The following is a 57,671-nucleotide window of genomic DNA, read 5'->3' on the forward strand; positions in this document are numbered from 1 at the left end:
TATGTTTTTTCCTCATTAATCCCTCCACTCCAAATTTCTCAAATACCTTTACCCATCTTTTTAATGGTGAACTGCTTTTCATACCGTGCTTCCTTGCTAATATATCATAACCCAATTTTCCATCTTGATATTCTTTTACTAGCATTAATTTAAATTGTTCACTATATTTAGCCATAAAAATACACCCCAAAAGTTAGATTTTCACTCTAACTTTTGGGGTGCAGTACAAAATAGTAGTTCTTGTTATAATCGCTTATTTTAAAGCTGCTTTAGCTTTTTCAGCTAATTGCGCAAATGCTTTTTCGTCATTAATAGCTAAATCAGAAAGCATTTTACGGTTCACTTCAATACCCGCTAATTTCAAACCGTGCATTAAACGGCTATATGAAAGATCATTCAAACGTGCTGCAGCGTTAATACGTGCGATCCATAATTTACGGAAGTCACGTTTTTTCTGTCTGCGGTCACGGTATGCATACTGACCTGATTTCCATACTTGTTGTTTTGCTGTTTTAAACAGCGAATGTTTTGAACCATAATATCCCTTTGCAAGCTTTAATATACGTTTACGACGCTTACGTGTAACTGTTCCACCTTTAACACGTGCCATAGTAATTCCCTCCTATATATCTAAACAAAATCAGTTAGTTTAATAATTATTAGTTGTGTAGCATTTGCTTAATACGTTTGTAGTCACCAGCAGATACTACTGCACTCTTGCGAAGTTTACGCTTTTGTTTTTGTGACTTGTTAGCGAACAAGTGACTTGTATATGCGTGAGAGCGTTTAAGCTTTCCAGTACCTGTCTTTTTGAAACGTTTTTGTGAGCCTTTATGAGTTTTCATTTTTGGCATGAGTAGTTCCTCCTTTTAAAACATAAACAAATATTTATTTTTCTTTGATTGGTCCAAGCATTAGAAACATGCTACGACCTTCCATTTTAGGCTTTTGTTCTACTGTAGAAAGATCTTTACATTCTTCAGCCATACGTTCTAATACTTTTTGGCCTAATTCTTTGTGAGTAATCGCACGTCCGCGGAAACGGATCGAAACTTTTACTTTATCACCTTTGTCAAGAAATTTTCTAGCATTACGCAATTTGGTATTAAAATCATGTTCTTCAATACCAGGGCTTAATCGAACTTCTTTGAGATTAATCACTTTTTGATTCTTACGCGCTTCTTTTTCTTTCTTTTGTTGCTCAAAACGGTATTTACCATAATCCATGATACGGCATACCGGTGGTTTTGCATTTGGTGCAACTAGAACTAAATCAAGATTTCTTGTTTGCGCAATATCCAATGCTTCCTGACGTGATTTAACACCAAGTTGATCGCCATTTGAATCAATGAGACGAACCTCGCGTGCTCTAATTTTCTCATTGACATTCATATCTTTGCTAATAATCAGCCACCTCCGTGAATTTTTAAAAGCGTGATGAGCTATGATCTTATACTATTATCTAAATATATAACAGCAATCAGACCGATTTAATGGTCTCTCTGACACATTTCATTGTTGATTCCATTAAAAAAAGTGTCGGTACATATTGCACCCACACGTCTCCAAGTTAATACTCTTAAAGATAACCTGTCAACTACATATATATGTGTCAATCAGGCGAGAAGCGGGTGCCTCTACTTTTCTTCAGATCATATTCAATTACACTTTTATTATAATAGCATGGCTAAACAATCATGTCAACAACTTCTTAAAAAAGTTAGAGAAGGCACCACAAAAGATGCCTCCTCGCTTATCATTACTTTAGTACTCTTTGTTGTATTTCAGTTGTGATATTTTTTATGAATTCAGCTAGTTCAATTGTTTCTGAATCTTTTTCTCCATAGCGACGGACATTTACTGCTTGATCTTCCATTTCTTTATCACCGACAACGAGCGCATATGGAATCTTTTGTGTTTGTGCTTCTCGTATCTTATAGCCTAGCTTCTCGTCACGTTGATCGAGCTCTACACGAACGCCAGCAAGACGAAGCGCATCCTCTACTTCTTTTGCATATGATGAATGGGCATCTAGTGATACTGGAATGATCCTTGCTTGAATTGGTGCTAACCACGTTGGGAATGCACCTTTATATTCTTCAATTAAGAAAGCAACAAAGCGTTCCATTGTTGATACTACCCCGCGATGAATGACAACTGGACGATGTTCTTTTCCATCTTCACCAATGTAAGTTAAATCAAATTGCTCTGGCAAGTGGAAATCTAATTGAACCGTAGATAAAGTCTCATCTTTACCTAAGGCTGTTTTTACTTGCACGTCCAATTTCGGACCATAGAAAGCCGCTTCTCCTTCAGCTTCTACATAGTCAAGCTTCATATCTTCCATTGTTTCTTTTAACAATGATTGTGCTTTATCCCACATTTCATCATTGTCAATATATTTTTCTGTATCAGCCGGATCACGATAAGAAAGACGGAAATGGTAATCTTCAATTCCAAAATCTTTGTACACGTGTTGAATCAATTCAACCACACGGATAAACTCTTCTTTTAATTGATCTGGACGCGCAAAAATGTGTGCATCATTTAGTGTCATTGCTCTTACACGCTGTAAGCCAGCTAGTGCCCCAGACATTTCGTGACGGTGCATCATGCCTAATTCAGCAATACGTACCGGTAGATGACGGTAGCTATATAGTTGATTTTTATAAACCATCATGTGATGTGGACAGTTCATTGGACGCAACATTAGATCTTCATTATCCATTTCTAAAATTGGGAAGTTATCATCTTTATAATGATCCCAATGTCCACTTGTTTTATATAATTCTACACTACCTAACACAGGAGTATAAACATGATCATAACCTAATCTTTCTTCTAAATCTACAATATATCTTTCGATTGTACGGCGAATTGTTGCACCTTTAGGCAACCACAACGGTAATCCTTGTCCAACCTTCTGTGACACTGTAAATAGTTCTAATTCTTTTCCTAATTTGCGATGATCTCTTTCTTTTGCTTCTTCGCGTAAGCGTAGGTATTCATCTAAGTCTGCCTTTTTCACAAAGACTGTTCCATACACACGCTGCAGCATTTTATTTTTGCTATCTCCACGCCAGTATGCGCCAGAAATACTTAACAATTTAAATACTTTAATTTTACTAGTCGATGGAACATGTATACCTCGACATAAATCAAAGAATTCACCTTGTTTGTAAATAGAAACTTGTTCTCCTTCAGGAATCGCATCAATTAATTCTAGTTTTAAATTATCTCCAATTTCCTCAAAGCGACGAATTGCTTCTTCACGCGAGACATCCTCACGTACAATTTCAAGGTTCTCATCAACAATACGCTGCATCTCTTTTTCAATTCTAGGCAAGTCTTCAGGTGTAATTGTTTGATCCATATCAATATCATAATAAAAGCCATCTTCAATCGTTGGTCCAACACCTAATTTCACATCTTCACCATATAAACGCTTAATCGCTTGAGCCATTACATGTGCTGTTGAATGGCGCATAATTTCAAGACCTTCCGCTTGCTTGTTTGTAATAATAGCGATTTCCCCATCATGTGGTAGAGCAGTGCGTAAGTCAAAATACTCACCATCTAGCGTTATAGCTAATGCTTGTTTCTTTAATCCAGGAGAAATAAATTGCGCGATATCTTCTCCAGTTGTTCCTTTGGCAAATTCTTTTTTTGCCCCATCTGGAAATGTAATCATAATTTGTTCTTCCATCTTTGTTCAGCTCCTCTTATCAAATAAATCGTACATGCACTAGCAGAGAAAAGGATTGCATATAAAAAAACGCCCATCCCTCTGCTCCAATAGCAAAGGGACGAGCGTTGACTCGTGGTTCCACCCTTAATTTCTAAATCATTTTGTGATTTAGCTTCATTCAGCCTTTAACGCAGGTATACGCTGTTTCTTACTAATTTATTCAAAAACAGAGTTCAGAGGTGGTAATGTTATGCAGAGCGGACAGGAAGCTTCCAGCATTTGCTCCCCTCTCTAAGAACGTCATACAATCATCTTGTCCTCATCAAAACTTTTTTCATTACTTATGAATATGTTTTGTATTATAGAATGATTTAGATAAAAAATCAAGTCCCCATCACTCTACGTGTGCAAAAGGAAATGATTGTAGACGTTTATATGTCACTCGTTCTTGAAAAATGTTACGAACTGCTGTCGTTTTTGCTTCACTAGGATCATGACCATAAATATAAATGCGATATGGCGCAAGTGCTAATATTGGTGTTAGATTTAACTCGTTCTCATCTAATCCAACAATATATAAAGGTTCTTCTGATATTTTTTCTTTTAGTGCTTCATTTGAATAGGTATACCCATCTTCTCGATAAAAAGTAAATTGTTTCCCTTGTACAATATGTAGCACATCTGATTTGACTGGCTGATTTGTGATATAATCTCGAACCGACTGAATAAAATGCTGATAGCGTTCCTCTTGTTTCCATTCATCAATCGCATAGCCTATCTCACTTATCATTATTTCATGAAATAAATCATCATAACGACTAATACACGCTTGATAATCTAGTGGAGTGTTATCATCCATTTCTAATAAAATAATATGCAATAATTTCTTTTTTTCTTGAAATTCCAATTCATTTATCGTCCCATCCCACAACAACGCTCGCTCAAAAATCAACTCTAATATTGTATTAATATCGTGTTCTTTTTCAAAATAATAATGTTTTTTTATCATTTCTACGATGGTATTTTTTCTTGAATGAATAATCCACATCTCCATAAGTAATCTTGCAAGCTTCACACGCAAACTACTTTCTTTCTCAGAAGTAATAGTAATAATCCCCCCTTCTCCTTCGCCTACTTCACAAATGAATCGCTCTCTTGCCAGCTTTCGATAAAAGTACATCCTATCTACTTCATTACTCATTAATAGTTGTATCATTCACATCACCCTATCCCAATCAAACTGTTATATTATATGGGACAAGTAACGAAAAGATGAATAATTATCGGCTGTTTTGAAAAATAAAAAAGTTGCCCTTAACGGACAACTTCTGCGTATCATGCATTATTCTATTTATCTTCTTCTGTTCTCTGAAAAAAGTGGTACTTGCTCACTTAATTGTTTCATACGCTCAATAATACGGCCTGCCTTTAATTCTTCCACATCCCCTTTTGATGTAATCGCTAAATGTTTTTCTAATTGGGATAGGCTATAGTTTGAGCTAAAGAAAACAGGCAAGCGCTCCATCATTCGATATTGAAGAATAGAACCAAGAATTTCATCTCTAAACCATGCTGAAATTGACTCTGCACCAATATCATCGATCATCAATACAGGAATCGTTTTAAATTGTTCGATTTTTTCTTGCAAGGAATCATTTCCAAGAGAAGCTTTCATCTCACGAACAAACTCAGGCATGTAAATTAACATACATTGAATATGGTTGTCAGCTAATTCGTTTGCGATTGCTCCTAAGAAATACGTCTTTCCAACACCAAAGGGACCATAAAAATAGAATCCCTTTTCAGGTGCTTTACCATCATCTAATGCATTAACATATTCAATCACTTTACGAATAGCGTCATGTCTTTTCGGGTCTTGATCGTCCAAGTCACGCATGGATGCTTGTAACACATCTTTAGGCATATGCAAACTTTTAATTAATTTTGCACGTTGCTGTTGTTTTTCTTGTAAGATGGTATATTTACATTTCTCATAATAGATATGAATTTCTTGATCGTTTATTTCAATTCGCGGTTTGTAACCTGGCAGAACGTTATTCGCACAGCCACCTTTGGCACAATTATCACAGTTCTTATTCTGAGAGTGGTATTCATATAACTTCATTAATTGGCGATCAATGGACTCTTTTGTTAATGATGGATGGTTCTCTAGGATTTCTATAATATCTGGATCCGTTAAAATTTCTTTCTTCATTTCTCCATAGACGGTTTGAAACGTTTGATTTTCTCTCATCCATTTTTTTAATGATTTCTGAATCGGTTCCATTTAACCACCTCCACTATGAGTGATATTTCTTTTTGTTATAATTACGCAACAACTCACTAACATCTGAACTATCATCTGAGGCTGACTGTTCTTGTTTCGTTTCTTCTTGCTGTTCTTGCTTTTGTTTCTTAAACCAGTCTGGCACAATTTCCTTTTTAACCGATTTTTGATAATACGGCTTTTTATTAGTAGACCATTGTTGATATTTATTATGTTCCGATTTAGCTAATGTCATCGCTTGTCTGACCGTTTTTACGTTTTTTCTAGCCCAATGACTTGCTATCTTTTCTAAATAAGATTTAGTTAATTTCATATCTGTTTTTAACATGACATAATGAATCAGAACATTCATCACACCTGGTGTAAGACCTTGTTGCGACATAACATCAGCAACCATTTTCAGATCTTGTTTCGATGGTTGATTTCCATTCGATAAATCTTCTAACAACTCTCTCGGTGAAATTTCTTCCAGCATACGCGCGAATTGATCTTGTTTACTCATCGGCTTTTCTGATTTGGGTTGTACTTTCTCTCTTTGATTGACTACTTTTAATGGTTTATCATTGACTGGAGTAAATTGTTGATACAACTCTAAACATGCCGCTTTAAATTCTTTCTGATTGAGAAGATGTTCATCTGATAGAGCCCAGATTAACGCTTTTTCTATATCCAAAGTGGTCAATTGATAGAGTGCAGCCATTTGATTGATTAATTTTATGTTATTTGCAGTTAAAATTTTCTCAACCGGTAGCATGCGTTCCACTAAAGCTTGTGATAAGTCATTAGTAGAAATAGATGAACGATCAACATTTGGACCTTGATTGCTCTCTGTATTAATTGGTTGAACTAAACCATTATCTACTATTGGATTTTCATGAAAAACTTGATCAAACGATGCCGTAATATTGTTTCCAGCTTGCCTATCTTGATCTTTATCCAGCTCAAATTGCTGGTATAGCAAATTATATTTTTCTATACCAATTTGATGTGACAGCATTTGCGAAAGCATACCATCTGAGAAAAATTGTGCCGGCGTACATGGCATAATTAATTGGTATATAAAAACCGTTTCGTTTTCATTGTCTAACTGATATGTCTCTAATAATCCAATTGCCTCAAGCCGTGTTCTTGCTTGATATATTTGTGGCAATGTTAAATCAACAAACTGCATCAATGTGTGATGTGTGTATGGTTGTTTTGAATTAGGGGTAGTTAAGTATTGACTTAAAAAAGTCATGAATAACGAAGTAGCTTGGTTTCCTATTAATGGCTGATACAGTTGCATAAGTGATTGTATATGCATATGTGTGAATACATCATTTGAATGAATATTATAACCATGGCTAGGTAATAGTTTACCGATATGCTCCATAACTGTCCCCCCTTAAGACTTTGAGTAGCAAAGAAAAAAGAGCCAACCCGGCTCCATTGGCTTATGACTTATCATCTGCATTATTTATAATATCTTTTAATTCATCTAAAAAGACGCTAATATCCTTGAATTGACGGTATACGGAAGCAAATCGTACATAGGCTACTTCATCTATAGAAGATAATCTTTTCATCACTAATTCGCCAACTTCTTTACTCGCTATCTCAGATACGCCATTATTACGCAACTCTTTTTCTACATCTAATGCCAGCTCTTCTAATTGTTCTAAAGCAACGGGTCTTTTTTCACATGCCTTGATCAGTCCACGTATTAATTTCTCTCTGCTGAAGGCTTCTCTTATTCCCTCTTTTTTAACAACAATAAGCGGAATCTCTTCTGTTCGTTCGAAGGTTGTAAAACGAAATTCACACGCTTCACATTCCCTTCTTCTACGTATGGAATGCCCTTCTTCTATTGGTCTAGAATCCAATACTCTTGTATGCTTATCATTACAATTTGGACAACGCATGATAACCCATCCTATTCTATATTACTTAAAATTATTTAACGCTCTCGATATATGGTAGTTCTTTTTTAAATTCATTATATAACTTAGGGATTAGCTTATGACTGTAGCCCAAATCAAATGGAACAGCTGATTCTGTTGTAACAGAAAAATCGACTGCAGTTTGAAACGGTTTAACCATAATAACAGTCACAATAATGAATGCTTTTCTTTTCCCTTTGAAATTGACACTAATTTCTCCATGTTCTTTAGATGTTGCTATAATATCACAACCAGTTTTGTTGCGAAAGTATGCTTCAATCGTTTGAAAAGCTTTATCTTTTGTAGTTTTGAAATAATGTGTTTGAAGCTGCTTGTCCCAGTGATTTTCATTTGTTTCTGAATGATTATTAAAAAATTTCTCAAATGATTCTCTTAATCCCATGTTCTACACCTCTATCATTATATATAACTAATATAAGTGTAACATGTTTCCTGTAAGAAAACGATATCACAGTGATTTATTTTTCACACTGCATTCTAATAGGGTTTAAAGATATTTTCATTCTATAACAAAAGCTCCTTTTTCTGCAACACTCTTGAAAAGGAGCTTTCTGTCTTATTAATTTATATTAAAGAGCACGATGTTTCGGAACAGAAATTGGCCCCATACCTCGAGGTACTTCTGCTCTTTCACATTTTTTTGATTCCAGCGCTTCAGAAATGTAATCACAAGCAACGTTTGGATCAATAATATCACCACATGTATAAACGTCAATACTTGCATAACCATGCTCTGGAAAACTGTGAATCGTTAAATGAGATTCTGATATAATCACAACACCACTAACACCTTGAGGTGCAAATTTATGAAAGGCTACTTCACGAATCTCCGCTCCTGCTTTTAAAGCTGCATTAACAAAAATTCGCTCAATTTGTCCCATATCATTCAGTGTATCTATGTTACAATCCCACATTTCAGCAATAACATGTCTTCCCATTGTATCCAACTTAAATCTCCCCCTTACACTTTATTTCGTTTCAAATAAATATGAATAGTTGCCACGGGGGGAAGTTAGTCCAAAGAGATCCTAACCCTTTAAGCAACCACTTTAACACTGCTTCACAGAACCTTTACAAGTAGCTAAATGGTTTCACTACATGTGCAAAAAAAGTATATATGGTTTTTAAATTTTTGGCAAGATATTTTGTAAAAATAAAATGGATCTCCTGCTTTAATATTTACCAAATAATTTGTAAATATAGCATTCATCCACTTGTTTTTTAATATGACCACTAAAAATATATTTATGTGTAACTATACCAATGTATTCATAAAAGCTGTAAATTGTTGTTCCAATTCATCAATAGAGCCATTATTATCTAGAATAACATCTGCTTTCTCTGCTTTCTGTGTAATAGATATTTGTGATTGAATACGATCTGTCGCCTCTTCTTTCGTTAATTTATTCCTTTTCATTAATCGAGCGAGCTGAGTCTCTGGACGTGAATAAACAACAACAATCATATCGACTAAATCTTCTAACTGACTTTCAAATAATAAAGGGATGTCCAATACAATCAATGGATGATTTTCTTTTATCAACCGATCTCGTTTGTTTAACATAACATTCTTTACTTGAGGATGAACAATATTGTTTAAAAGTTGTCGCTTCTTTTCATTTGAAAAAACGATATTTCCAAGTTTTCGACGATTTAACTGACCATCTTCTTGTATAACTGAAGATCCAAAAGTATTGATGATTTGATGATAGGCTTCTTCTCCCGGCTCGACTACTTGCTTCGCTATTTGATCCGCATCAATTACTGGTATACGACTCGCCTTAAAAAGATTAGAAACAGTACTTTTACCTGTAGCGATTCCTCCTGTTAGCCCGATAATTGTCGACATTACATTTGTCCATCCTTTCTAAACACTTATACCATCTTTATAATTCCAATTAAAATTAAAAGAATTCCTGGTAGCATACTTAAACGTGCAAAAGCCTTGCTATTCGAGAGTTTCTTTCCTGTTTGTAACCCTAGATAGAGAAAGGTACTTGTTGCCACACCAATACTTATTGCTGAAAGTATAATTGGCAAACCGACCAATGCAGAGCCAATGCCAGCTGCAAAAGAATCTAATGACAGTGCGATACCTAATAGGATAACTTCCATTCCTGAAATATTACCTGATCGGTCCATATCAGCTAACAATGGTTTTTTTAAAATTTGAATGACAAGGCCAAGTGATTTTATCTCAATCTTCCATTCAATTGCTGTCTTGCTCGCTTTCGAGTCATTTGATTTAAATACAGATAGTAACACCCAAATACCAATACAAATTAATAATAGCCCCCCAATTACATTTGAGGCAACCGGAGTTATTAAAATTGTAATCGCATTACCTATAAGCATAGCAATAAAAAACACAATCGCTGAAATTATACCTATTATAATAATCGATCGAATAGAAATCAATACATCACGTAAGCCATAAGTTAATGCAACAGAAAAGCTATCTAAACTTACCGCGAAAGTAAGCAATACTATCGTTAGTATTGGTGTCATAAAAATACCCCTTCCTGACTTTGCAACTATACTATATGAATAGTATATGGAAGGAGTATTTGGGCGTGCATTTGAATATTTATGAATGATTAGCTGCTAGGTAGTGGTTGGCAAACCTCACAAACATGTGTCCCTCGATTAGAGACCTTCATTTTACTAATTGGATGACCACAACGCTTACAAGGCTTATTCTCTTGTCCATAAGCAAATAATTGTTGTTGAAACATTCCTATCTGACCTTGACTATTTATATAGGAACGTATGGTTGTTCCACCTTGCTCAACCGCTTCCTGTAAAGTTTGCTTTGCTTGATCAAGAATTGTTTTTAACTCCAAGACAGTAAGCGTGCTTCCTTTGCGTAATGGATGAACCTGCGCTCTATATAACGTTTCGTCAACATATATATTCCCTAACCCCGCAACTATTTGCTGATCTAACAGGATATTCTTTATGACACGATCACTTTTTTGAATGACAGGAATAATCTGTTCCACCGAATATGCTTCTTCAAATGGATCAGGTCCTAATAAACTCAACGGCTTCTGCTTCTCCGCTTCTTCTTTAGAAAACAAATGCATTGTTCCAAATTTGCGAACATCTTGGTAACGCAATTGTTTTCCACTTTCAAAATCAAATACGACGTGAACATGTTTATCTGATGTTTCATGGCGCTCAAACACACCATACTTCCCTTCCATTCGTAAGTGGGAAACCAATGTGTAATTGGATAATTCAAATAATAAAAATTTACCTTTACGATGTATGTCTTTAATGCTTTCACCTTTGATTAACTCAGTGAATCGTTGTGAATCATCTGGGTGTTTAATAATTTTAGGCCAAGTCACGGTAACCGCTTGAATCGTTTCACCGACTACTAGCTCTTTTAATGTTTTTCTAATTGTTTCTACTTCTGGTAATTCTGGCATATGAAATCCTCTTTCTTATTTCGCATCAAACCATGTTGTTCCATAAGCATAATCAACTTTCAGAGGAACAGATAGCGATACTGTTTCTTCCATTACTTTTGGTACTAATTGTTTTAATGTTTCAATTTCGTCTTCTGGTGCTTCAAGAATTAATTCATCATGTACTTGCAATAGCATACGTGCTTGAAGCCCTTTTTCTTCTAATGCATGCTCCAAATCAATCATTGCTTTTTTAATAATGTCTGCTGCACTTCCCTGAATTGGTGTATTCATTGCTGTCCGTTCTGCAAAGCTACGCATATTAAAATTACGGCTTGTTATATCTGGAAGATAACGTCTACGGTGCATGATTGTCGTAACAAAACCATTTTGCTTCGCTTCTCGAACGGTATCATCCATATATGTTTTTACACCGGGATAGCTTTCAAAGTATCGATCAATAAATGCTTTTGCTTCTTTTCTTGTGATGCCAAGGTTTTGGGAAAGGCCATAATCACTAATACCATAAACAATACCAAAGTTTACTGCTTTGGCTTGTCGTCGCATATTATCATCCACTTGATCAGCAGTAACATGAAAGACATCCATTGCTGTTCGCGTATGAATATCCATATCGTCTCTAAATGCTTGTACTAATTTTTCATCTTGTGCAATGTCTGCTAACACGCGTAGTTCAATTTGAGAATAGTCAGCAGCAAAAATAACCCACTTATCCTTTGATGGAATAAATGCTTTTCTAATTTTCTTTCCTTCTTCTAAACGAATCGGTATATTTTGCATGTTTGGATCGGTTGAGCTTAAACGACCTGTTTGTGTTAAGGCTTGATTAAAACGTGTATGAATTTTACCATCTTCATGAATAACTTTTAATAAGCCCTCAATATAAGTAGATTGCAGTTTACCTAGTTGACGATACAATAACAGCTTCGGAATTATTGGATGCTTATCTTGTAATTGTTCTAAAACATCTGCAGAAGTAGAATAGCCTGTTTTTGTTTTTTTAATTACTGGTAGTTCTAATTTTTCAAATAGAATTGGACCTAATTGTTTTGGCGAATTTAAATTAAATGTTTCTCCTGCTAGTTCATACACTTCTTGTTCAATTTTATCTAAACGTATTTTTAATTCTTCTTTCATTGTTTCTAATTGTGATTGATCAATAGAAACACCTAAAGCTTCCATTCTTCCTAAAATCAGTGCTAACGGGAGCTCTAATTCATACAATAGCTCCAATTGCTGATTTTTCTCTAATTCTTTTTCTATTTCAGCTTTTAAGGTAAACAGCATTGACGTTTTTCTTCCGATATGGTCTGCCAATTGCTCTTGGTTCGGAATCTTTTGCTTTGCACCTTTTCCATATACCTCTTCATCATACAATGCTAAATTATATCCTCTTCGATTACTTATTGCTGGAATATCATGGTGATTTTCAGAAGGATTGATCAAATAGGAAGCTAATAATAAGTCAAACGTAATTCCTTTAATAGCTATTGATTCACGCTGTAGTGCAACTGTTACCTTCTTTGCGTCAAAGACCCATTTTTTTTGTAAAGCATCTTCAGCCCATTTTTTAAAAGTGGCAGAGTTTAACGCAACATCTTTAGGTATGAAATAGGATTTATTTTGATTTGTAATACCGAAACCCTCAATCGGTGCTAAATGATAATTATCCGCTAGTATTTCCACTGTCAATGCTACTGTTCCATCGAACAAATCATCAGAGATTTGATCGATTATTTCAACTTCTATATCATCCAATTGTGTCGGTGATTGATCCTCTTCACTTGTTGCCCCAGAAATTTTAGTTAATAAGGACTGAAAACCTAAGTCTTTAAAAAATTTACTTAATTCTTCCGAGTTATAGCCCGTATATGATGTTTCTTCTAATTTAATTTCAATTGGTGAATTGCATTCTATTGTTACTAATTGTTTACTCATTAGTGCATCTTCTTGATGGTTTTCTAATTTTTCTTTCAACTTCTTTCCACTAACTTTATCAACATTGTCAAATACATTTTCTAATGTAGAAAACTGTTTCAATAACTTCACTGCCGTTTTTTGACCAATTCCTGGAACGCCAGGAATATTATCCGAACTGTCACCCATTAATGCTTTCATATCAATAATCTGATCTGGAGATACTTCCATTTTTTCCATCATAAATGTTGGTGTATAGGCATCTATATCACTAAGACCTTTTTTAGTTAACTGTACTTGAGTCTTATCAGAAACAAGCTGCAGCAAATCTTTATCTCCTGAGATCACACGAACATCAAAATCATTCGCCTCACCTATTTTAGCTAATGTACCGATAATATCATCTGCTTCATAATTCTCAAGGTCATAATGTTTAATTGAACTAGCATCTAACAATTGTTTTACAAGCGGGAATTGTTCGGCTAATTCTGATGGAGTTTTTTGTCTACCACCCTTATAATCCTTATATGTTTCATGTCTGAAAGTGGTTTTACCTGCATCAAACGCGACAAGCATATGTGTTGGTTTTTCATCTTCAAGAATTTTTAATAACATTGTTGTAAAGCCGTATACTGCGTTTGTATAAACACCTTTATCATTATTTAAAAGTGGTAAAGCAAAGAATGCACGATAAAGAATGCTATTTCCATCAATCAAGACTAATTTATTACTCATTATATTAAACCCCTTCCAAATTGGTCATATGTATACAATTGAACAGTCTTTATTATTCTATCATGTTTAGCGAAAAATAGAAAAAACCTCACCCTTGATGAAAAACATCGTATAGGTGAGGTAGCAATTTGTTGTGAATGTAGTCAACAAAAAAACTATTTTGATTTATTTCACTGCTTTTGATTTAGGTAATTCGATAGTAACCGTTGTTCCGCAATCAAGTTTGCTTTTCACTTGTATTTTCCCTTTATGTGCTTCAACGATATGTTTCACAATGGCAAGACCTAATCCAGTACCACCGGTGTTACGGCTTCTGTCTCTGTCTACACGGTAAAACCGCTCAAAAATACGGCTTATTTCATCTTCTGGAATACCTATCCCTGTATCTCGTACAATAATTATAATTTTATCGTTTACTGCACTTACTTCAAGGTCAACTTTACCACCTTGAGGTGTATAATTAACGCCGTTATTTAATAAATTAATAAATACTTGCTTTAATCGATCTAAATCTGCTTCAATTTGCAAATTATCATCAAGATGATAGTTAAATTCAACAATCTTCTTTTTAGCTTGATGTTGAACCATAGGGATAATTTCTTGATTAATATTTTCTGTTAATTGTATTTGACGATAATTTAATTGCATTTCATCTTTTTCTAATTTTGATAGCTCTAATAAATCATGAACTAATGCTTGTAACCTGTCACTTTCTTTGTATATAATCTTTAGGAACTTGTCCTGAATTAGGATATCATTCGTATCATCATCTAATAACGTTTCTGCAAATCCTTTAATTGAAGTAATTGGAGTCTTCAATTCATGTGATACGTTTGCCACAAAGTCTTTCCGCGTTTGCTCTAGTCGTTTAAGATCAGTAATATCATGAAATACTAAAACGGCTCCTTTTAGCGCTTTAAACTCATTGAAAATTGGTGCACCAACAATTTCAATGTATCTCTTCTCGACATCCGTTTGAATGGTAAACGCATTTTTCACTTTTTTTTCATATAAAAAAGCTTCTTGAACAACCCTGTGAATTGGCTTTTGTTCTAAGACATTATAATATAAAAAACCAACGTAATCATTCTTAGATTTGGAAAAAAGCTGAAGAAACTTTCTATTCACCAAATGGACATATCCCCGTTCATCAATAAGCATAACTGCACTTTCCATATTATTGATCACTGTTCGCAATTGATTTCCTTGAATCTTCTCTTGAACTGTCATTTCTTGAAGATTTCGCGCGAGCACATTTAGCGCATTACCTAATTTACCTACATCACCATAGTAAGATTCATAAGCTCGAACATGGTAATTCCCTTCTCCAAGTTGTTCTGCAACTGTTGCTGCGGAATGGATTGGTTTAATATAACGATCAATAATTTGATATAACATAATAAGAAAAATAATAAATCCACCGAACAATGTTAACAGAACAATCCATTTTTCATTATTCATGACCAATGGTGCAATAATAAAACCGATGGCAAACAAAACAAGTCCAACAATAACAGCATAACTTATAAACAGTTTTGGTGTAGACTGTTTCATCAAGATGGCTCCTCCATTTTATATCCTAATCCGCGGATGGTTTTTATGTAAATAGGGTTCTTCGTATCAGGCTCAATCTTATCCCTTAAATGACTGATATGTACATCAACAATTCTTGTATCTCCTACAAAATCATAATTCCATACTGCACTTAACAATTGATCACGTGATAATACCTTACCTTTATTTTTTGCTAAGTATAACAGTAACTCAAATTCCTTACGAGTAAATGTCAGCAAATCATCAAAGATAATTGCCTCATACTGTTCAGGATGAATGGTGAGGTCTGCTATTTTTATTACTTGTGTTTGGTTGTCTTTTTCTTCCTTATTTGTGCGACGTAAGATTGCTTTAATACGAGCGACGACTTCTTTTGGGCTGAATGGTTTTGTTAAATAGTCATCTGCTCCTAGCTCAAGTCCCAACACTTTATCAAATTCATCATCTTTTGCCGTTAACATTAAAATTGGTGTATCAATTTGTTTTTGTCTTAGCTTTTTGCAAACTTCTGTACCATCTAATTCCGGAAGCATTAAATCAAGTAAGATGATATCAAACTCATCTGTCATCGCCTTTTCTAATCCTGTTTTTCCAGTGTATGCAACATCTGTCTGAAATCCTGCCTTTTCAATATTATACTGTAGTAAAGTTACGATCGAATCCTCATCATCTACGATTAATACTTTTTGGTTCATCTACTCGCCACCCTTTTCTTTTCAACTAGCTTTCTCTTCATCATACAATGAAGCAAAGATAAAGTGAATACAGTTAACAAATAAAGTACCTAATATTAATGTAAAAAAATCTTTACAAACTTTACATTGCATTTATATTGTTTAAATTAAAAAACTGTTACATAGGTTAGTTTCTCCCATGTAACAGTTTGATATTAATCCATGTTATCAATTAATGCTTGTCCAAACCCTGAAGTTTTTACTTCTGTTGCATTTTCCATCATACGAGCAAAGTCATAAGTCACTACTTTTGAACCAATCGTCTTGTCCATTGATTTTGTAATTAGTTCAGCAGCTTCTCTCCAACCCAAATGTTCAAGCATTAGTACACCTGAAAGAATGACAGAAGATGGATTTACTTTATCTAATCCAGCATATTTTGGTGCAGTACCATGTGTCGCTTCAAAAATTGCATGCCCTGTTTCGTAATTAATATTCGCTCCAGGTGCAATACCGATTCCACCAACTTGTGCAGCAAGTGCATCCGAGATATAATCACCATTTAGGTTCATGGTCGCAACGACATCAAATTCTTTTGGACGTGTTAAGATTTGTTGCAAGAAAATATCTGCAATGGCATCTTTAACGATAATCTTACCAGCAGCCTCAGCAGCAGCTTGTGCTTTATCTGCAGCTTCTCGTCCTTCTTTTTCAACAATTTGATCATATTCAGCCCATGTGAATACTTTGTCACCATATTCAGCTTCAGCTAAAGCATAGCCCCAATTCTTAAACGCTCCTTCAGTGAATTTCATAATGTTACCTTTGTGAACCAATGTAACACTCTTTCTACCTTCTTTAATCGCATAGTCAATAGCTGCACGAACAAGACGGCTTGTCCCTTCTTCTGATACAGGCTTTACACCAATTCCAGATGTTTCAGGGAATCGTATGTTTGTTACACCCATTTCGTTTTGTAAAAAGTCAATAACCTTTTTCACTTCATCTGAACCTTTTTGCCATTCGATTCCAGCATAAATATCTTCCGTATTTTCACGGAAAATAACCATATCTGTATCTTCTGGACGTTTTACAGGAGAAGGAACACCGTCAAAGTAACGAACTGGACGTAAACAAGTGAACAAATCCAATTGCTGACGAAGCGCCACATTTAAAGAACGAATTCCACCGCCAATTGGTGTAGTTAAAGGACCTTTTATAGCAATTTTGTATTCTCTAATTGCATCCAATGTTTCTTCAGGTAACCATTCACCAGTTTTATCAAAAGCCTTTTGACCAGCATAAACTTCTTTCCATACAATAGATTTTGTTCCATTATAAGCCTTTTCTACTGCAGCTTCGATTACTTTACTCGCAGCAGCCCAAATGTCAGGGCCTGTTCCGTCTCCTTCAATAAAAGGAATAATTGCGTTATCTGGTGTTTGAACGACACCATTTGTTACTGTAATTTTTTCACCTTTAGTCATGTTTATGTCCCCCTTAAATATATTAATACTTGTATACTATCGTCTATTGACGTTCTTCCAAAGGAATAAATGATTGAGCAACTGGACCAACATATTCTGCACGTGGACGAATTAAACGATTATTGTCATACTGTTCTAAAATATGAGCTAGCCACCCAGAAGTACGACTCATTGCAAAGATTGGTGTGAATAAATCATGAGGAATTTCAAGACAATGATAGACAGATGCGGAATAAAAATCAACATTCGCTGGTAATCCTTTTTTCTCTTTTATATAAGACTCGATTTCAACCGACATCTCATACCACTTAGATTGACCTGTCTGGTTCGTAAGTTGTTTCGACATTTCCTTTAAATACTTTGCACGAGGATCACCAGTTCGATAAACGCGATGTCCCATCCCCATAATTTTTTCTTTATTATTTAATTTTTCCTTAATATAAGGAATGGCACGGTCTACCTCACCGATTTCTGATAACATTCGCATTACTTGCTCATTCGCACCACCATGAAGTGGACCTTTCAAGGCTCCAATTGCGGCAGTTACACCCGAATACAGATCGCTTAATGTCGCTACACAGACACGCGCTGTAAATGTAGAAGCATTTAATTCATGATCAGCATGGAGAATTAAAGCTTTATTAAAAGCTTCTACCTCTAATTCATTCGCTTCTGACCCCCGAAGCATATATAGAAAATTGGATGCATAATTTAAATCTTTTCGTGGAGCAATTGGAACTTTACCTTCTCTAATTCTAGCAAATGCAGCAATAATAGTTGAAATTCTTGCTTGTAATCGAATTGCCTTACGAATATTTGCATCATGGTCCATATTTTCTACTTCGTCATCATGCAAGCCAAGCATAGAAATCGCTGAACGTAGGGCAGCCATAGGATGTACATTAGCATAATCATACGTATGTAAATGTTGTATCATTTCATTAGGAATTTCCATATTTGCTATAATTGCATGCTTGAACTTCTCTAATTCGACTTGTGTCGGAAGCTTTTTATGCCACAATAGATAAACCACTTCTTCAAAACTAGAATACTTGACCAAATCATCAATTTGATAACCAACATAAGATAATTGATCATCAATAATTGAGCTAATTGATGATTCTGTCGCAATAATACCCTCTAGTCCCTTAGTAGTTGACATCGCGTTCCTCTCCTTCTCTGTCACATTCCGAATTTCTGTTCGTGCGACTTTATGTTTTTTGAATATTCGACCTATTTAAAAGAGTATTTTTATCTAGGTTTAACACTTCTACCAAGAAAATTGCAGGAAGTATCACCATAACCATCTATTAATTTGTTTTCATGTACTGTTTAAGGGATAAAGAAATCAACCATACGCATAACCATGTACGCAATCCCTGCACCAATTAATGGCCCTACTGCAACACCTTGGAAAAAAACGACTGCTAAAATTGTTCCCATTACTAACGCTGTAGTTAAATGTGGATCATTTGCCAGCAAATCTAGTCCACCTCTAGCCACAATAGCTACAAACATTCCAGCAGCTAATGCAATCCAGCCATAATATGATTTAACACTTGATAAAAGATCACTAAATCCAATATCACCATTGGCTATAGGTACTAAAACAGCAATCGTAATAATCGTTACTCCCCACAACATCCCTTTGTCCTGTATGTAAGGAAATAATTTTTCATCCATTTTAAACAATTGAATGCCTAACAAAACGTAGACAGCTATCATGATCGATTGGTTCTTACCTATAAAACCTAAAACAAATAAAATTAATAAAAATAATGTTGATTGATTAAACATGCATACGCCTCCAAGCTATCATCAAAACGGCGATTAATTTTTATATTATCACATATTTTGTCCAAATGGAAAATATCTTTATGATAGATACTATATTTGGAGCGATTATTATGTATTCACGACATACTGTTCTTCAATTATTACGATTCATACAAGTGATTGGGATTTGCGGTTTGTTATTTTTCGCTGTATATATCTCGGTCATTTACCTATATCCATTTTTAATTGCATTTTTACTAGCTCTGTTGTTAAGAAAACCGATAAAATTTCTTAAAAAAACATTACCAGTAACACATGGATTCGCTTGCTTTTTAAGCATTTTTGCTGTTTTTTTACTCCTATTATTTTTAATTACGTTTAGTACCATAGAATCGATTCAAGCTTTTAAATATTTATCTAAACATATACCAGAGCAGATTCATACGTTATCCAAATTCTTTCAACTACTGTTGGACAACCACCTGATGCCTTTCTACACCAGATTAGCAAATCAATTTGATGCATTAGAGCAATCACAGCAGCAAGTAATAGCACAACAGTTACAACAATCAATGGAGCAAATAACACAAACAAGCATCAAGTTACTTGAGACATTATTAAATAATTTAATAACAGGATTACAAGCAATACCAGCTTTTTTGTCCATTTGCATGTTTATACTACTTGGAACTTTTTTTATATGCAAAGAATGGTACAAGCTACTTGCGTGGCAGCAAACATACACACCTTTATTTTTAAAAGAGGTATTCTCATCAATTAGAGTAGCAGGAAAACAAACGTTCATAGGATATTTTAAAGCGCAGTTGATCTTAACTTGCATTTCTACAGTAATCATTTATCTAGGATTGATCGTGATTCGAGTGGATTTTGCTTTAACATTGGCACTGCTTATCGGTTTAGTAGATTTCATCCCTTATTTAGGTACTGGTTTGTTTTTCATACCATGGATTGGTTATTTATTTTTAACCGGAGAATATTCCCAAACCATTCCGTTAGCAACACTATATGGCATAGTAATTATACAGAGACAATTAATAGAACCTAAGTTAATGGCTACACATATTGGTGTAAATCCTTTATTGATCTTACTCATAACATTTATTTCATATAGGTTCTTTGGGGTGATCGGAATACTAATCGCACCTTTATTAATCATGTCGTTTCAAGTATTTCATCAATCAGGTTTAATAACTTTTATATGGAAATATGTGAAGCACGGACATTTATAAAGTACATTATCTTCTAAAAATTGTAATTGTCCCATTGCTTAATAATTTTTTTAAAAGATTCTGCAGCATTCGCTTTAATGGTACTCTTGTCACAGGTAGTAATAAGAAAAAACCAAGTGCATCTGTTATAAATCCTGGAGTTAAGAGCACAACGGCACCAATTAAAATACAAACACCATCAAATATTTGTTCAGCCGGGAGACGACCTTGATTCATTTCTAGTTGGGCAAGGCGTAACGTCTGTAATCCCTCTCGTTTTGCTAGGTAAGCTCCAAGCACGCCAGTTAATAAAATGAAAAAGATTACCCACCATGCACCGATCAAATTACCTGCCCAGACAAAAATACCAATTTCCAAGGCTGGTACGATAAGAATAAGTAGAAATAACCAACGAAACATTTTTCTTCCTCCCTTTTTAAGAAGATTGTTAAAAGGAGTTGTCTTAATGACAACTCCAATTAAAAGATCTAATAGTTAAAATAAATTATTTTTTGTAACTTTTATACTTAAAGGATACTAGCATGTCCTTCGTAGATATCACCTTTTTTAGCATCAATGGTAATTTCTGATCCATCTTCTAATACGTTCATTGCTTTTTTAACACCTACAATGACAGGAATACCTAGATCTAAACCGACTAAGGCAGCATGAGATGTTAATCCGCCTTCTTCTGTGATAATTCCACTAGCTTTTTCTAAAGCAGGCATCATATCTTTATCTGTACCATATGTTACTAAAATGTCACCTTTTGCTACTTTATTGTTCGCTTCTTCTGCATTCTTAACTAAAGCGACTTTACCAAAACAACTACCTTTTCCTACACCTTGTCCATCTGTTAATACATCACCAATCACATGTATTTTCATTAGGTTAGTTGTACCACTTTCTCCAACTGGAACACCAGCTGTAATAATGACACGATCACCACGTTTGAAATGACCAGTTGATAAACCTCTTTGGATCGCATGATCTAGCACGTCATCTGTAGAATATGCTAACTGTCCATCAATAGATTGAACACCCCATACAAGTGCAAGACGACGACTAACCTTCTCATCAAATGTTAACGCAACAATCGGTGCTTCTGGTCGATATTTAGAAATCATACGAGCAGTATGACCACTTACTGTCGGTGTTAAGATTGCATCAACATTTAAATTCATTGCAGAGTGATTAACTGATTGACTGATTGCATCTGTGATAGTAATGTCACTATGCTTCGAAAGATTATCTAATATTGTTTTGTGATTAATACCTGTTTCAGCCTTTGTAGCGATATTGCTCATTGTTTGAACCGCTTCTACAGGGTAATCTCCAGCTGCTGTTTCACCCGATAACATGATTGCATCTGTACCGTCAAAAATAGCATTGGCCACATCAGAAGCTTCTGCTCTTGTTGGTCTTGGATTACGCTGCATGGAGTCTAGCATTTGCGTTGCAGTAATAACCGGTTTACCTGCAATGTTACATTTTTGAATCATTTCTTTTTGAACCAATGGTACATCTTCTGGTGGAATTTCAACACCTAAATCACCACGAGCAACCATTAAGCCATCACTTACTTGAAGGATTGCATCTAGGTTATCTACACCTTCTTGGTTCTCAATCTTAGGTATAATATTAATAGCAGAACCATTATTCTCATCAAGTAATTCTCTAATTTCTAGTACATCAGAAGCACGACGTACAAAAGAAGCAGCAATGAAATCTACACCTTGCTCAATACCAAATTTAATATCAGCCGCATCTTTTTCTGTGATTCCAGGTAAGTTAACACTTACATTAGGAACGTTAACACCTTTTTTATTTTTTAAAGTTCCTGAGTTTAATGCAATTGTTTTAAGTTCTTTTTTATCAGTAAGGATTTCTTGCACTTCCAACTCAATTAAGCCATCATCAAGTAAAATTTTTGAACCTGGGTGTACATCATTGATTAATTCTGGATAAGTAACTGCGAACTTTTCTGTCGTTCCAAGCACTGTATCGTCCATTGAAATGTTAATGTTATTTCCTTTAACAACTTCAACTTGCCCATCTTTCATTACGCCAGTTCTAATTTCAGGACCCTTAGTATCTAAAAGAATTGCTACAGTCTTACCCGTTTTCTTTGATGCTTCACGAATATTTTTTATTCTTTGACCATGCTCATCAAAGTCTCCATGTGAAAAGTTAAGTCTCGCTACGTTCATTCCAGCTTCGATTAATTGAACTAATTTCTCTATTGATTCTGAAGCTGGTCCAATCGTACATACAATTTTTGTTCTTCTCATTGTGAAATTTCCTCCTTAAGATAGTCAACCTATTAAAACTTATAATGTTATGAATTAGATAGATAATTGGTTCGCTAAATTCACCATGTCCATATCTACTTCATGCTTACTCGTAAGAACATGTGTAATATCATGATCAACTAATTGATTATTCTCAATACCTACCATGCGCCCTGCTTTCCCTTCTAGGAGTAAATCAACTGCTTTTGCACCTAATCGACTTGCAAGCACGCGATCAAATCCAGTAGGTCGACCTCCACGCTGTATATGTCCTAAGACGGTAACTCTTGTCTCCATATCTGTTGCTTCTTGAATCTTACTACCAAGATCCATTCCTTTGCCAACACCTTCAGCAAGGACAATAATACTGTGTTTCTTTCCTCGTTCTTGACCTTTTTTTAATCGATCAATGACCATGTTAAAATCATGCGGCTTCTCTGGGATAAGAATACTTTCTGCTCCATCAGCTAAACCTGCCCATAGTGCTAGGTCTCCAGCATCTCTACCCATCACCTCAATCACATATGTACGTTCATGCGAAGTCGCTGTATCACGAATCTTATCAATCGCATCAATAATTGTATTTAACGCTGTGTCAAATCCAATTGTGAAATCAGTTCCTGTGATATCATTGTCAATTGTTCCGGGCACACCAATACAAGGATATCCTTTTTGAGTTAACTTCACAGCACCCTGAAAAGAACCATCCCCTCCAATGACAATTAAACCTTCAATACCAAATTTGTTCAATTGCTCAATTGCTTTTTCTTGACCGGCTTCTGTTTTGAATTCTTCAGATCGTGCGGAATATAAAATCGTTCCCCCACGTTGTATGATGTCACCTACAGAACCAATCTCTAATTGTTTAATGTTACCTTCCATTAAACCTTGGTATCCATTATAGATTCCGTAAACCTCCATATCATGAAAAATCGCTTTTCGCACGACAGCACGAATAGCGGCATTCATTCCTGGAGCGTCACCTCCACTAGTTAAAATCCCAATCTTCTTCATCCTTATCACCTCAGTTAAAAGAATACTTAAACAAATGTTAATTTACAAAATAAAAAAAGGATTGATTTCATCTATGATTATACATGAAAGAGACAATAATCTCACCCTTAAATACGACAAATTGTTGCTTTTTCTATAACATTTTCATCAATTATTCAAAAACTATTTAAAAATAATCCCAGTATGTTATTAAAGTACAACAATCATATTAATAAGGAGTTATTCATAAAACCCAATTTTTTTGTATTTTTCCCATCTTTGTTCAATTAATTCATCTCGATTTATTTCTTTAAGTTCCATTAATGTATCTTTAATATACTGTGCAATTTGCTCTGCTTGATATTGTATATCTTTATGTGCTCCACCTTTAGGTTCAGGTATTATTTGATCAATAATGCCTAGTTCCTTTAAATCGGATGCAGTAATCTTTAGTGATTCAGCTGCTTTTGATGCAAATTTTGAATCCTTCCAAAGTATACTTGCCGCTCCCTCAGGGGAAATAACAGAATACGTAGCGTTTTCTAACATGTGAAGTTTATCTGCTACACCAATTGCTAACGCGCCACCACTACCACCTTCTCCAATGACAACAGAAATGATCGGTACTTGTAAAGAACCCATTTCCATTAAATTCCTGGCAATTGCTTCACTTTGTCCTCTTTCTTCTGCAGCTTTGCCTGGATGTGCTCCTTTTGTATCAATAAAAGTAATAATTGGACGGTTAAATTTAGCTGCTAACTTCATCTGTCTTAATGCCTTTCGATAGCCTTCTGGATGAGGACTACCAAAATTTCGATAAATATTATCTTTCGTATTTTTTCCTCTTTGATGCCCAATGATCGTTACAGGTATATTACAGAACTTAGCTATACCAGTCACAATTGATGGATCATCACCATATAGACGATCACCATGTAATTCAACAAAGTCAGTAAAAATCATCTCTATATACTCTAATGTTGTTGGTCTATCTGCATGTCGTGCAATTTGCACTTTCTCCCATGGACTTAAATTACTGTATATACCAAACTCTAACTTTTCTAATCTTTTTTCTAATGTTTTTATTTCATCAGAAAGATCCATTTCGCTGTCTTTTGTTAGATTTTTTAATTCATTTATTTTTTCTCTTAGTTCTACAATCGGTTTTTCAAACTCTAATACTTGCTTCAAGCTTGACCCCCTCCAACCTGATGAAGATTTAACACTACAGATAAACTCTGTTTCAATTCGCTCCTAGGTATTACTTTATCAATCTGACCATGTTCAAGCTGAAATTCAGCGGTTTGAAAATCTTTTGGAAGCTTTTCTCTTATTGTTTGTTCAATAATTCTTCTTCCTGCGAAACCTATCAATGCGCCAGGCTCAGCGAAATGATAATCACCAATAGATGCAAAACTAGCAGAAACCCCGCCTGTTGTTGGATTGGTCATCACTACAATCATGCATCCGCCTGATCGATTAAAACGTTCAACAGCAATTGAAGTTTTCGCCATTTGCATTAAGCTAAGCATTCCTTCCTGCATTCTCGCCCCACCTGATGCAGTAAAAATAATAATTGGAATTTGCAACTCTCTTGCTCGTTCAATTGCTTTTGCTATTTTATCACCTACTACAGACCCCATACTACCCATACGGAATTGAGCATCCATTACAGCAATCGCTGTTTCGTTACCATTGATTTTACCTTTCCCGGTAACAACCGCTTCTGCCAGTTCCGTTTTTTCTTTATCCTTAAGAAGTTTTTCTTCATAATTAGGGAAGTTCAATGGATTTTTTGAAGTCATATGCTGATCCCATTCTTCAAATGTTCCCTCGTCCATTAAACTATCAATACGATCGTGAGCAGGTAATTTATGATGATAACCACATTCCGGGCAAACATTTAAATGCTTCGACCATTCTCTTATATAAAATATTTTCTGACAACCCTCACATTTTAGCATTAACCCCTGTGGAATTTCTTGTTTTGCCTTTTCACTTGGAATGGAGGCATATTTTTTCTTTTTCGTAAAAAAGTTTTTTATTAGCAAGGATAATTCCTCCCATCTATACAAGTTAAACTATTACTTTTTAGTTTATATTTACAAACGATGTGTAGCGTTATTTTTTTGCTACACCAGATTGAATTGCTGCTTCAGCAACAGCTTGAGCAACTCTAGAAGAAACTCGCTCATCGAACGGATTCGGGATCACATACTCAGGTGTTAAATCTGCCTCCGTAATTAAGGTAGCTATAGCTTTGACTGCTGCCACTTTCATTTCTTCATTAATATCTGATGCTTGAACATCAAGTGCACCTCTAAATATTCCTGGAAATGCCAAGACATTATTCACTTGGTTCGGATAATCTGAGCGTCCAGTCCCTACAATATAAGCACCTGCTTCGATAGCATCTTCTGGTTTGATCTCTGGATCTGGATTTGCCATTGCAAACACGATTGGTTTCTCATTCATCGAATGGACCATTTCTTTAGAAACGAGGTTTGCGAGTGACACACCAATAAACACATCTGCATCTTTCATCGCTTCTGTTAGATCACCTTTTATATTGGATGAATTTGTGTAGGATGCAATTTCTTCTTTTATTGCATTCATTCCTTCTGCTCTTCCTTTATAAATGGCACCTTTTGAGTCACACAGAATCATATCCTTCACCCCAAAATGACTTAGCAACCTCACAATAGCAACACCTGCGGCTCCAGCTCCATTTACTACTACTCTAATGCTCTCGAAGTCCTTATTGACCAAACGAAGCGCATTATACAAACCAGCAACTGTTACAATTGCTGTACCATGTTGATCATCATGAAAAACAGGAATATCTAATTGCTTTTTTAAAGACGCTTCTATGTGAAAGCAATTAGGTGCAGCAATATCTTCTAGATTGATTCCGCCAAAAGTTGGAGCAATTAGTTTTACAGCCTGTATCACTTCATCTACGTTTTGTGTATCAAGACATATAGGAAAAGCATCAACATTTCCAAAATCCTTAAACAAAATTGCTTTACCTTCCATTACAGGCAATGCGGCTTGAGGGCCAATATTCCCAAGACCTAGCACCGCTGATCCGTCTGTAACGACACCAACCATATTTGATTTCATGGTGTACGTATAAGCTAACTGCTTATTTGCAGCAATTTCTTTACATGGCTCTGCTACCCCTGGAGAATATGCCAGACTTAAATCTTCTTGATTTTTGACACTAACCTTTGATTGAACAGATAATTTCCCTTTTGAATTCTGATGCATTGCCAAAGCTTGATTTTTTAACGTAGACATACTTGTGCTCTCCTTTTATATTTGTTATAAAGCACTACTTATACTTTTCTGATTATTACTTCCCAATGCTTATTCATCTTCATACAAATAACTATTCCATTATAGCAGATCGAAAAAGCGTGTAAAGCTATAGTAAAATACACTTTTTTTCATTCTTTTACTACTACATTTTCTCGACCAAATGTACTATATAATGACAGTATACAACTTTTTTCTATAGATAAATCGTATGAAGCTGCTAATTGATATGTTCTCTCTTTCGGAGCATGGTAGATCATTACTTCAGAATTACCCGGATATTTTTTAGCCATTTCTGCTAAAAGTTTTAATGCTTCAGTTTCTTCCTCAGTATCTACCTTTATATAAATTCTAGTGTTACCAGTCTCTTTCTTTTCAGTGAAATCAAAAGGTTCCAGCTGAGAGATTAAAACCTGTTCTTTATTATTACGCCACTCCATTTTTCCTAATAATTCAATATACATTTCTTCTTTTAGCCATTGCCTTACTTGTCGATATTGTTCAGGAAAAAGAACTGCGTCTAATTCATAAGTCTCATCTGAAATAGTCAAAAAAGCCATTTGTTCTCCTTTTTTTGTTCGGATAATTTTAACAGCTTGTACGATACCTACCATTTTTATATTTCTTTTACCTACATAATCTTTTGCATGACTTAAAATTAAATAGTTTTCTCTATCTAATTGCTTTCGTTGCATGGAAAGTGGATGATTCGAAACATACACACCAAGTAATTCTTTCTCAGCATTTAATTGCTGTATCATTGTAAAAGGCTCTACTTTCACATAGTCATCATCTAACTCTAACTCATTTTCAAAAAAAGAAGATTGATCCGCAAATTCATTAAACAGTTCAGCTTGCTCGAGCGCTTGATCGATTGTAGCTAATAATGAAGCTCGATTATCTAATAATTCATCAAAAGCTCCTACCAAGATAAGAGATTCTAGGACAGCCCGATTCACTACTTTTAAAGAAACACGCATACAAAAATCAAATAAACTAGTAAATGGTCGTTTTTTACGAACCTGAACAATCTCTTTAACAACCTGATAACCTACCCCTTTTACTGCTGCCAGTCCAAAACGAATTCCTTGTTTATCCACACTGAATTTCCCAAAGCTTTTGTTAATCGATGGGGGTAATACACTAATATGAAGATTCTTAGCTTCATATAAATACAATCTTATTTTTTCTTGATGTCCTGTTACACTGCTTAGAGCTTCTGCGAGAAAATAGTTTGGATAATGTGCTTTTAAATATGCTAATTGATAGGAAATTTTACTGTATGCTACTGCATGACTTCGGTTAAATCCATAATTAGAAAAGCGAACGATCCAATCAAATAAACTACGTGCTACGTCATCACTATACCCTTTATTTCTACATCCTTTTACAAAATCTTGCTCCAAATGCTGCATTTCCTCTTTGTTCTTTTTACTTACAGCTCGACGAAGAAGGTCTGCTTGTCCAAGAGACAATCCTGCAATTTGATTTGCGATTTGCATAATTTGTTCTTGGTATACTAGTACACCATAAGTTTGTTGTAGAATCGGTTCTAAATCTGGATGTAGATAGTCTATTTTCTCTTTACCATGCTTCCGATCAATGTACGTAGCAATAAACTCTTTCGGTCCAGGCCTATACAAGGCATTGACAGCAACAATATCTTCAAATGATTCTGGTTTCAGCTTTCGAAGTACGTCTTGCATTCCTGAAGATTCTAATTGAAACACACCGTTTGTAAATGCTTGTTGTAATAATGTGAATGTTTTCTCGTCATTAAATGGTATGTCTTTTAATTGCATTTGTTTATTTTCAAACATTTGGATCGAGCGAACAATCCGCTCCATCAAAGAAAGGTTTCTAAGGCCCAAGAAATCAATTTTTAATAGACCTAGAGACTCTACATCATACATAGAAAACTGTGTTAGTTGTATTTCATTCTGTCCTTTTGTTAATGCTACTCGATCCACGAGCGGTTCTTCACTAATAATTAATCCAGCGGCATGAGTAGATAAGTGCCGTGGCAAACCTTCTAATGTTCTTGCAATCTTGAACAGCTGTTGTAATTTAGGGGACTCCCTAATATAATTCATTAAGTTATTTGAAGACTTAACACTTTTGACGATTGACTGTGCATCTTGTTTCGGAATTTCATTTAAAATAAATGCGACGTCTTCAGCAGATATGTCCATTACTTTCGCTAATTCTCTTATAATTGATCGGGTAGCAAATGTTCCAAATGTACCAATTTGCGCGACATGGTCTTGACCATATTTATCTTTTACATAAGTAATGACTTCATCTCTTCGGTGATCGGAAAAATCAATATCAATATCCGGCATGGTTACACGCTCAGGATTTAAAAATCGTTCAAAAAGTAGATCATATTTGATTGGATCTACTTCAGTTATATTTAATAAATATGCAACAATTGAACCTGCAGCAGACCCACGACCTGGTCCAACCATAATGCCATTATTTTTTGCGTAGCCTACGAAATCAGAAACAATTAAAAAATAGTCACTAAAATTCATCTGCTCGATTAACGTTAATTCATGCTGGATTCGTTTCTGAACAGTTTCGGTTTGTTTAGGATACTTTTCTAATGATGCTTGTTCACACAATTCCTTTAACTGATCCGCAGCCGATCTGTTTTCTTTAATAGGAAACTTCGGCAGCACAGGGTCGTTTAATCTTATTGTCACATTACAGTTATCAACTATATTTTCTGTTTCTTCAACAAGCTCCAACCAATCTGAAAAATCTCTTTTTATTTCATCTTCCTGACAAAAAAATTGTCTATTCCCAGTATTCGATTGGTTCTCGGACCATTTTGACCCGTTATCGATTGCTCGTAAACAGGTATATGCTTTATAATCCGTTTCATCTAAATAACATACATCATGAATAGCGACTGCTCGATTTGGCAATGCCTGCATCAGTTCCTTTAAAAAGGAGAATTGTTTTCGTTCACCTTTTTGAATACCTATATGTACATTGATTCCTAATGTATTGTTCCAGTGATTAATATATAATGTCGATGCATGATAATCTTCTGTTTCTAACGATTCAGCTAGTCTTGAATGACTTACAGGTAAAATAACGTAATTATCGCTTACATATGGTTGAAGTTCGTCTAATGTGATGGATTGTTTTTCTTCTAACTGAATCCACGAACTAAGCTGAAGCAGATTTTTATAGCCGTTACTATTTTGTGCTAGTACAATACAAGAATAGATCTGCCCATCTTCTTCCTTGACGTGTATAACCATACCTATAATAGGCTTAATTCCAACCTGCTTTGCAAGTTGATAAAACTTAATCGCTCCATACATCACCATTTCATCTGTTAATGCAACAGCCTGCATATCATATTGTTTTGCTTTATTTATTAGCTCCGGTATTTTCACCGTACTTTTCATAAAAGTATAACCGCTTCTTACAAACAAATGAGAAAATGCCAATGTATTCCCTTCTTTCTATTGCGAACTCTTCTATCTATTATAGCTGATTTACCTTTTACTTAAAATCAATAACATATGAGATATGCTTGTTTCATATATTGTATCAAACAATGTTTATTTAAAATGAATATTGCTATTAGTTTATACTCGACATATTATTTTATCAAATAAAGGAGTAAGTAATAATGGAAGAACGCTTTCTAGCATCCATGATTCAATGTTACTTCATTGCTCTAGGTGTTATCATTGGTGGGGCATTTATTGGAAGTATTGGGGCATTCGCAACCGGAGAACCTCCCCTTACACTAATGGGGAGAATAGCTAAAAGCTTGCGTATTTGGGCAATTGTAGCAGCAATTGGAGGAACATTTGACGCAATCTCTAATTTTGAAAGAGGAATTTTTGAAGGATCTACGATTGATATGTTAAAACAAATTATCATTATCATTACTGCCATGGGGGGCGTACAAACTGCATTACTTGTTATTGAATGGTTTATTCAAGAGGAAATAGAATAATGCATATTCCACCGTATTATAAACGTGAGAGCTGGCAACGTTTCTTAGCTGGAACTTTTGTTGGAGCAATGATTGCTTTTTTTATTTTTGTTTATATGTATGGTCAGCTTTATGAAGGTTGGATCGAAGAAAACTTAGAGCTTCGAGCACAATTGCAAGAAATAAAATCAAATTATCAAGCTTTAGAAGAAAATAACAAACAATTAGATCAGCGTTATCAAAAAAGATCAACTGTATCTTCCATTGAAATAAAGATAACCAATCAGAATCAGCTGGATTTGGATAATTTAATTATAAGAGAGTTTGAAGAAACGATTAAACAAGAAATAAATGAGGCAATTGGAAAAGAAGTAGATGATTTGTCTAAAAATTTTTCTTTTTTAATTCGAACGCTTGAAAACAAAGTTTATAGCATACACAATTTTTCCTACCAAGCTGATGTACAGCATCTATTTATTAAAGAAACGTTAGAAGTACACATTAAATTACACCCGGCAAATTAATATAATAAGCCTATATCATATTGTTCTAACAAATGAACTGATATGATATAGGCTGTTTCATACAATCAATTATTTTTACAAGCTTCTTCTAATGCTGTAACTACTTTGTCACTTTCTTTCCAGTCGTAAATGGTTGCACCAGCTGCTAACGGATGTCCTCCACCGTTAAAACGAGCAGCGATGTCATTAATTGCAGGGCCTTTCGAGCGTAATCGTACGCGAATTAAATCATCTTCTTCCACAAAAATGACCCACGTTTTAATTCCCTCTATATCACCTAATACTCCTACAAGACTACTCGTTTGTTTACTTGTAAGATTATATTCTTTTAGTACTTCTTTTGTAAGCTTAATTGCACTTACTCCTTGGTCACTCATTGTAAAATGCTGCAAAATATAGCCTTTTAGACGTGCGATATTTAAAGAAGTCTTGTATAACTCATTATATAATTGGTTGCGATCAAAATCATAACTAACTAATTCTGATGCATAACGAAATGTTTTTTCTGTTGTACTTGGAAACAAGAATCTACCTGTATCCCCAATTATACCGCTATATAACAATCTAGCAGCTTCGGGCGGCATAACTAACTCTTCATTAGACGACGTTTTAAATAATTCAACAATCATTTCACTGGTTGAACTTGCGTTTGTATCAACCCATGAAACATCACCATACACATCCACTTCTGGATGGTGGTCAATTTTAATTATCTCCTTGGCATGACGATAGCGGTCATCAGCAATTCGAGCTGTATTCGCAGTATCACAGATTATCGCAACTGCATCCTTAAATAAATCGTCTGACACATTATCCATCGTAGCCAGAAAGGAAAGACCAGGATCATCATCACCGACGACATATACTTCTTTTCCTGGGAAGCTAGACTGAATAATCTTAGCTAATCCAACTTGAGAACCATACGCATCTGGATCGGGACGAACATGCCTATGAATGATTACACGATCATAGTCTTTAATCTTTTGTATAATGGTTTCTTTTTTATTCATCGTTTCACCTCTTTTTACTAGTAACGATCAATTAATTGCGCAATTAGAATAGCTTTACTTACAATATCTTTTTCGTTGTAAACTTCAATATCAATTTTAGCAGATTTTCGACCAATTTCTAGTAAGCGAGGACGAATTTCTAATGTACTATCAAGCTGTACAGGTTTAATAAAATACACAGAAATATTTTCAACGACTAAATCGCCTTTTCTTAAGTGTCTAATTAACCTACTACCTGCTTCAGTAACAAATGATACAAGGACTCCATAAGATAGTGTCCCTAATGCATTTGTCATTTGTGGAGTTACATCTGAACGAAAAATCACATCATTTGCGTCATTTGAAACGGACGTTAATCTATTTGTTACAATGTCATCAATGGTTTCACCGATCTGTGGTTGTCTTTGAACATGCTGTAGTGCCTTCAAAACATCTTGTCTCGATATAAGACCAAGTAATTTATTATGATTGTCTACTACGGGCATAATTTCGATGCCTTCCCAAACCATCATGTGTGCGGCATAAGCTAAGGAGGTTTCTTTTAAGACAGTCATTGGATTCTTCGTCATCACCTTATCAATCAACAAATGATGTTGTTTACCGATAATATCTTTTGAAGTGACAATACCAATTACTCGATTCTGATCATCTGTAACCGGGTATCTACTATGTGTTGTCTGTTCATTTAATTCATACCACTTCTGCAACGTATCCTTCCCAGCTAAGTAATGTGTATCATCAAAGGAAGTATAAATATCACCAACTAAAACAATCTCTTTCTTGATTAATTGATCATAGATGGCCCGGTTAATCATTGTTGCTACTGTAAAGGTATCATAACTTGTTGATATAATAGGGAGCTTTTTTTCGTCTGCTAAACGTTTGACATGATCATCTGTATCAAAGCCACCAGTAATTAATACAGCCGCTCCTTCATTAATTGCTAATTCATGTGCTTCTACACGATTACCTACAATTAATAAAGAATCCTTTTCCGTATAACGCATCATTGCATCTAATTTCATTGCGCCAATAACAAACTTATGTAGTGTTTTGTATAACCCTTCTCTTCCACCTAATACTTGTCCATCAACAATACCAACGATTTCTGCAAACGTAAGATGTTCGAAGTTTTCTTTTTTCTTCTGTTCAATTCGAATGGTGCCCACACGTTCTATCGTGCTTACTAGGCCTTGATTTTCTGCTTGCTTAATTGCTCGATAAGCAGTACCTTCACTAACATTCAATTCTTTAGCGATTTGTCTTACTGATATTTTATTTCCTACCTTGAGTGATTCTATGAATAATAGAATCTGTTCATGTTTTGTAGCCAAGGTTGTCACCATTCTTTCTATCTGTACTAATAATATTATTTCTTAGTGTTATTATACAGATAAGTGGTGTTCGTATCAATTTTTCATTTTCACTGGTTGATTAATTTCTGTTGTGTATTGTGGTGCATGGTGATTTATTCTTAAAACAACCGCTAAATTAGCTCCTATTACTAATAATAAAAATCCTAACCAACTAAACCAAAATAAATGAGCTGTACTAGTCGCTTGCGCTTCGATTGAAGGATAAGCCATATAGATTAAGAATCCCGCCAACAAAAGGCGGAGCAGCGCATACTGTTTCATTTGTTTCATTTAAATCACTCCTCATGCTTGTTTTATGATTATTTTATGCATTGGTTAGTTGAAACATGTTTGACGCTATAATCTTAAATAAAAATAAAAACATCACCGTATTTTGGTGATGAAATTAAATGCGCATTTTTTTGAGGTGGAACAGTAAATAATACAACTAACTTTAATAATACTCCCAAGATCGCTCATAGATTTGGATCAACCTAGGGTCAATCAACGTGTTCGGTTCAATAACAACCTTTTCCCCATTCCGGATAATTTTTTTATCAATATCTTTTCCAAACTTATTGAGAGATGAAAGAATATCAGTAGTCAAATAATCGGTATCTACATTTATCGTCATCTGGTCTAAATCTATTGGTTGTCTACTTGCTAAAACAAATCCCCAATTCCCAAAGCTAGGTACATCTACATGAAGGTTTTCTACGTTCAAATCATTGGATTCTATCGTCTTTGAAATAGTCCAATATGCTTCTGGAGCAAAGTATGGACTTGTGGCTTGAATCATCATAGAACCATGTAATGACATGTGATTTCGAGCTAATGCATAAAACTCCTTCGTATAAAGTTTATTTAAGCTTTCATCATTGGGATCAGGCAAGTCAATGATTATCACATCAAATATTCTATCTGTCTCTTCCAAGAAATTATAACCATCTTGATGAACAACCGTCACCTTTTCGTTGTCTAGTGCATGTTCGTTTAATTTTAGTAGCTTTTCGTTGGTTTTTGCTAATTCTACAACTGCAGGGTCTAAATCTACTAAAGTAATGGACTCCACTTCCTTATATTTCAATACTTCTTTTGCTGCAACTCCATCACCACCACCTAGAATTAGTACATCATCAATAGGATTTGCTTGTTCCATGGTTGGGTGGACTAACGTCTCGTGGTAACGGTGTTCATCAATAGAACTTAGTTGAAGTGCCCCATTTAAATATAACCTTACATCATCTTGATTTTGTGTCATGATTACTTTTTGATATTGCGTTTCTTCCATATGAATAATAGGGTCTTTGTACAATTTTTGTTCAAAAGTGAAGGCCATTTCTTCACCAAATAGTAAACCAAGTATTAATAAGATTCCAATGAATATTCCAACAAATAAATGAACTACAAAACGTTTCATCTCTTTTCGAAAAAGAAATAATACAGTCATCGCTACCGCTAAATTAATACATCCTACTAAAAATGCTGTCTTAACCATACCTAACTGTGGTCTTAAAAAGAAGGCAAATAAAAGTCCCCCTACAAGTCCTCCAGCATAATCAGAGAATAGCACTCTAGCTGTACTACGATTTAGTGATACACCTATTTCATTTGCCTTTCTTATTAAAATAGGTAATTCCACACCAGTGAGTGCACCAACAGATAATGTGATCAAATATAAAAATAGCGCATCTGTACCAGCTGGTGAGAAAGCAGTAATTCCAAACATCGCAAAACTTGAAAAACCACCAATTAAAGCTACTAAAAATTCAATATATACAAAAGCAACAATTAAATTTTTCATTACCCTTTCACTTACACTAGCTCCAATTCCCATTCCGGTAAGAAAAAGTGAGATAGTCAGTGTATATTGTTTTACCCCATCACCAAGTATGTAAGAACCTAAAGCACCGAATAACACCTCAAAGATAATTCCACAGATGGAAACAATTCCAGATGCCCAATAAATAAAGTGACTTTGTCGAACTGCTAATTGATTCAAAATATCTCACTCCATTGCATTTTTTCAAAAAAGAAGACCTGACTGTTTAGCCAGACCTTCCATAACCATTCAGCTTTTTATTTATGTAATAGAAGCGCCAATAACAAAAGCTAAGCCTAGTGATACCGCAAAAGAAATAATCCCTACTGCAATATTATTTTGCTTAATTTTGTCTTGAACAGAAAATTTACGCGTAAAGAGTTCAAATAGAAGATAAGCAATCATTTGTAAAACGACACCATATCCGCCCCATACAATCGTTTCCCAAACGGTAACACTATGATAAATCGCAAAAGATAAAATAATACAAATACCTATGATTTTACCTGCGATAGATAAGGCTACAGCATGATTCCCATTTGATACCTCATCCCAATCTTTATATTTAGTCGTTATCCATTCAAAAATGACTAAACCTACTAATACAACAACAATCGCCAATACAAAATATATAAATGTTGCTAGAAATGCATTCATTTTATTTTTCCTCCTTTATATTATTTTCCAGCACTTGGTCCTCCACCTCGAGTGGAAAACATGCCTCGATTCGTTCGATTCGTTACGACATCTCCACCAAATGTTTTCGTTCCAGTTGAGTATCCTCCATAACAACTGCCAGTTGCACAAGTATTACGACGACTTTCAGCCCAATTATTCGCAGACAACATTCGATTTAACATAGCAAAAGCAAAGAAATTATTTAAGTAGTTAGGAGAATAATTATTTCGAACAAAAGTGTCTGGTGCAACTTCTATAAGGATCACTTGATTGTCTTCTTCACTTTGTTTAAACGTAACAAAATGGTTTGGATAGATTAACATTTGCTGGTTATCGTATTTTTCACTTGTTTCTGTCGGTGGAATAGCGCTAGCGACTTCATCAACTAATTCATCTAGTGTGAATTGTCTCGTTGCATAGATGTTTGCTTCAGCCGAATCACTTACTACAGTATCTAATTTATAAAAAACATTGGCTAAAACATTTTCAATATCGTTAGAAAACTGGTTATTGAGACTGTTAGATAATTCCGCTTTCGATGGTTCATCTGGAATTTCGGCAACAGAAGCAGGTTCAGTTTCTCCACAAGCAGTAAGTAAAGTAAGGAGTATAAGAATAAGTAATAAAAGCCATTTTTTCATTATAATCATTTTCCTCCTTTCTATTATGAAGTGAGTAGCGGTTTACTACAAAATATGAATCAAAAAAATAGCCAAGACCATAATTAAATATCATGAAATAGGAAACGTTTTATAAGTTTAACAAAATCGGTTATAGTTTATTTCTTAATTTGTGCAAGTAAATTAGCTGTGGAAATATACAATACTCCTGCAGGAACAGCGCGAGCTGAAGATCCACTCATTAAAGCGTTTTTGGCTTTAATGAGTTAGCTGAAGCCGTGCCTGCGGAAAGAGAGTATATTTCCACAGCGGTGTTTGTTCTTCTACATTAAAATAGATGTTTGTATTTTCTTTTAAGAAATATTGTTTTGACTTAAATTATTTCTCTTTTATAAATGTATTATTCTTTACCCATTTTCTTTTTTAAAGCCGCTAATTCATCATCAACTTGATTCGTTTCAAGTGAATCAAACTCATCATCTAATGAACGACTTGCCGCTGACATATCATCACTTGTATCAGCTTCTGCTTCATATTGTAATACTTTCTCTTCCATTCTAGAGAACCCTTGTTTAGATTCATCATTACCAATAGAAGACATGGTACGATTGATTTTCGTTCTTGTTTTAGCTGATTCCGCACGTGCTTTTAATGAATCTTTCTTCAATTTCATTTCTTGATACTCTTTTTTCATTTCGTCTAATTTAGTACGCAACTGGTCCGCATCTTGTTTTGCGCGATCCCAAGATTCTTTTAATGATTCTGCCTGTTGTGTGTGCTCTTGTTTATCCTCTAATGCACGACGAGCAAGATCTTCATTACCAGCTTCGATTGCTTTTTCCGCCTGTGATTGACGCTTCTCAACCATTGCTTGAGCATCATCATATTTACGCTTCAACATTTTTTCATTAGCAATTTGTTTTGCGACTGCACTCTCAGCATCACGTATATCTGTTTCCATATCTCTCATAAACTGATCAAGCATCTTCACCGGATCTTCAGCTTTATCCAACATAGAATTCAATTCTGAACTTACTACTGTTTTAACACGATTAAAAAATTTAAACATTACTTATTTCCTCCTTTAAAATTATGAACCTGCAATTATTTTTATTTCATATTCCTCTATCTCAGATCCAATACTAGCCTCTAACTCACTGCCCCAATCCTCTATGCTGATAAATGACTCTTCTGCTTCATCATAATATTCTGCATAGCTAATCATTCTACCATTGACATTACGACTTCTACCCTCTCCTACAACACGAGCTTGGCCCTGCTCATCTAAATAATAGGCACGCCCCTCATACTCCAATTGTTGAGGGTAAGGTTTTTGGACAGATAATGGAATGTTTTTATAAATCCCTAATTCCAATTCATCATCCATTTCAGCTGATAGCCAGATTGTATTTCTTCCTTCTAGCAACTGATAACTAATCCATTCGTAAGCATCTTGTCTGTAAGTGATTTTTCCTACCACTTCGTAATCAACTAAATCATATACAACAATATCTCCTACTTCAATCGATAACGGATCCCTTTCTTTCACTACTTCTTTATTCTCTTTTTTCTGAAAAAGCTTAGAGAATATTCCCATTGATGCACCTCTCTCTAATCTTTATATTATTATGTACGGCTTATATACAAAAATAGTTTCAAAATTTATTTGTTTTTTTTATTTTAACACAAACACCTGCTCATACCATACTAATTACTTAGGATTATCACTGTTTATTATTATTCATTTATGCCAGAAAATAACTAAATATGATACAATGAAAGTAACTTAAGAGTAAGGGAGTGTTTTCTATGACAACCAATTATAAGCACATTGTAGTCGCAGTAGATGGTTCACAAGCTTCCGAAAAAGCATTTAAACAAGCAATTGCTATTGCTAAACGTAATGAAGCACAATTAATTATTGCTCATGTTGTTGATACAAAAACAATTTCAACTGCTGAAACTTATGATCAATCACTAATTAATCGTTCTGAAATGTACGCTAAACAATTACTCGAGGGGTATAAACAACAAGCCACAGCTGAAGGGGTTTCCTATGTGGAGGCACATATTGATTATGGTTCTCCGAAAATTAGAATTCCGAAACATGTAGCGAAAAAATTCAATGCTGACTTAATCATTTGTGGTGCAACTGGATTAAATGCTGTAGAGCGGTTTTTAATTGGGAGTGTATCAGAAAATATTACGAGATACGCTTCATGTGATGTCCTAGTCGTACGCTCGGAACACGAAGAAGAGGAAGAATAAGTTATAATAACTAATTACATTAATATAAGGAAATGCGAGTTCTTCTCGCATTTCCTTTTTTCATTCTAGTTATATTTAAGAAATTAAAAGCCAACTTCCTTCTATATAATTGAAATAGAAAAAAGTCGGCTAATATTTAGTGTTGATCCATACGTCACAAATGTATGATTGTGTGTACCATGGAAAAACCATTAGTTATTATTACATTGCTTACCATGCTAAACGCTGTACATCGCGAGCAATCATAACTTCTTCATTCGTTGGGATAACAATTACTTTAACTGGTGAATGAGGATAGTTAACAAATGCTTCTTTTCCTCGAACATCATTTAGAGCGCGATCCCAATATACACCCATAAATTCTAGTCCTTCTAATACACGTTCTCTTACTTCTTTACTGTTCTCACCAACTCCAGCTGTAAAAATGATTGCATCTACTCCATGCATTTTAGCAGCATAAGATCCAATATATTGGTGAATACGTTCAGCGAATATTTTTAGAGACAATTCTGCACGGTTATCTCCATTTTCCGCTTTTTCTTGAATATCTCTTAAATCACTAGAGAATCCAGATAATGCAAGCATACCGCTCTCTTTATTTAATACATGCAATACTTCTGCTACAGTTTTTCCTGTCTTCTCCATAATATATGGAATTAGAGCAGGATCAATGTTACCAGAACGCGTACCCATTGTTACACCTGCAAGTGGAGTGAATCCCATAGATGTATCAATTGATTCACCATTTTCTACAGCAGCAATACTCGCACCATTACCTAAGTGACACGTAATCAAGCGTAACTTATCTAAAGGTACACTCATTAAATCTGCTGCACGCTCAGATACATATTTGTGTGATGTACCATGAAAGCCGTACTTACGAATACCATATTTTTCGTAATATTCGTATGGCAAGCTGTATAAATAAGATTGTTCCGGCATTGTTTGGTGAAATGCTGTATCAAAAACAGCGACTGATGGTACATTAGGAAGAATCTCTTTAAACGCACGAATTCCAGTTAAGTTTGCTGGATTGTGCAACGGCGCTAATTCAGATACTTCTTCAATCTCTTGAATAACTTCATCTGTTGCTAAAACAGAATCACTAAACTTCTCTCCACCATGTACGACACGATGACCGATACCATCAATTTCTTCTAGTGAGTTGATTACTCCAGAAGCCTTTAGTTTTTCTAATAATAATTTAACAGCGACTTCATGATCAGGTATATCTGTTGTGATTGAATCTTTATTCTCATCGTACTCTAGCGTAAAAACAGAATCTTTAATACCAATACGCTCTACTAAACCTTTTGCTAAAACAGTTTCATTTGGCATTTCGAATAATTGAAATTTTAATGACGAACTACCGGCATTTATTGCTAACACGTTACTCAACATTATTCAATCCTTTCAATTCGGGTCCAATTTAGTATATCCAATACTATTCTAACCAAGTATGTCGACAGATTGCAACATAAAGCTTTAATGTTAACGTTTTCCTACAAAATTTCTTATTTTCTAATAATTAAAATCCTTCTTCTTTAAACCAATGATTTATCTTTTCAATCATTTGTAGCGTCGCATTCGGATTTTTAAAAGAAGGTAATTGCGCAATTAAAGCCTGTTTCGGCGGTTTTGTATTTTCTCCCTTTTTTTGCAAAACTAAAATACTTTTTGCCTGTTGCTCCGATGTGAAAATACTATTTGGCAATTGTAATAAAGCTACAATATGTGCATGCTTTTGTAAAAACAAATGCAACTTATCTGACTGATCACTATTAAACAAGAAATTTGGAACAACAAACATCAAGAAACCTGCTTCTTTTGTATAATGTAAACTTTGCTCAATAAATAGGTGGTGTGCGTATGAATGTCCTTCATCAGATCTTAAATCGAATGACTTTGCTCTAAAATCATCTGGATAATAACCAACAGGCAGATCCGACACAACTACGTCAACTGGTTCTAATAAAAATGGTTGTAGACTATCTTGATGGAATAAGTCGATATCTATTTCTTGAAGGTTCGCACTCATTGACGCTAATTGAATTAACGTCGTATCAACATCGCTCCCATAAGCAATATATTCAGTCCCTAATTGATTAACAATAGATGAGATCAAATTTCCAGAACCTATTGCAGGATCAAAAATGCTGAGTTTTTCTTCGCTACCAGCAAATTTATTAACAATGTACCCCATAAACATTGCAACTGTATCAGGTGTGATAAGATGCTGTTGTTGTGTTGCTCCTCGCATCCCTTTTAAAGTTGCTAATTGAATGATTTTTCGAATCTCTTCCTTTTCCAGTTTGTCTAAAGTAATCTCTTTTGCATTTTCATTAAGGTAATGAACAGTATCTTGCATTAATTCACTACTTGATACTTGTGAAAAAATATATTCTAAAGCAATAACCAGGCTTTCCAAATAAGTAATATTTTCTTTTGTTTCAATGTTTTCTACTATGTTATTTAACTTCTCAAAATTTTGTTCTACATTTTCTTGTTTCACTTAACTCCCTGCCTTTCAAAATAACCTAGTTCGTTATTTAATTCCTCACTATGTATCTTAACATGAAAAAGAATGCCATCCATATTATGAAGGCATTCCTTATAGTTGTCTAGCATTTTTAGTTACTTGACTCACTGTCTCCTTGGTTTTTAGACAAAATCTCTTTAATTTTATCAAGGGCTTGAGGTGCAACTTCAACCATCTTCTCATACAAATTAGCATGTTGATCTAAATGAACCATTTGTACACCTTGTTTGTTTATAATTAAAAATCCTACTGGCGTAATCGTAACTCCTCCACCACTTCCGCCTCCAAAAGGGTACGTCGCTTCCGATGAATCACTGTCATCTGACTGATTTGCTTGACCAAATTCACTACCGCCTGCCGCAAAACCAAACCCTACTTTTGAAACGGTAATAATTGTACTCCCATCTGGCGATTGTATGGGATCACCTATAATTGTATTCACATCAACAATTTGTTTTAAATTTTCCATTGCCGTAGTCATAAGACCTTCAATAGGATGATTATTGTTCATATTACATAGCTCCTTTTTGTAGTTATACATTTCTTGCTTTTATTGACTTATTTACCTGTCTATATGTATAAATAGCTTGTCCTAAACGTAGAGAAAAGATACACGTACACATTGATTTTAAAATAGGCTTCTCAAAATCGGCGTGAATCTGCATAGAGGGTTGATCTGTTATGTGAAACAACTGCTCTAACATTGCCAGTACAGAGCCTTTAATCGCCCAACATGCACCAGTAAGCATACCTGTTGCTGCTGCATTTTTTGTTCCGATCGTTGTTTCCCAAGATTCAATTTCTAGCGATACTTTTTTTAAATACTTGCTTATTTTGGTCTTACGATTTTTTAAATTTGTTTTTTCTTTTATTTTTAACAGCTGCTCGTTCGATTGATGGATCAACTGGTCTGTTTCGTCTAGATCATCTTCGGTAGGTACATCCCACGTTCTATCAAATGTAGTTAAGGGAATCTGTGCAATTGTTACTTGAATCAACACTCGAACACCTTGATCATAAATTAGTTCACATCTAAGTTTCACTCGTAATAGCATGGCAAGACTAAGTACAATTAAGATCAATAAAATGATGACAATTATGATTAACATAAAGTTTCACCCCTTTTACATTAGTATGGTGTGAATATATCGCTCATAAACCTTACTTTTCGAATTTATGTTTAGAAGCCTTGTTTTTTGGATATATGTTAATATTAAAGATTAATAAAGGAGGAATAATAATGGCATCATCTATTTATTTTTATTACACTAAAGAAAGCGTTAACAGCGAAGAGGTCGATTCATTAGCAGCACTAGCACATACATATGGGTTTGAAGTAAGCAAAGATCGGAAAACGGCAGATATTATCATTTGCTTAGGTGATGACGGTGTGTATTTACAAGGAGTTCGTAATACTGGATTTAGAAATGATTGTCTTTATGTAGGTATGACAAAGGATAATCAAGCGGGGTTATATAGTGATTTTTCTTTCGATTCCCCTAAAAAAATGTTCGAGGCTCTTTCATCTGACAATCTACAGGCTGAGAAATTTCCTATTATCGATGTTTCTATAAATGGAGAAACGCCTTTCTATTGTTTGAATGAAGCAAGTTTACGTTCTTCCATTATAAAAACAATCGCGATCGATGTATACATCAATGATACTTACTTAGAAAGATTTCGAGGAGACGGTTTAATTGTTGCAACTCCAACAGGAAGTACAGGGTATAACAAGTCTACACAAGGGGCGATTTTAGACCCGACTATTCCGTGTTTTCAAATGACCGAGATTGCATCACTTAACAATAATTATTATCGTACGCTTGGAACATCTTTAGTTTTATCAAAAGATAAAAAATTACGTTTAGAGATTATTCAAGATGGTAACGACTATCCAATCATCGGATTAGATAATGAAGCTTATTCTATTCGAAATATAAAAGATATAACTGTAGGAATGTCTGGTCGTTATATTCAAATGATTAAACTACCTAACAACAATTATTGGGAAAGAATCAAACGTACCTTCCTCTAATATAATCGAGTATTTTAAAAATAAAGAGTAGTGCTTATATAAGCACTACTCTAAGCCATTATATATTATTTTGGTTGTCCACCTAGTTGTTGTTCAGCCATTTGAACTAGACGTTTTGTAATCTCACCACCAACAGATCCGTTAGCGCGAGCAGTTGTATCAGGACCAAGATTTACACCAAATTCTTGAGCAATCTCATACTTCATTTGATCCAATGCTTGACTTACACCAGGAACTACTAAGTTGTTTGAAGAATTGTTAGCCATGTTTTTTCACCTCCTCTGTGGTACATTACTAGAATGTGCAGGAAGAGGAGATGTCATACGGAAAAAAAACTGGTAGTTGTTTCAATAATAACCTATATTTCTTAATGTACATGAACAAGCTTCATATGCTAAAATAGCGCCTCAAAATCGTTCGCTTCAGAATCCTCTGTTAACATTATTGTTTCAATGTTATTCATCATATTCTGTATATCATCTTCCATGTTGATTAAGCTTTCAAAATATTTAACTTTATCAAGTTTAGGTTTTGTTTTTGGAGCTTTTGGCACAAATACAGTACAGCAATCTTCATGTGGTCTGATTGATATGTCATACGTCTTAATTTCTTTTGCAATACGAATAATCTCTTCCTTATCCATTGAAACTAAAGGGCGTAAAACAGGATAGTTTGTCACATCATTAATGGCATGCATACTCTGCATGGTTTGACTAGCTACTTGACCAAGACTTTCGCCGGTTGTTATCGATAAGATGTTTTCTCGTTCCGCAATTTTTTCACTTATTTTCAGCATCATCCGACGCATCACAGTCATCGAATAACCATGCGGTATATTTTTATGAATCTTCTGCTGTAGTGTAGCAAAAGGTACAACATGCACTTTAATTTGATTCCCGTAATAAGTTAATTGTTTTGCAAGATCGATTACTTTCTGTTTCGCTGCTTCACTTGTAAAAGGAGGAGAATGAAAATGTATCACTTCCAGCCTTACACCTCTTCGCATCATCAAATAACCTGCCACAGGACTATCAATTCCGCCAGATAGTAATAATGCTGTTTTCCCAGCTGAACCAACAGGAAGACCAGCTGCTCCTTTTATTCTTTTAGACGTGATATAGGTAGCTTGAGTTCGTATATCAATATGAATTTCCACGTCTGGATGATGTACATCAACTGTATATTCTTCTGTATTTCTTAATAAATGTGATCCTACTACATGATTAAATTCTTGGGATCCGATTGGAAAACTTTTATCTGCTCTTCGCGTTGTAATTTTAAATGTTGTACCGGCTTTATGATCCGTTAAGGCTGCTAATGCTGCTTCCTTAATTTTATTTTCATCATTTTCAACTTTTATTGCTAAGCTAAGACTTTGAATTCCAAAGATGGATTGACAAGCATCAAGAATTGGATCAGGCGCTTGTCCGTTTAACATGATAGTCATTCGATCTCTTGCATTATGAATCTTAACTGCTGGATATTGCTTTAACTTTGTTCGAACATTTTCATGTAATTGAAATATAAATTTTTTTCGGTTTTTACCTTTTAATGAAAGTTCTCCATAACGTATTAAAATATGATCATATAACATAGTTTCTACCCCATTACTAAACTTAGTTGTTTTGTTACCTTTCGTAAAGAACGACAAAATAATTCAACCTCTTCGTGTGTGTTTTCATATGAAAAGCTTACTCGAAGACCTGACTTTGCAATTTCGGTTGACATATCCATTGCGCGTAAAACAGCACTCTCGTCAGGTTTTTTTGATGAGCAGGCTGATTTCGTCGAGATAAAAATGTCTCTTTCACCAAGTGCATGAATAATTACTTCTGGTTTATAACCAGGTATAGAAAAATTTAAAATATGCGGAGCTTGATTTTCTATTGTATTAAAGTGAATATGCGGTAAATCATTCAAAGATTTACGCATCAATTTATTTAATTCATTCAAATAATTTTTATTATTTTTTTGCTTCTCATTAATTATGCGCATCGCTTTTACAAGAGACACAATACCTGCAACATTTTCCGTACCTGAGCGATAGTTATTTTGTTGTGCACCACCGTCAAACAACGAAAATAAATGAACACTGTTTCTTATATATAATAAACCTGTACCTTTTAATCCATGAATTTTGTGACCAGAGATTGTACATAGATCTATTCCACTATCAATAAGGGTTAATGGAACTTTACCAAAACCTTGTACGTGATCAACATGAAAAAAAGTTTTTTTACGATGTTTAATTAACTTCGCTATCTTTTCGATTGGTTGAATTGATCCGACCTCATTATTAACATGCATCACACTAACAAGAATGGTATCATCTCGTAACGCTGCTTCCAATTCATCAACATTAACGATACCGGTTTTATCGACAGGTAAATAAGTTACATCAAAACCAATTTCCTCTAATGATTTACATGCTTCAAGTACAGAAGGATGTTCAATTGTCGTTGTAATAATATGTTTGCCCTTGTTTTGATGAGCTAATGCGATGCCCTTGATCGCCATATTATTTCCTTCTGTTCCTCCAGATGTGAAAACCACCTCGCTTGCCTCAACATTTAAAATAGAAGCAGCTTGTTCATGGGCCTTTCTAAGTAATTTTTCCGCTTCAAAACCAAAGCGATGAATAGATGATGGATTACCATAGTATCGCTGTGATACTTCTTGAAAACTTTGTAACACATTAGCATACGGTCTTGTCGTTGCGCTATTATCAAAGTAGATCATTTTATGTCTCCTTATTCTCGTTTATGCAATGCATTATGTTAACACAGAACGAGGATAATAAAAAGGAGTCTACGCAAAATAATCACATATTTCTTTTTACTATCACATTTTTGTCATTATTAATTAAAAATCCCTTACTATAAATGCAGTAAGGGATTTAATAAGACACTAATGAATATTTAATTCGCTTAATAATTTATCAATTGGCATGGGGTTATCTTTTTCCATTTCATACATAATTGCTTGTGTTTGATCATCATTCTTTGATGTTTGTTCATTCGCACCATCATTAAGTGCGACTGTTTGTTGTTTGTTATCATTTTCTTTCCAATCTACAAATTGCTCTGAACCATATTCTAGTTTACTTTTTTGAAAAGCAATTCCAGCATGATCAACCGCTTTATTCGCTTCAGTTTGTCCAACAAGCAATACAAAAAACAACAACCATACCATTATTGATGATGCAGCTAAGCTAATTATTAAACCTTTTTTCAATCTTATTCAACCTACCTTAAGTGGTGATATCCACAAATTCTTTTAATCGTAGCAATGCACCTGGCTCAATTTCTTCAAGTGCATTAGCAGCGGTGTCCAGTGCTTGCTCATACTCATAATTTCTAAATTTTGTTTCGGCTTCTTGTAATTTCGTTGCCAACAATGGATATTTACTGCGATAACGGTTTGCGTATTGTATGACACGTTCTACTAGGTAAGCCTGTTCAATCATTGCATCACTTTGGTTAACTAATGTGTTTACTGTATTTTCTGCCTCTGATAAAGCATGCATTACTTCGCCCATATCTAATGGTTGCTTTTCTAGTTTTTCAATGACTGCATCACTTCTATCTGTTGCTTCATCAACTAAATTCCATAAATAAGATGGAACTCCTGGTAAATTACTGTTTTGAAGTTTTTTATTCGTGTCAAACAACTGTCGTTTTAGGTTCACAACCTTTTCTCTTGCTTCTATTTCATCTTTTCGAATCGTTTGTAGTTGCTCTTTAAATTCCTTATGAGAATGATGTAATTGTTCTAAATCATCTTTCGTTGATTTCAATTGATTCTTTAGTGTGACATATGTCTGTGATTCACTTTCTAAATCCAGCTCTATTTGAGCAATTTGTTTCTCAAGCTGGTGTATCCATTTGTCTAAATTAGCATATAATTCTAAATCATTTTCTTCTAAGTAATAAGTTTGTTGTAATAAATCTACCTCTTCATTTGTCTCTTTAAAATCAGTAATTGCACTTGCAAGAGTAGATTTCACACTATTTATATGACTTTCAATATAGCTTTTAGCTTTTGCTTCTTCTTCAAGCATTTCATAAACCTCGGTTAACCTATCTTCAATTGCTTGAATCAATTCATAAACATGATACATTTCTAGATCTTCGAGTTGCTTAACACTTACAGCCAGCTGATCTAAGTAGTTATTTAATTCTTTTTCTAAACCTAAGTGCTCAATACGATACCCTTCATCTTTCATTTGATTTATTCCTGCTAATAAATCTTTTATTTGATCGGGCAATTCTGTTTTGCACTTTTTATAAATCACCGGAAATTCTTCTAACTTTTCTGCTACTTCGTCTACTGAGTCAGTAAGTTGAACCACTAAATCTTTTGCTTCATAATAATTCCCTTGTTCTACTTCCTCTTGATATCTTTCTAATAATTGTTGAAGCTCTATGATTTGAGCTTCAAACTTTGGCTCTGCTTCTCCATAAAGATATCGATTTTGCAGTAATGAATGACGTAATTCTTTAATGCGAGGCTGTATCTCTTCAATCTGTTTTCGACTTTGCTTCTCAGAATCAAGTAAGTCATCTAATTCTTTAAACATTTTCTCAATTAGCTCTTCAATGTTTTGCAAAATAGTTTCTACTTCTTTAAGATTTTTCTTAGCTGTTGAAATACGAAAACGATCTGCTGCTTCTTCCGCATCTAATAAATATTCTTCAATATCAGGTAAATCTCTTGTTAAAATTTGATCCCACGTACTTTTCCAAGCTTCGAACTTATCTTGTGTTTCACCAGATAAATTCAAGCTTTTTACACGTTGAAGCTCGCCAGTCACATTACGATTCATAATATCCATTTTCCAGCTTTCATGCTGATCTACTGCATCATATATCTTTTTTCTTAAAATTAATCCAATAATTATTATTACAATTAATACTAGAATTCCACCAATGATATAGCCAACCACGCGAATCCTCCTCAACCGAAACCGATCTATTCTATTTGTTATCATTTAATTATTCATTTGTTTTAAAATAAATGAATAAATATAGTCACTTTTAACTCGAACATTTTAATTATTATGTATTATTACTATAATATCATGTTCACGCAATTTTTTGCTAAAAAAAATCAAAATTATTAACAGAATGACAAATTTCTTCTTTAAAAGATGCTTATTTCCTTTTTTAATTTACAAATTTATATTCTTTGCTGTAAAATTTTATTTTAGTCTATAAAAAAATATACTTTTATTCGAAGCATTTGTCTATTGTTTCTATCGGTTTTATGCCATAATCTTTTTAGGAAATTCAATGAAGGAGGGATCCTTATGTTTCATAAGGAATTATATACATCAACGAGAGAAGACAATTACCAGTTGGTTATTAAACAGTTAGATGCATTGTTGGATGGAGAAACAGATAGAATTGCTAATTTATCCAATGCATCCGCACTCTTAAATCAGTTTTTATCTGATATTAATTGGGTAGGCTTTTATGTATTAAAGGAAGATGAACTAGTGTTAGGTCCTTTTCAAGGGTTACCAGCATGTGTACGAATCCCTGTAGGAAAAGGCGTATGTGGAACGGCAGTAAGCAAGAGAGAAACACAGTTAGTTTCAGATGTTAATCAATTTCCTGGCCATATTGCTTGTGATGCAGCAAGCCAATCAGAAATTGTTATCCCTATTATTATAGATGATCAAGTGTTTGGTGTACTAGACATTGACAGCCCAAACAAAAACACTTTTGATGAAGTGGATCAGGAGTGTTTAGAACAGTTTGTTGAAGTATTGAAAAAGCATATCTAAGTTTATATTTTAAAAATGTAATCCTTAAGATCAGAAAGCGTTTGGTCTCAAACGCTTTCTGGTTAAAATTTCTATTTCAAGTTACTTTTGCAACGCCGTTCTTGCCTAAACGCTTTGCTTCGTACAAAGAACGATCTGCTCGATCAAATATTCCACACATACTTTCTCGATTATCTCGATGCCAATATGCAATTCCTACTGAAACCGTAATTAACGGATCGGTTTGTTCCTCAATTTGAATGACAAGTTGTGATGCAACACGCATTCCATCTTCAATATTTACTTCAGGAAGATATACAGCCAACTCTTCTCCTCCCCACCTTGCCGCAAAACCTATATCCATAATGTTCTTTTGAATGATATTGGCTACCTGAATAATTAATGAGTCGCCTACCTCATGTCCATACGTATCATTCACTTTTTTAAAGTCATCTATATCAAGTAATAAAAAAACTCCTTGCTTACCTGATTGTAGATGCGCTTCACATTTTTCATCTAAATATCTTCTGGAATACAATTTCGTAAGATAATCTGTTATTACCGATAGCTCCAACTGCTCTCGCAAACTAGAATTTGCAAATGCTAATGTCGAATGATGAACGATAGATTGAATAAGTTTGAAGTCATTAAACGAGAAAAAGTTAGGTTGATGATGTGTCAGGATAATAACTCCATTTATATGTTCAGATTGTATCATAGGTATAATCATGATAGATCGAAGCTCGACCGTACATTCAGGATATTTTTTTGAAAAATCACCTAAAAAAATTGCTTCCTTTTCAGATTGAATCTCTGGGAATATTTTATTTTCAAACCATTTGAGTGAAGTGTTCAAGAAGTATGGAGAAGACTCCCGTAACAAATTAAAGTTCTCTTCTTCATCGAACAAAATAAAAGCAACATCTTCCACTTGAAATGATTTAATCAACTGCTCTTTTAAATAATTCGCAGTATCTGATAACCTTAAACTTGCATTTAACTGATGTGTAATATCATTAATTAACTGCAAATCTAATATAAGTTGTGTAGATTGTTGGTATAATTGAGCATTTTCTAACGCATTTCCTGCTGTATCCGCTAAAAAGCGAATAAAATCTATCGTATCTGACGAGAATTCAATGATTTTATCCACTTCTATTTGGAGCACACCATAAATCCCTTGCTTTCCACGTAATGGGGCATACAACCTTGTTCTATTTTTTAAACTGTTTTGATCAATTTTTATTTCTCCAGTTGAAAAAGATTGGACGCTCAGTTTATGAGCAAATTCTTCATTATAGATTAATTCTTTTGCAGGTAACTCATCATTGTTGATGTTTGTAGATAAAAATAATTGACAAGCAAAATTAGGATACGTAGATTGGATTGTATTAAGTATTTCAGATAACACATCGCTTGGATTCATTGTTGAATATATTTTTTTAGTAACATGGTACATTAACTCATACTTATTTTTATGTTCAAATGATTTAACTGGATCTTTCTTATTATATAGATCATGCTCTCTCGGTGTTGTGGATAACGCATTATCGGAAAATGAAGTTGTTACCGCAATATTTTCTTGTTTTTCGTACCCCATCCGTATCTCCACCTAGCATTATTATTTAGACTTCTAAAACTTTTTCCTCTATATATGGTAATTATATTATACCATACAATATTTGAATTTTTGTTATTACACTACCAAATTGTAGTTCTTTTTTCACACTAAATTACTTTATCCTCTTAACTATTGACTTAAGTACTAAAAAAACATATAATATACTTTGTGTAAAAAAGGTAGCCTATGTGAACCACCGGCTGACCATTCTGTTCCTTATATTAAGAAATATAAGGTGTATCGTGTAACTCTCTGCTGCTGGAGCGATGGTACATGAAAACAAAATGGCTGACGATCATGGAACGCACTGTCTTATTTTATGCAAATCTATTATATAAAGGAGAAGATGTACAATGGCTCGCTATACAGGTCCTGTATGGAAAAAGTCTCGTCGTCTCGGAATTTCATTAACTGGTACTGGTAAGGAGTTAGACAAACGCCCTTACGCACCTGGACAACATGGTCCAAACCAACGTAAAAAGCTTTCAGAATATGGTCTACAAATGCAAGAGAAGCAAAAACTTCGCTTCATGTATGGTGTTAACGAACGCCAATTCCGTAACCTATTTGATAAAGCTGGTAAAATGAAAGGTATTCATGGTGAAACATTCATGATTCTATTAGAATCTCGTTTAGATAACCTTGTATACCGTCTAGGTCTTGCGCGTACGCGTAGACAAGCTCGTCAATTGGTAAACCACGGACATATCACTGTAGACGGAGGTCGTGTTGACATTCCTTCTTACAGCGTAAAACCTGGTCAAGTAATTGGTTTGCGTGAAAAATCAGCAAATCTTAACATTGTGAAAGAAGCGGTTGAAGCTAACCCATTCGTTCCAGAATATGTTTCATTTGACGAAGAAAAACTTGAAGGTACATTCACTCGCTTACCAGAGCGTTCTGAACTACCTGCTGAAATCAACGAAGCACTTATCGTTGAATTCTACTCTCGTTAATCGGGATAGACTAATCAAGAAATCCAAAAAGGTCTTAAAACATTTTTATATCAATGTTTTAAGACCTTTTTTGTTGTTTTGAAATAGAACAGATACCTCAAAAACTAAATTCAAGTCAATAATATAGTCATAAATTATATATGATAAAGGAAAACTAAATAGATTCGCTTAACAATATGGATGACCAAATCCATTTAGTTTTCTATCATACTTATACGCTTTAGCCCAGACTTATTTCACTCTAATCTTATAACATAATCTCTTCATGACTTAATTCACGAACACTATCATGTTTAATTAATTTAGTTGTCAAACAAATTTCTTCGTATGGTTTCTCAGGTTCTTTTATTCTTGAGATTAATAAACTAAATCCGTGCTGTGCTAAATCTGTTACGCTTTTCCTAATTGATGTTAATTGCAAACCAATTAAACAAGAGTTTATTGTCTCATCATAGCTGACCACAGAGATATCTTCTGGTACTTTTTTATTTAGTTGATTTAATAATTTTAAGAAACCTAGTGTCATCATATCATTTATGATAAACACTGCCGTTACGTCCGTATCCAAAAGCTTTCTTCCAGCTTGATAGCCACATTCTTCTTGATAATACCCTTCAACAATATAATCAGGCGATATCTCATAATTATGCTCATTCATTGCTTTCATATAACCATTCAACCTAAGATTTACGTTAGTTGAATTAGAAAAATTAGCAATAAACCCAATCTTTTTATGCCCCATCTCAATTAAATGTTTTACTGCTTGATAAGCCCCTTGTTCATTAGCAAAAGTAATTTTATCACAATGATATTTTAAAAAAGAACGCTCTAACATAACATAAGGAATAGGTAGTTGCTCTAATTTTTCAATAAGTTTTGTATTATCTTGATAAGCTTCAAAACTAGGAATGATAAATATACCGTCTACTGACCGAGTTAGTAAAAAATGTAATAATTTCAAATCTTGTTCGTATTTATTATTTGTATTTGAGACTATTAATGTATATCCTTCTTTTCTACAAGCCTGTTCTAATTTTTTAGCCAATGAAGAATAAAATGGATTCCCTATATCAGGTAAAATCAAACCTAACATTCTTGTTTCTTTTTTAACCAAACCTCTTGCTAGTTGATTCGCCGTATAGTTATGTTCTCGTGCTATGTGTTTAATTAACTGCTTCTTTTTCGGTGAGATTCTATTAGGCCTATTGTTTAGGACTAATGATACTGTGGTAACAGAGACATTTGCCTTTTCCGCGATGTCTTTCAATGTAATTTTCATAATCATAAGCCTACCTTCAGAAAAATAGTAAAGTAGCATACTCCCAATAGTAATTATTTCACAAATACCAAAAAATATAAAGTGATTTGACTAACAATTAGTGATTTAATTACTTTTAAACTATTATTTAATTAATTGCATTTATGTATGCTGTCTAAAAACCATTGTTTAAACATTACAGAATCTAATTGAATACATACTTTAGTATTATTCGGTTAACTAATCATTGGACGATATTATATTATAACAATTTATAAAAAGAAGATGATGCATTATAAAACAAACATCATCTTCTTTACTCTTAATATATAAAACTATTAAAATTTAATAAGCACTCCAGCCATTATCAGCGGCCAACACGACACCATTAATTGAAGAAGATTCATCACTTGCTAAGAATACAGCGATATTTGAGATATCTTCTACTGATAACGCACCACCCATTAAACTCACACCTCTGACAGCAAGGTCCATTCCTTCTTTATCAACATTTGCAAAAGAGCTTGTTAAGTTTGTTTTTACTTGAGAAGGTGCAATTGCGTTTGCTCGAACACCTTGTTGTCCATAATGAGAAGCAACGTTTTTCGTCATACCAGCAACAGCGTGTTTAGCTGCTGTATAAGTCAAACCTGCTCTACCACCAGTTAGTGCAGCTAATGAAGCCATATTAACAATCGTCCCTCCACCTTGTGCAACAAAAGTAGGTATAATTTTTCTCATTGTGCGCATAACACCGCCAACGTTTATATCCATTACTCGATTCCAAACTGCATCTTCTACATTCGCAGCTGCTTGTATATTATCTAAGACACCTGCATTGTTCACCAGCACATCTACCTTACCAAATTTCTCCACTGTTTCATCTACCATTTTCTGTACATCTTCTTCTTTAGCCACGTTAACATTGATACCGATTACATCTGCATTAGCTGCTTTTAACTCTTCTACAGTTTTTTCTAGCGCTTCTTGATCAAAATCAGCAATCACAATTTTAGCACCTTCGTTAGCAAAACGTGTTGCAATTGCTTTTCCAATTCCATTACCACTACCAGTAACAATAGCTACTTTTTCATTTAAACGCATAATAAAAACCTCCTAAAATGATATGTAATCTCTCACTTTCTATTTTAATATTATTAGAAGACTAAAGCAACGAATAAACCTATATCTATTAATTTATAAAACCTTAAGTCTCTTAAATAGATTATCTATACGTAATACCACATAAAAAATCGACAAAACACGAAATAAATTCGTACTTTGCCGATTAATATATTTTATTTCTTATGCAATGCAATAATTTCTTTTGCTAAGTCTGTGAAAGTCATGCTTGTCATTAAGTGATCCTGTGCATGAACCATAAGCAACGATACTTCAGTTTTTTCACCTTGCGCTTCTTTTGTTAAGAGATCTGTTTGAGCATGATGCGCTTCAACAAAATCAGCTTCTGCTTTTTTAATATTATCATCTGCTATTTTAAACTCTCCAGCTTTAGCAGCCTTGATTGCTTCCATTGCATTACTTTTAGCATTACCACTGTGCATGATTATTCCCATAATCGTTTGCATGATTGCTTCATTTTCCATCATTAACACCCTTATTTCATTAAAGTTTCTGCAAGATTTAATACATTCTCACCATTCATCATTCCATAATCAGCCATAGGGATAACATCTACTGGAATACTCAATTTTTCAGTTTTTGTTTTAAATTCATCTAGCATAAAGCGAACTTGAGGCCCTAACAAAATAACATCTACTTGCTTTTCTGCTAGATAACTATCTGCTTCTGAAGCTGACAATGCAAATATAATGTGATCACGGTCTGTCTCTTCAGAAAAGTTTTTCATCTTATTTACTAAAAGACTTGTACTCATTCCAGCTGCACACACTAACATAATATTTTTATTTTTCATTTTTTCACCTCTTATCTATTGATTGATCGTGCTACTCGAGATACGGCGTGACGCATTCCACGTAGCGCCTTACTCATTGCAAAAATATTTTCTACTGGAGCAACACCACCATAACCGGCATCTCCTATATGTTGCATATCTACACCACAAATCTTGTTCTGAATGGCTATTTGTTTGATTGTATCTTCATCAGAACTCTCCTGACTTGTTCCGATTGCAGTCATAACTAATCCACCATGCTGATGCACTGTTCCTACAATTTCCGTTAATAATTCCGCATTAAATCCTGGCACAGTTCCAACCGCTGGAACTAAAATAATATCTGCACCATTGTCTAGAAATCTTTTCACTTGATCAGAAGTTACAACAGGTTCGTTCACTCCTGCACCATGCATTTTACCAGCAATAATTAATCCAGAGAAGTTCTCCTTTGCTAACTTAATTGCAGATTCAATTTCTTTATTACTAACACCTGTTCCAGGGTTGCCTGTTAAGCAAACAAAATCCATTCCTAAAGTATCGATATGTTGAAGCGTTTTTAAAGATGCTTGTCGTCCTTCTGCGATAGATAATGTATCTTCGTTCATTTCTGCTGCTGTGTCAACCGGCTCTAAATTAACTCCAATTGGACTGCCTGTTAATCGATGTAATTCTTGAACAAAAGATGTTGGCGTATGATCTAATCCAAAGATTTCTGGATGGATTACATCGACACCATTTAATAAGATAAGATCTGCTCCGAATGCTTTTGCGATTTCTGCATTTGTAATATCACCTATAAATGATTCTCTAGGCGCTACATTTTCAGAAACTACTACTCGCCCCTCACTTGCTTTAATACTCAACTTTAATTCTTCTTTAGACATCGATAAAATTTCTGATGCATTTGCACTTATAAGTCGCTTTACCATGATGTTCTCCCCTCTTATTCCTAAAAATTATATTATTTTTTATCTAATGATTCTTGCGCTTTAAATCTTTTTTCAACAGCTAAAACAAATGGTAAGTATAATAAAATATCAATAGCGATTAATACGATCTGTAATACAGATGCACTGATACTTCCTGTCGCTAAAACACCACTAAGAATTGGAGGCATCGTCCATGATGGTGCTGTATACGTAAGTGGTACTAATCCTGAAAGCATTGCAAAATATCCGATAATTAAGTTTGCAATAGGTGCTAAAATAAAAGGTATGATTAGCAGTACATTTAAGACAACAGGAACACCAAACATGGTCGGTTCATTAATATTAAACAAGCCCGGCACAACAGTGATTGGGGCCAATACTTTTGATTGGCGACTGGCGTGTTTCTTCTTTGCTAGATAACCTAAAGCAATTACTAGACCGATTGTAGCTCCGCCACCACCGATATATACGAAGTTATCCATAAAAGCTGTTGTGAAAATATGTTGTAATTCTTCACTTGCTTGATATGCAGCTCTGTTTTCATCAAGATTTGACAACCATAAGGGTTGCATCACTGAGTTTACAATATTTCCACCGTGAATTCCTACAAACCAAAATAAACTATTTAAAGCTACAAGAATTGATACACCAAACACATTATTACCCAACAGACCTAATGGTTTGCCTAAAATTACTTGAGCTAAATCATGAATATGTGGCAATGTAAATGTATCAAGTATGCCATAAACAAATAACCAAAATACGATAATTACTGCTCCAGGTATGATTGCACTAAAACTTTTTGATACTGCAGGTGGTACACTATCTGGCATTTTAATTTGAACGTTATGATTAATAAACCATTGATAAATATATCCATTTGTAAGACCTAGAATAATTGCAACAAATAAACCACGTGCCGCCATGTATGTTGTTGGCATTCCTGCTCCAGCTTCTGATGCAACAAACGGAGTTACAGTAATAAAAGCGGCTAATGATACAATACCAGATGCTACCCCATCCACTTTATATTGCTTGGTTAAACTATAGGCTATTGCAAAACTTGCAATTAAACCAATTAGACCAA

At 34.5% G+C, this 57,671-nt stretch carries 58 protein-coding genes and 2 other annotated features (1 of these 60 running past the window's edge); of the genes, 7 read left to right on the forward strand and 51 right to left on the reverse strand.

The genetic code is table 11. The annotated features are described in order from the left end of the window. The 20 genes from HP569_RS14615 to HP569_RS10155 all read right to left on the reverse strand — a co-directional run. The coding region (locus HP569_RS14615; RefSeq protein ID WP_182199881.1) for a transposase at window positions 1–175 on the reverse strand (175 nt) is incomplete at its 3' end. Between the two features lie 78 nt (window positions 176–253). Next, window positions 254–610 carry a 50S ribosomal protein L20 gene (gene rplT / locus HP569_RS10065; RefSeq protein ID WP_182201048.1) on the reverse strand — a complete coding sequence of 119 codons (357 nt, stop codon included), beginning with the start codon at window positions 608–610 and terminating at the stop codon, window positions 254–256. A gap of 49 nt (window positions 611–659) precedes the next feature. Then, a complete protein-coding gene (rpmI, locus tag HP569_RS10070; protein ID WP_182201049.1) occupies window positions 660–854 on the reverse strand; it encodes a 50S ribosomal protein L35 in 195 nt (64 codons plus the stop codon). A gap of 34 nt (window positions 855–888) precedes the next feature. Beyond that, window positions 889–1,392, reverse strand: a complete 504-nt coding sequence (gene infC / locus HP569_RS10075) for a translation initiation factor IF-3 (RefSeq protein WP_182201050.1) — start codon at window positions 1,390–1,392, stop codon at window positions 889–891. A 132-nt stretch (window positions 1,393–1,524) separates the two neighbouring features. Next, window positions 1,525–1,649: a sequence feature (ribosomal protein L20 leader region), on the reverse strand. A gap of 110 nt (window positions 1,650–1,759) precedes the next feature. Continuing rightward, window positions 1,760–3,706: a threonine--tRNA ligase gene (thrS, locus tag HP569_RS10080; protein WP_182201051.1), complete on the reverse strand. Its 1,947-nt coding sequence runs from the start codon at window positions 3,704–3,706 to the stop codon at window positions 1,760–1,762. 93 nt (window positions 3,707–3,799) lie between these two features. After that, window positions 3,800–4,023, reverse strand: a binding site (T-box leader). A 59-nt stretch (window positions 4,024–4,082) separates the two neighbouring features. Next, window positions 4,083–4,904: a sporulation protein YtxC gene (ytxC, locus tag HP569_RS10085; protein WP_182201052.1), complete on the reverse strand. Its 822-nt coding sequence runs from the start codon at window positions 4,902–4,904 to the stop codon at window positions 4,083–4,085. A 135-nt stretch (window positions 4,905–5,039) separates the two neighbouring features. Next, window positions 5,040–5,975 (reverse strand): primosomal protein DnaI, encoded by a 936-nt coding sequence (gene dnaI / locus HP569_RS10090; RefSeq protein WP_182201053.1) that lies wholly within the window; start codon window positions 5,973–5,975, stop codon window positions 5,040–5,042. A gap of 13 nt (window positions 5,976–5,988) precedes the next feature. Beyond that, the gene (locus tag HP569_RS10095) at window positions 5,989–7,347 is read right to left on the reverse strand and encodes a replication initiation and membrane attachment family protein (protein ID WP_182201054.1); all 1,359 of its coding nucleotides are present in this window, start codon (window positions 7,345–7,347) and stop codon (window positions 5,989–5,991) included. 61 nt (window positions 7,348–7,408) lie between these two features. Further along, window positions 7,409–7,876, reverse strand: coding sequence for a transcriptional regulator NrdR (nrdR, locus tag HP569_RS10100; RefSeq protein ID WP_182201055.1), 468 nt, complete (start codon window positions 7,874–7,876; stop codon window positions 7,409–7,411). Between the two features lie 31 nt (window positions 7,877–7,907). Then, on the reverse strand, window positions 7,908–8,297 hold the full coding sequence (locus tag HP569_RS10105; RefSeq protein WP_182201056.1) for a cytosolic protein: 390 nt from the start codon (window positions 8,295–8,297) through the stop codon (window positions 7,908–7,910). 187 nt (window positions 8,298–8,484) lie between these two features. After that, window positions 8,485–8,862, reverse strand: a complete 378-nt coding sequence (gene speD / locus HP569_RS10110; protein ID WP_281366453.1) for an adenosylmethionine decarboxylase — start codon at window positions 8,860–8,862, stop codon at window positions 8,485–8,487. A 308-nt stretch (window positions 8,863–9,170) separates the two neighbouring features. Beyond that, complete coding sequence (gene coaE, locus HP569_RS10115) at window positions 9,171–9,764, reverse strand: dephospho-CoA kinase (RefSeq protein ID WP_182201057.1); 594 nt, start codon at window positions 9,762–9,764, stop codon at window positions 9,171–9,173. Between the two features lie 26 nt (window positions 9,765–9,790). Next, window positions 9,791–10,423 (reverse strand): sporulation membrane protein YtaF, encoded by a 633-nt coding sequence (gene ytaF, locus HP569_RS10120; RefSeq protein ID WP_182201058.1) that lies wholly within the window; start codon window positions 10,421–10,423, stop codon window positions 9,791–9,793. Window positions 10,424–10,512: 89 nt separating this feature from the next. Then, window positions 10,513–11,349 (reverse strand): DNA-formamidopyrimidine glycosylase, encoded by an 837-nt coding sequence (gene mutM / locus HP569_RS10125; protein ID WP_182201059.1) that lies wholly within the window; start codon window positions 11,347–11,349, stop codon window positions 10,513–10,515. Between the two features lie 15 nt (window positions 11,350–11,364). Then, complete coding sequence (polA, locus tag HP569_RS10130) at window positions 11,365–14,001, reverse strand: DNA polymerase I (RefSeq protein WP_182201060.1); 2,637 nt, start codon at window positions 13,999–14,001, stop codon at window positions 11,365–11,367. A 165-nt stretch (window positions 14,002–14,166) separates the two neighbouring features. After that, on the reverse strand, window positions 14,167–15,555 hold the full coding sequence (gene pnpS / locus HP569_RS10135) for a two-component system histidine kinase PnpS (RefSeq protein ID WP_182201061.1): 1,389 nt from the start codon (window positions 15,553–15,555) through the stop codon (window positions 14,167–14,169). Beyond that, entirely contained in the window at window positions 15,555–16,250 is a 696-nt protein-coding gene (locus HP569_RS10140) for a response regulator transcription factor (RefSeq protein WP_182201062.1), read from the reverse strand. The genes pnpS and HP569_RS10140 overlap by 1 nt, the downstream gene beginning before the upstream one ends. A gap of 194 nt (window positions 16,251–16,444) precedes the next feature. Beyond that, window positions 16,445–17,716 carry an NADP-dependent isocitrate dehydrogenase gene (gene icd / locus HP569_RS10145; protein ID WP_182201063.1) on the reverse strand — a complete coding sequence of 424 codons (1,272 nt, stop codon included), beginning with the start codon at window positions 17,714–17,716 and terminating at the stop codon, window positions 16,445–16,447. 43 nt (window positions 17,717–17,759) lie between these two features. After that, window positions 17,760–18,878 carry a citrate synthase gene (gene citZ / locus HP569_RS10150; protein WP_182201064.1) on the reverse strand — a complete coding sequence of 373 codons (1,119 nt, stop codon included), beginning with the start codon at window positions 18,876–18,878 and terminating at the stop codon, window positions 17,760–17,762. Window positions 18,879–19,048: 170 nt separating this feature from the next. Then, on the reverse strand, window positions 19,049–19,513 hold the full coding sequence (locus HP569_RS10155) for a DUF441 domain-containing protein (RefSeq protein ID WP_182201065.1): 465 nt from the start codon (window positions 19,511–19,513) through the stop codon (window positions 19,049–19,051). A 65-nt stretch (window positions 19,514–19,578) separates the two neighbouring features. Here HP569_RS10155 and ytvI point away from each other — a divergent pair, with 65 nt between their 5' ends. Continuing rightward, window positions 19,579–20,742 (forward strand): sporulation integral membrane protein YtvI, encoded by a 1,164-nt coding sequence (ytvI, locus tag HP569_RS10160; RefSeq protein WP_182201066.1) that lies wholly within the window; start codon window positions 19,579–19,581, stop codon window positions 20,740–20,742. A gap of 6 nt (window positions 20,743–20,748) precedes the next feature. Here the strand turns inward: ytvI and HP569_RS10165 are convergent, their stop codons facing one another. From HP569_RS10165 to dnaE, 7 genes are all read right to left on the reverse strand, one after another. Further along, a complete protein-coding gene (locus HP569_RS10165; protein WP_182201067.1) occupies window positions 20,749–21,141 on the reverse strand; it encodes an FxsA family protein in 393 nt (130 codons plus the stop codon). Window positions 21,142–21,248: 107 nt separating this feature from the next. After that, entirely contained in the window at window positions 21,249–23,012 is a 1,764-nt protein-coding gene (gene pyk, locus HP569_RS10170; protein WP_182201068.1) for a pyruvate kinase, read from the reverse strand. 54 nt (window positions 23,013–23,066) lie between these two features. Beyond that, the gene (gene pfkA / locus HP569_RS10175) at window positions 23,067–24,026 is read right to left on the reverse strand and encodes a 6-phosphofructokinase (RefSeq protein ID WP_182201069.1); all 960 of its coding nucleotides are present in this window, start codon (window positions 24,024–24,026) and stop codon (window positions 23,067–23,069) included. A 219-nt stretch (window positions 24,027–24,245) separates the two neighbouring features. After that, window positions 24,246–25,196 carry an acetyl-CoA carboxylase carboxyl transferase subunit alpha gene (accA, locus tag HP569_RS10180; protein ID WP_182201070.1) on the reverse strand — a complete coding sequence of 317 codons (951 nt, stop codon included), beginning with the start codon at window positions 25,194–25,196 and terminating at the stop codon, window positions 24,246–24,248. Continuing rightward, window positions 25,193–26,056 (reverse strand): acetyl-CoA carboxylase, carboxyltransferase subunit beta, encoded by an 864-nt coding sequence (gene accD / locus HP569_RS10185; RefSeq protein WP_182201071.1) that lies wholly within the window; start codon window positions 26,054–26,056, stop codon window positions 25,193–25,195. Before accD ends, accA begins: the two co-directional genes overlap by 4 nt. 70 nt (window positions 26,057–26,126) lie before the next feature. Then, window positions 26,127–27,305 (reverse strand): NAD(P)-dependent malic enzyme, encoded by a 1,179-nt coding sequence (locus HP569_RS10190; protein WP_182201072.1) that lies wholly within the window; start codon window positions 27,303–27,305, stop codon window positions 26,127–26,129. A gap of 149 nt (window positions 27,306–27,454) precedes the next feature. Then, complete coding sequence (gene dnaE, locus HP569_RS10195) at window positions 27,455–30,787, reverse strand: DNA polymerase III subunit alpha (RefSeq protein WP_182201073.1); 3,333 nt, start codon at window positions 30,785–30,787, stop codon at window positions 27,455–27,457. 185 nt (window positions 30,788–30,972) lie between these two features. On the opposite strand from dnaE, the gene ytrH reads away from it, so the two are divergent. Together ytrH and ytrI are read left to right on the forward strand one after the other, a co-directional pair. Beyond that, window positions 30,973–31,305: a sporulation membrane protein YtrH gene (ytrH, locus tag HP569_RS10200; RefSeq protein WP_182201074.1), complete on the forward strand. Its 333-nt coding sequence runs from the start codon at window positions 30,973–30,975 to the stop codon at window positions 31,303–31,305. Next, on the forward strand, window positions 31,305–31,808 hold the full coding sequence (gene ytrI, locus HP569_RS10205; RefSeq protein WP_182201075.1) for a sporulation membrane protein YtrI: 504 nt from the start codon (window positions 31,305–31,307) through the stop codon (window positions 31,806–31,808). Before ytrH ends, ytrI begins: the two co-directional genes overlap by 1 nt. A gap of 65 nt (window positions 31,809–31,873) precedes the next feature. Here the strand turns inward: ytrI and HP569_RS10210 are convergent, their stop codons facing one another. From HP569_RS10210 to HP569_RS10245, 8 genes are all read right to left on the reverse strand, one after another. Beyond that, the gene (locus HP569_RS10210) at window positions 31,874–32,818 is read right to left on the reverse strand and encodes a DHH family phosphoesterase (protein WP_182201076.1); all 945 of its coding nucleotides are present in this window, start codon (window positions 32,816–32,818) and stop codon (window positions 31,874–31,876) included. Window positions 32,819–32,835: 17 nt separating this feature from the next. Beyond that, a complete protein-coding gene (locus tag HP569_RS10215; RefSeq protein ID WP_182201077.1) occupies window positions 32,836–34,152 on the reverse strand; it encodes a DRTGG domain-containing protein in 1,317 nt (438 codons plus the stop codon). Window positions 34,153–34,227: 75 nt separating this feature from the next. Further along, window positions 34,228–34,464: a hypothetical protein gene (locus HP569_RS10220; RefSeq protein ID WP_246367102.1), complete on the reverse strand. Its 237-nt coding sequence runs from the start codon at window positions 34,462–34,464 to the stop codon at window positions 34,228–34,230. A gap of 163 nt (window positions 34,465–34,627) precedes the next feature. Continuing rightward, window positions 34,628–36,178 (reverse strand): polyamine aminopropyltransferase, encoded by a 1,551-nt coding sequence (locus HP569_RS10225; protein WP_182201136.1) that lies wholly within the window; start codon window positions 36,176–36,178, stop codon window positions 34,628–34,630. 78 nt (window positions 36,179–36,256) lie between these two features. Beyond that, complete coding sequence (locus HP569_RS10230) at window positions 36,257–36,652, reverse strand: DUF350 domain-containing protein (RefSeq protein ID WP_182201078.1); 396 nt, start codon at window positions 36,650–36,652, stop codon at window positions 36,257–36,259. A 20-nt stretch (window positions 36,653–36,672) separates the two neighbouring features. Next, window positions 36,673–37,314: a DUF4247 domain-containing protein gene (locus HP569_RS10235; protein ID WP_182201079.1), complete on the reverse strand. Its 642-nt coding sequence runs from the start codon at window positions 37,312–37,314 to the stop codon at window positions 36,673–36,675. A gap of 379 nt (window positions 37,315–37,693) precedes the next feature. Next, a complete protein-coding gene (locus tag HP569_RS10240; protein WP_182201080.1) occupies window positions 37,694–38,362 on the reverse strand; it encodes a PspA/IM30 family protein in 669 nt (222 codons plus the stop codon). Between the two features lie 21 nt (window positions 38,363–38,383). Then, window positions 38,384–38,890 (reverse strand): DUF4178 domain-containing protein, encoded by a 507-nt coding sequence (locus HP569_RS10245; protein ID WP_182201081.1) that lies wholly within the window; start codon window positions 38,888–38,890, stop codon window positions 38,384–38,386. A 212-nt stretch (window positions 38,891–39,102) separates the two neighbouring features. On the opposite strand from HP569_RS10245, the gene HP569_RS10250 reads away from it, so the two are divergent. After that, entirely contained in the window at window positions 39,103–39,561 is a 459-nt protein-coding gene (locus tag HP569_RS10250) for a universal stress protein (RefSeq protein ID WP_182201082.1), read from the forward strand. A 210-nt stretch (window positions 39,562–39,771) separates the two neighbouring features. On the opposite strand, the gene HP569_RS10255 is transcribed toward HP569_RS10250, so the two are convergent. The 4 genes from HP569_RS10255 to HP569_RS10270 form a co-directional block, all read right to left on the reverse strand. After that, the gene (locus tag HP569_RS10255; RefSeq protein ID WP_182201083.1) at window positions 39,772–40,959 is read right to left on the reverse strand and encodes an acetate kinase; all 1,188 of its coding nucleotides are present in this window, start codon (window positions 40,957–40,959) and stop codon (window positions 39,772–39,774) included. Between the two features lie 130 nt (window positions 40,960–41,089). Then, complete coding sequence (locus HP569_RS10260) at window positions 41,090–42,073, reverse strand: class I SAM-dependent methyltransferase (protein WP_182201084.1); 984 nt, start codon at window positions 42,071–42,073, stop codon at window positions 41,090–41,092. 118 nt (window positions 42,074–42,191) lie between these two features. Then, on the reverse strand, window positions 42,192–42,611 hold the full coding sequence (gene ytfJ, locus HP569_RS10265; protein WP_182201085.1) for a GerW family sporulation protein: 420 nt from the start codon (window positions 42,609–42,611) through the stop codon (window positions 42,192–42,194). 22 nt (window positions 42,612–42,633) lie between these two features. Further along, window positions 42,634–43,209 (reverse strand): DUF2953 domain-containing protein, encoded by a 576-nt coding sequence (locus tag HP569_RS10270; RefSeq protein WP_182201086.1) that lies wholly within the window; start codon window positions 43,207–43,209, stop codon window positions 42,634–42,636. Between the two features lie 131 nt (window positions 43,210–43,340). Here HP569_RS10270 and HP569_RS10275 point away from each other — a divergent pair, with 131 nt between their 5' ends. Continuing rightward, window positions 43,341–44,135, forward strand: a complete 795-nt coding sequence (locus HP569_RS10275; RefSeq protein ID WP_182201087.1) for an NAD kinase — start codon at window positions 43,341–43,343, stop codon at window positions 44,133–44,135. 65 nt (window positions 44,136–44,200) lie between these two features. Here the strand turns inward: HP569_RS10275 and HP569_RS10280 are convergent, their stop codons facing one another. The 5 genes from HP569_RS10280 to ezrA all read right to left on the reverse strand — a co-directional run bounded on the left by HP569_RS10280 (window position 44,201) and on the right by ezrA (window position 49,080). Beyond that, a complete protein-coding gene (locus tag HP569_RS10280; protein ID WP_182201088.1) occupies window positions 44,201–44,401 on the reverse strand; it encodes an alpha/beta-type small acid-soluble spore protein in 201 nt (66 codons plus the stop codon). Between the two features lie 128 nt (window positions 44,402–44,529). After that, window positions 44,530–45,729, reverse strand: a complete 1,200-nt coding sequence (gene thiI, locus HP569_RS10285) for a tRNA uracil 4-sulfurtransferase ThiI (protein ID WP_182201089.1) — start codon at window positions 45,727–45,729, stop codon at window positions 44,530–44,532. Between the two features lie 5 nt (window positions 45,730–45,734). After that, on the reverse strand, window positions 45,735–46,874 hold the full coding sequence (locus HP569_RS10290; protein ID WP_182201090.1) for a cysteine desulfurase family protein: 1,140 nt from the start codon (window positions 46,872–46,874) through the stop codon (window positions 45,735–45,737). Window positions 46,875–47,042: 168 nt separating this feature from the next. Continuing rightward, window positions 47,043–47,369 carry a hypothetical protein gene (locus tag HP569_RS10295; protein WP_182201091.1) on the reverse strand — a complete coding sequence of 109 codons (327 nt, stop codon included), beginning with the start codon at window positions 47,367–47,369 and terminating at the stop codon, window positions 47,043–47,045. Window positions 47,370–47,385: 16 nt separating this feature from the next. After that, the gene (ezrA, locus tag HP569_RS10300; RefSeq protein ID WP_182201092.1) at window positions 47,386–49,080 is read right to left on the reverse strand and encodes a septation ring formation regulator EzrA; all 1,695 of its coding nucleotides are present in this window, start codon (window positions 49,078–49,080) and stop codon (window positions 47,386–47,388) included. A 363-nt stretch (window positions 49,081–49,443) separates the two neighbouring features. Here ezrA and HP569_RS10305 point away from each other — a divergent pair, with 363 nt between their 5' ends. After that, the gene (locus HP569_RS10305) at window positions 49,444–49,923 is read left to right on the forward strand and encodes a GAF domain-containing protein (RefSeq protein ID WP_182201093.1); all 480 of its coding nucleotides are present in this window, start codon (window positions 49,444–49,446) and stop codon (window positions 49,921–49,923) included. Window positions 49,924–49,999: 76 nt separating this feature from the next. On the opposite strand, the gene HP569_RS10310 is transcribed toward HP569_RS10305, so the two are convergent. Continuing rightward, window positions 50,000–51,502, reverse strand: a complete 1,503-nt coding sequence (locus HP569_RS10310; RefSeq protein ID WP_182201094.1) for a sensor domain-containing diguanylate cyclase — start codon at window positions 51,500–51,502, stop codon at window positions 50,000–50,002. Between the two features lie 374 nt (window positions 51,503–51,876). On the opposite strand from HP569_RS10310, the gene rpsD reads away from it, so the two are divergent. Beyond that, on the forward strand, window positions 51,877–52,479 hold the full coding sequence (gene rpsD, locus HP569_RS10315) for a 30S ribosomal protein S4 (protein ID WP_182201095.1): 603 nt from the start codon (window positions 51,877–51,879) through the stop codon (window positions 52,477–52,479). Between the two features lie 247 nt (window positions 52,480–52,726). Here rpsD and HP569_RS10320 read toward each other — a convergent pair whose 3' ends face one another. The 6 genes from HP569_RS10320 to HP569_RS10345 all read right to left on the reverse strand — a co-directional run. Further along, window positions 52,727–53,764: a LacI family DNA-binding transcriptional regulator gene (locus tag HP569_RS10320; protein ID WP_246367104.1), complete on the reverse strand. Its 1,038-nt coding sequence runs from the start codon at window positions 53,762–53,764 to the stop codon at window positions 52,727–52,729. 318 nt (window positions 53,765–54,082) lie between these two features. Beyond that, on the reverse strand, window positions 54,083–54,841 hold the full coding sequence (locus HP569_RS10325; protein ID WP_182201096.1) for a glucose 1-dehydrogenase: 759 nt from the start codon (window positions 54,839–54,841) through the stop codon (window positions 54,083–54,085). A gap of 194 nt (window positions 54,842–55,035) precedes the next feature. Further along, entirely contained in the window at window positions 55,036–55,344 is a 309-nt protein-coding gene (locus tag HP569_RS10330) for a PTS sugar transporter subunit IIA (protein WP_182201097.1), read from the reverse strand. Between the two features lie 11 nt (window positions 55,345–55,355). Continuing rightward, window positions 55,356–55,673 carry a PTS sugar transporter subunit IIB gene (locus tag HP569_RS10335; RefSeq protein WP_182201098.1) on the reverse strand — a complete coding sequence of 106 codons (318 nt, stop codon included), beginning with the start codon at window positions 55,671–55,673 and terminating at the stop codon, window positions 55,356–55,358. 11 nt (window positions 55,674–55,684) lie between these two features. Further along, a complete protein-coding gene (locus tag HP569_RS10340) occupies window positions 55,685–56,584 on the reverse strand; it encodes a DUF7916 family protein (RefSeq protein ID WP_182201099.1) in 900 nt (299 codons plus the stop codon). 32 nt (window positions 56,585–56,616) lie between these two features. Then, a protein-coding gene (locus HP569_RS10345; protein WP_246367106.1) for a PTS sugar transporter subunit IIC crosses the window boundary here: on the reverse strand, window positions 56,617–57,671 show its 3' portion. 229 nt of this gene lie beyond the right edge of the window; 1,055 of the gene's 1,284 nt are visible here — the last part of the coding sequence; its start codon lies beyond the right edge, outside the window; it ends in the stop codon at window positions 56,617–56,619.

Source organism: Paraliobacillus salinarum (genome assembly GCF_014083865.1).
GTDB lineage: Bacteria > Bacillota > Bacilli > Bacillales > Amphibacillaceae > Paraliobacillus > Paraliobacillus salinarum.

Bases quoted from the DNA above. Each gene is read 5' to 3' on its own strand.
- rplT (WP_182201048.1), bottom strand. From the start codon at position 610: ATGGCACGTGTTAAAGGTGGAACAGTTACACGTAAGCGTCGTAAACGT.
- rpmI (WP_182201049.1), bottom strand. From the start codon at position 854: ATGCCAAAAATGAAAACTCATAAAGGCTCACAAAAACGTTTCAAAAAG.
- infC (WP_182201050.1), bottom strand. From the start codon at position 1,392: ATGAATGTCAATGAGAAAATTAGAGCACGCGAGGTTCGTCTCATTGAT.
- thrS (WP_182201051.1), bottom strand. From the start codon at position 3,706: ATGGAAGAACAAATTATGATTACATTTCCAGATGGGGCAAAAAAAGAA.
- ytxC (WP_182201052.1), bottom strand. From the start codon at position 4,904: ATGATACAACTATTAATGAGTAATGAAGTAGATAGGATGTACTTTTAT.
- dnaI (WP_182201053.1), bottom strand. From the start codon at position 5,975: ATGGAACCGATTCAGAAATCATTAAAAAAATGGATGAGAGAAAATCAA.
- HP569_RS10095 (WP_182201054.1), bottom strand. From the start codon at position 7,347: ATGGAGCATATCGGTAAACTATTACCTAGCCATGGTTATAATATTCAT.
- nrdR (WP_182201055.1), bottom strand. From the start codon at position 7,876: ATGCGTTGTCCAAATTGTAATGATAAGCATACAAGAGTATTGGATTCT.
- HP569_RS10105 (WP_182201056.1), bottom strand. From the start codon at position 8,297: ATGGGATTAAGAGAATCATTTGAGAAATTTTTTAATAATCATTCAGAA.
- coaE (WP_182201057.1), bottom strand. From the start codon at position 9,764: ATGTCGACAATTATCGGGCTAACAGGAGGAATCGCTACAGGTAAAAGT.
- ytaF (WP_182201058.1), bottom strand. From the start codon at position 10,423: ATGACACCAATACTAACGATAGTATTGCTTACTTTCGCGGTAAGTTTA.
- mutM (WP_182201059.1), bottom strand. From the start codon at position 11,349: ATGCCAGAATTACCAGAAGTAGAAACAATTAGAAAAACATTAAAAGAG.
- polA (WP_182201060.1), bottom strand. From the start codon at position 14,001: ATGAGTAATAAATTAGTCTTGATTGATGGAAATAGCATTCTTTATCGT.
- pnpS (WP_182201061.1), bottom strand. From the start codon at position 15,555: ATGAAACAGTCTACACCAAAACTGTTTATAAGTTATGCTGTTATTGTT.
- HP569_RS10140 (WP_182201062.1), bottom strand. From the start codon at position 16,250: ATGAACCAAAAAGTATTAATCGTAGATGATGAGGATTCGATCGTAACT.
- icd (WP_182201063.1), bottom strand. From the start codon at position 17,716: ATGACTAAAGGTGAAAAAATTACAGTAACAAATGGTGTCGTTCAAACA.
- citZ (WP_182201064.1), bottom strand. From the start codon at position 18,878: ATGTCAACTACTAAGGGACTAGAGGGTATTATTGCGACAGAATCATCA.
- HP569_RS10155 (WP_182201065.1), bottom strand. From the start codon at position 19,513: ATGTTTAATCAATCAACATTATTTTTATTAATTTTATTTGTTTTAGGT.
- ytvI (WP_182201066.1), top strand. From the start codon at position 19,579: ATGGAAAATATCTTTATGATAGATACTATATTTGGAGCGATTATTATG.
- HP569_RS10165 (WP_182201067.1), bottom strand. From the start codon at position 21,141: ATGTTTCGTTGGTTATTTCTACTTATTCTTATCGTACCAGCCTTGGAA.
- pyk (WP_182201068.1), bottom strand. From the start codon at position 23,012: ATGAGAAGAACAAAAATTGTATGTACGATTGGACCAGCTTCAGAATCA.
- pfkA (WP_182201069.1), bottom strand. From the start codon at position 24,026: ATGAAGAAGATTGGGATTTTAACTAGTGGAGGTGACGCTCCAGGAATG.
- HP569_RS10190 (WP_182201072.1), bottom strand. From the start codon at position 27,305: ATGTCTACGTTAAAAAATCAAGCTTTGGCAATGCATCAGAATTCAAAA.
- ytrH (WP_182201074.1), top strand. From the start codon at position 30,973: ATGGAAGAACGCTTTCTAGCATCCATGATTCAATGTTACTTCATTGCT.
- ytrI (WP_182201075.1), top strand. From the start codon at position 31,305: ATGCATATTCCACCGTATTATAAACGTGAGAGCTGGCAACGTTTCTTA.
- HP569_RS10210 (WP_182201076.1), bottom strand. From the start codon at position 32,818: ATGAATAAAAAAGAAACCATTATACAAAAGATTAAAGACTATGATCGT.
- HP569_RS10220 (WP_246367102.1), bottom strand. From the start codon at position 34,464: ATGAAACAAATGAAACAGTATGCGCTGCTCCGCCTTTTGTTGGCGGGA.
- HP569_RS10230 (WP_182201078.1), bottom strand. From the start codon at position 36,652: ATGAATGCATTTCTAGCAACATTTATATATTTTGTATTGGCGATTGTT.
- HP569_RS10235 (WP_182201079.1), bottom strand. From the start codon at position 37,314: ATGAAAAAATGGCTTTTATTACTTATTCTTATACTCCTTACTTTACTT.
- HP569_RS10240 (WP_182201080.1), bottom strand. From the start codon at position 38,362: ATGTTTAAATTTTTTAATCGTGTTAAAACAGTAGTAAGTTCAGAATTG.
- HP569_RS10245 (WP_182201081.1), bottom strand. From the start codon at position 38,890: ATGGGAATATTCTCTAAGCTTTTTCAGAAAAAAGAGAATAAAGAAGTA.
- HP569_RS10250 (WP_182201082.1), top strand. From the start codon at position 39,103: ATGACAACCAATTATAAGCACATTGTAGTCGCAGTAGATGGTTCACAA.
- ytfJ (WP_182201085.1), bottom strand. From the start codon at position 42,611: ATGAACAATAATCATCCTATTGAAGGTCTTATGACTACGGCAATGGAA.
- HP569_RS10270 (WP_182201086.1), bottom strand. From the start codon at position 43,209: ATGTTAATCATAATTGTCATCATTTTATTGATCTTAATTGTACTTAGT.
- HP569_RS10275 (WP_182201087.1), top strand. From the start codon at position 43,341: ATGGCATCATCTATTTATTTTTATTACACTAAAGAAAGCGTTAACAGC.
- HP569_RS10280 (WP_182201088.1), bottom strand. From the start codon at position 44,401: ATGGCTAACAATTCTTCAAACAACTTAGTAGTTCCTGGTGTAAGTCAA.
- thiI (WP_182201089.1), bottom strand. From the start codon at position 45,729: ATGTTATATGATCATATTTTAATACGTTATGGAGAACTTTCATTAAAA.
- HP569_RS10290 (WP_182201090.1), bottom strand. From the start codon at position 46,874: ATGATCTACTTTGATAATAGCGCAACGACAAGACCGTATGCTAATGTG.
- HP569_RS10305 (WP_182201093.1), top strand. From the start codon at position 49,444: ATGTTTCATAAGGAATTATATACATCAACGAGAGAAGACAATTACCAG.
- HP569_RS10310 (WP_182201094.1), bottom strand. From the start codon at position 51,502: ATGGGGTACGAAAAACAAGAAAATATTGCGGTAACAACTTCATTTTCC.
- rpsD (WP_182201095.1), top strand. From the start codon at position 51,877: ATGGCTCGCTATACAGGTCCTGTATGGAAAAAGTCTCGTCGTCTCGGA.
- HP569_RS10320 (WP_246367104.1), bottom strand. From the start codon at position 53,764: ATGATTATGAAAATTACATTGAAAGACATCGCGGAAAAGGCAAATGTC.
- HP569_RS10325 (WP_182201096.1), bottom strand. From the start codon at position 54,841: ATGCGTTTAAATGAAAAAGTAGCTATTGTTACTGGTAGTGGTAATGGA.
- HP569_RS10330 (WP_182201097.1), bottom strand. From the start codon at position 55,344: ATGGAAAATGAAGCAATCATGCAAACGATTATGGGAATAATCATGCAC.
- HP569_RS10335 (WP_182201098.1), bottom strand. From the start codon at position 55,673: ATGAAAAATAAAAATATTATGTTAGTGTGTGCAGCTGGAATGAGTACA.
- HP569_RS10340 (WP_182201099.1), bottom strand. From the start codon at position 56,584: ATGGTAAAGCGACTTATAAGTGCAAATGCATCAGAAATTTTATCGATG.